This window comes from Mongoliitalea lutea (genome assembly GCF_014652135.1).
Taxonomy (GTDB): domain Bacteria; phylum Bacteroidota; class Bacteroidia; order Cytophagales; family Cyclobacteriaceae; genus Mongoliitalea; species Mongoliitalea lutea.
The window spans coordinates 1-57,671 of record NZ_BMYF01000025.1 but is presented as its reverse complement, the minus strand read 5'-3'; the positions used below and the strand labels follow the sequence as shown (position 1 = coordinate 57,671).

Annotated in this window: 57 protein-coding genes (1 of these 57 running past the window's edge); 23 read left to right on the top strand and 34 right to left on the bottom strand. The window is 40.3% G+C overall.

Translation table 11 applies throughout. The features are described 5' to 3' along the window. Window positions 1-124: the 3' portion of a DUF2237 family protein gene (locus IE080_RS17145; protein ID WP_189585623.1), read on the top strand. 239 nt of this gene lie to the left of the window's left edge; 124 of the gene's 363 nt are visible here — the last part of the coding sequence; its start codon lies off the left edge, out of view; it ends in the stop codon at window positions 122-124. Window positions 125-126: 2 nt separating this feature from the next. Here the strand turns inward: IE080_RS17145 and IE080_RS17140 are convergent, their stop codons facing one another. From IE080_RS17140 to IE080_RS17110, 7 genes are all read right to left on the bottom strand, one after another. Then, entirely contained in the window at window positions 127-669 is a 543-nt protein-coding gene (locus IE080_RS17140; RefSeq protein WP_189585620.1) for a hypothetical protein, read from the bottom strand. A 124-nt stretch (window positions 670-793) separates the two neighbouring features. After that, a complete protein-coding gene (locus IE080_RS17135) occupies window positions 794-2,038 on the bottom strand; it encodes a glutamate-5-semialdehyde dehydrogenase (protein ID WP_189585617.1) in 1,245 nt (414 codons plus the stop codon). Further along, a complete protein-coding gene (proB, locus tag IE080_RS17130; protein WP_229800705.1) occupies window positions 2,031-3,122 on the bottom strand; it encodes a glutamate 5-kinase in 1,092 nt (363 codons plus the stop codon). Before proB ends, IE080_RS17135 begins: the two co-directional genes overlap by 8 nt. A gap of 83 nt (window positions 3,123-3,205) precedes the next feature. Further along, a complete protein-coding gene (locus tag IE080_RS17125) occupies window positions 3,206-3,580 on the bottom strand; it encodes a response regulator (RefSeq protein WP_189585614.1) in 375 nt (124 codons plus the stop codon). A gap of 198 nt (window positions 3,581-3,778) precedes the next feature. Further along, the gene (gene groL / locus IE080_RS17120) at window positions 3,779-5,407 is read right to left on the bottom strand and encodes a chaperonin GroEL (protein WP_189585611.1); all 1,629 of its coding nucleotides are present in this window, start codon (window positions 5,405-5,407) and stop codon (window positions 3,779-3,781) included. Between the two features lie 41 nt (window positions 5,408-5,448). Continuing rightward, window positions 5,449-5,727, bottom strand: a complete 279-nt coding sequence (locus tag IE080_RS17115) for a co-chaperone GroES (RefSeq protein ID WP_189585608.1) — start codon at window positions 5,725-5,727, stop codon at window positions 5,449-5,451. Between the two features lie 36 nt (window positions 5,728-5,763). Further along, window positions 5,764-5,913 carry a hypothetical protein gene (locus IE080_RS17110; RefSeq protein WP_189585605.1) on the bottom strand — a complete coding sequence of 50 codons (150 nt, stop codon included), beginning with the start codon at window positions 5,911-5,913 and terminating at the stop codon, window positions 5,764-5,766. 33 nt (window positions 5,914-5,946) lie between these two features. Here IE080_RS17110 and IE080_RS17105 point away from each other — a divergent pair, with 33 nt between their 5' ends. Then, complete coding sequence (locus tag IE080_RS17105; protein WP_189585603.1) at window positions 5,947-6,657, top strand: hypothetical protein; 711 nt, start codon at window positions 5,947-5,949, stop codon at window positions 6,655-6,657. Between the two features lie 49 nt (window positions 6,658-6,706). Here IE080_RS17105 and secG read toward each other — a convergent pair whose 3' ends face one another. The 8 genes from secG to fsa all read right to left on the bottom strand — a co-directional run bounded on the left by secG (window position 6,707) and on the right by fsa (window position 13,100). Continuing rightward, window positions 6,707-7,081 carry a preprotein translocase subunit SecG gene (secG, locus tag IE080_RS17100; protein WP_189585600.1) on the bottom strand — a complete coding sequence of 125 codons (375 nt, stop codon included), beginning with the start codon at window positions 7,079-7,081 and terminating at the stop codon, window positions 6,707-6,709. Window positions 7,082-7,088: 7 nt separating this feature from the next. Then, window positions 7,089-8,060: a DUF8458 domain-containing protein gene (locus IE080_RS17095; RefSeq protein ID WP_189585597.1), complete on the bottom strand. Its 972-nt coding sequence runs from the start codon at window positions 8,058-8,060 to the stop codon at window positions 7,089-7,091. 34 nt (window positions 8,061-8,094) lie between these two features. Continuing rightward, a complete protein-coding gene (locus IE080_RS17090; protein ID WP_189585595.1) occupies window positions 8,095-8,640 on the bottom strand; it encodes an LptE family protein in 546 nt (181 codons plus the stop codon). Continuing rightward, window positions 8,627-9,916 (bottom strand): sigma-54 interaction domain-containing protein, encoded by a 1,290-nt coding sequence (locus IE080_RS17085; RefSeq protein ID WP_189585592.1) that lies wholly within the window; start codon window positions 9,914-9,916, stop codon window positions 8,627-8,629. The genes IE080_RS17090 and IE080_RS17085 overlap by 14 nt, the downstream gene beginning before the upstream one ends. 11 nt (window positions 9,917-9,927) lie before the next feature. Further along, on the bottom strand, window positions 9,928-11,391 hold the full coding sequence (miaB, locus tag IE080_RS17080) for a tRNA (N6-isopentenyl adenosine(37)-C2)-methylthiotransferase MiaB (protein ID WP_189585589.1): 1,464 nt from the start codon (window positions 11,389-11,391) through the stop codon (window positions 9,928-9,930). Between the two features lie 70 nt (window positions 11,392-11,461). After that, entirely contained in the window at window positions 11,462-12,172 is a 711-nt protein-coding gene (locus IE080_RS17075) for a cell division ATP-binding protein FtsE (RefSeq protein ID WP_189585587.1), read from the bottom strand. Between the two features lies 1 nt (window position 12,173). Next, window positions 12,174-12,377 (bottom strand): fructose-6-phosphate aldolase, encoded by a 204-nt coding sequence (locus IE080_RS17070; protein WP_189585583.1) that lies wholly within the window; start codon window positions 12,375-12,377, stop codon window positions 12,174-12,176. A gap of 63 nt (window positions 12,378-12,440) precedes the next feature. Next, on the bottom strand, window positions 12,441-13,100 hold the full coding sequence (gene fsa, locus IE080_RS17065; protein WP_189585580.1) for a fructose-6-phosphate aldolase: 660 nt from the start codon (window positions 13,098-13,100) through the stop codon (window positions 12,441-12,443). Window positions 13,101-13,237: 137 nt separating this feature from the next. On the opposite strand from fsa, the gene IE080_RS17060 reads away from it, so the two are divergent. From IE080_RS17060 to IE080_RS17035, 6 genes are all read left to right on the top strand, one after another. Beyond that, window positions 13,238-13,930 (top strand): aspartate/glutamate racemase family protein, encoded by a 693-nt coding sequence (locus IE080_RS17060; RefSeq protein WP_189585577.1) that lies wholly within the window; start codon window positions 13,238-13,240, stop codon window positions 13,928-13,930. 74 nt (window positions 13,931-14,004) lie between these two features. Next, entirely contained in the window at window positions 14,005-14,478 is a 474-nt protein-coding gene (locus tag IE080_RS17055; RefSeq protein ID WP_189585574.1) for a hypothetical protein, read from the top strand. Next, window positions 14,475-15,884, top strand: coding sequence for a CCA tRNA nucleotidyltransferase (locus IE080_RS17050; protein WP_189585534.1), 1,410 nt, complete (start codon window positions 14,475-14,477; stop codon window positions 15,882-15,884). Before IE080_RS17055 ends, IE080_RS17050 begins: the two co-directional genes overlap by 4 nt. A gap of 15 nt (window positions 15,885-15,899) precedes the next feature. Next, a complete protein-coding gene (locus IE080_RS17045) occupies window positions 15,900-16,610 on the top strand; it encodes a tetratricopeptide repeat protein (protein WP_189585531.1) in 711 nt (236 codons plus the stop codon). A 126-nt stretch (window positions 16,611-16,736) separates the two neighbouring features. After that, window positions 16,737-17,717, top strand: coding sequence for a sugar phosphate isomerase/epimerase family protein (locus IE080_RS17040; RefSeq protein ID WP_189585528.1), 981 nt, complete (start codon window positions 16,737-16,739; stop codon window positions 17,715-17,717). A 12-nt stretch (window positions 17,718-17,729) separates the two neighbouring features. Beyond that, window positions 17,730-18,581 (top strand): PIG-L deacetylase family protein, encoded by an 852-nt coding sequence (locus tag IE080_RS17035; RefSeq protein WP_189585525.1) that lies wholly within the window; start codon window positions 17,730-17,732, stop codon window positions 18,579-18,581. Here the strand turns inward: IE080_RS17035 and proC are convergent. Further along, window positions 18,578-19,381 (bottom strand): pyrroline-5-carboxylate reductase, encoded by an 804-nt coding sequence (gene proC, locus IE080_RS17030; RefSeq protein ID WP_189585522.1) that lies wholly within the window; start codon window positions 19,379-19,381, stop codon window positions 18,578-18,580. The two genes, IE080_RS17035 and proC, sit on opposite strands and share 4 nt — an antisense overlap. Before the next feature lie 597 nt (window positions 19,382-19,978). On the opposite strand from proC, the gene IE080_RS17025 reads away from it, so the two are divergent. The 3 genes from IE080_RS17025 to rfbB all read left to right on the top strand — a co-directional run bounded on the left by IE080_RS17025 (window position 19,979) and on the right by rfbB (window position 23,332). Then, on the top strand, window positions 19,979-21,145 hold the full coding sequence (locus IE080_RS17025; protein ID WP_189585519.1) for a glycosyltransferase family 4 protein: 1,167 nt from the start codon (window positions 19,979-19,981) through the stop codon (window positions 21,143-21,145). A 68-nt stretch (window positions 21,146-21,213) separates the two neighbouring features. Next, a complete protein-coding gene (locus tag IE080_RS17020) occupies window positions 21,214-22,272 on the top strand; it encodes an NAD-dependent epimerase (protein WP_189585516.1) in 1,059 nt (352 codons plus the stop codon). A gap of 4 nt (window positions 22,273-22,276) precedes the next feature. Next, a complete protein-coding gene (gene rfbB, locus IE080_RS17015; protein WP_189585513.1) occupies window positions 22,277-23,332 on the top strand; it encodes a dTDP-glucose 4,6-dehydratase in 1,056 nt (351 codons plus the stop codon). A 27-nt stretch (window positions 23,333-23,359) separates the two neighbouring features. Here rfbB and pyrE read toward each other — a convergent pair whose 3' ends face one another. Next, window positions 23,360-24,010, bottom strand: coding sequence for an orotate phosphoribosyltransferase (gene pyrE, locus IE080_RS17010; protein WP_189585510.1), 651 nt, complete (start codon window positions 24,008-24,010; stop codon window positions 23,360-23,362). 100 nt (window positions 24,011-24,110) lie between these two features. Between pyrE and IE080_RS17005 the strand changes: the two genes are divergently transcribed. Then, on the top strand, window positions 24,111-24,782 hold the full coding sequence (locus tag IE080_RS17005; protein WP_189585507.1) for an NUDIX hydrolase: 672 nt from the start codon (window positions 24,111-24,113) through the stop codon (window positions 24,780-24,782). On the opposite strand, the gene coaD is transcribed toward IE080_RS17005, so the two are convergent. The 4 genes from coaD to IE080_RS16985 are packed head-to-tail and all read right to left on the bottom strand — an operon-like array spanning window position 24,783 to window position 27,221. Then, window positions 24,783-25,244 carry a pantetheine-phosphate adenylyltransferase gene (gene coaD, locus IE080_RS17000; RefSeq protein ID WP_189585504.1) on the bottom strand — a complete coding sequence of 154 codons (462 nt, stop codon included), beginning with the start codon at window positions 25,242-25,244 and terminating at the stop codon, window positions 24,783-24,785. It lies immediately after the preceding gene. Window positions 25,245-25,252: 8 nt separating this feature from the next. Then, entirely contained in the window at window positions 25,253-26,044 is a 792-nt protein-coding gene (locus IE080_RS16995; RefSeq protein ID WP_189585501.1) for a DUF3822 family protein, read from the bottom strand. 38 nt (window positions 26,045-26,082) lie between these two features. Beyond that, entirely contained in the window at window positions 26,083-26,664 is a 582-nt protein-coding gene (locus tag IE080_RS16990; RefSeq protein WP_189585498.1) for a hypothetical protein, read from the bottom strand. A gap of 53 nt (window positions 26,665-26,717) precedes the next feature. Further along, window positions 26,718-27,221 (bottom strand): NUDIX domain-containing protein, encoded by a 504-nt coding sequence (locus IE080_RS16985; protein ID WP_189585496.1) that lies wholly within the window; start codon window positions 27,219-27,221, stop codon window positions 26,718-26,720. Window positions 27,222-27,241: 20 nt separating this feature from the next. Here IE080_RS16985 and IE080_RS16980 point away from each other — a divergent pair, with 20 nt between their 5' ends. Both IE080_RS16980 and IE080_RS16975 read left to right on the top strand, forming a co-directional pair. Then, window positions 27,242-28,681 (top strand): ATP-dependent DNA helicase, encoded by a 1,440-nt coding sequence (locus tag IE080_RS16980; protein ID WP_189585493.1) that lies wholly within the window; start codon window positions 27,242-27,244, stop codon window positions 28,679-28,681. Between the two features lie 21 nt (window positions 28,682-28,702). Then, the gene (locus IE080_RS16975) at window positions 28,703-29,092 is read left to right on the top strand and encodes a DUF1573 domain-containing protein (protein ID WP_189585490.1); all 390 of its coding nucleotides are present in this window, start codon (window positions 28,703-28,705) and stop codon (window positions 29,090-29,092) included. Window positions 29,093-29,152: 60 nt separating this feature from the next. Here the strand turns inward: IE080_RS16975 and IE080_RS16970 are convergent, their stop codons facing one another. The 10 genes from IE080_RS16970 to IE080_RS16925 all read right to left on the bottom strand — a co-directional run bounded on the left by IE080_RS16970 (window position 29,153) and on the right by IE080_RS16925 (window position 37,786). Continuing rightward, the gene (locus IE080_RS16970) at window positions 29,153-29,857 is read right to left on the bottom strand and encodes an SGNH/GDSL hydrolase family protein (RefSeq protein WP_189585487.1); all 705 of its coding nucleotides are present in this window, start codon (window positions 29,855-29,857) and stop codon (window positions 29,153-29,155) included. After that, complete coding sequence (locus IE080_RS16965) at window positions 29,854-30,897, bottom strand: S66 peptidase family protein (RefSeq protein ID WP_189585484.1); 1,044 nt, start codon at window positions 30,895-30,897, stop codon at window positions 29,854-29,856. Before IE080_RS16965 ends, IE080_RS16970 begins: the two co-directional genes overlap by 4 nt. A 66-nt stretch (window positions 30,898-30,963) precedes the next feature. Further along, complete coding sequence (locus tag IE080_RS16960) at window positions 30,964-31,596, bottom strand: NAD(P)H-dependent oxidoreductase (protein WP_189585480.1); 633 nt, start codon at window positions 31,594-31,596, stop codon at window positions 30,964-30,966. Between the two features lie 346 nt (window positions 31,597-31,942). Further along, window positions 31,943-32,389 carry a molybdenum cofactor biosynthesis protein MoaE gene (locus IE080_RS16955; protein ID WP_189585477.1) on the bottom strand — a complete coding sequence of 149 codons (447 nt, stop codon included), beginning with the start codon at window positions 32,387-32,389 and terminating at the stop codon, window positions 31,943-31,945. Window positions 32,390-32,667: 278 nt separating this feature from the next. Next, entirely contained in the window at window positions 32,668-33,747 is a 1,080-nt protein-coding gene (locus IE080_RS16950; protein WP_189585473.1) for a HesA/MoeB/ThiF family protein, read from the bottom strand. Window positions 33,748-33,750: 3 nt separating this feature from the next. Next, a complete protein-coding gene (locus IE080_RS16945; RefSeq protein ID WP_189585470.1) occupies window positions 33,751-33,978 on the bottom strand; it encodes a MoaD/ThiS family protein in 228 nt (75 codons plus the stop codon). 18 nt (window positions 33,979-33,996) lie between these two features. Next, the gene (locus IE080_RS16940) at window positions 33,997-34,731 is read right to left on the bottom strand and encodes a sulfite exporter TauE/SafE family protein (protein WP_189585467.1); all 735 of its coding nucleotides are present in this window, start codon (window positions 34,729-34,731) and stop codon (window positions 33,997-33,999) included. 2 nt (window positions 34,732-34,733) lie between these two features. Beyond that, the gene (locus IE080_RS16935; RefSeq protein WP_189585464.1) at window positions 34,734-35,909 is read right to left on the bottom strand and encodes a molybdopterin molybdotransferase MoeA; all 1,176 of its coding nucleotides are present in this window, start codon (window positions 35,907-35,909) and stop codon (window positions 34,734-34,736) included. A gap of 301 nt (window positions 35,910-36,210) precedes the next feature. Continuing rightward, entirely contained in the window at window positions 36,211-37,191 is a 981-nt protein-coding gene (gene moaA, locus IE080_RS16930) for a GTP 3',8-cyclase MoaA (RefSeq protein WP_189585461.1), read from the bottom strand. A gap of 97 nt (window positions 37,192-37,288) precedes the next feature. Then, entirely contained in the window at window positions 37,289-37,786 is a 498-nt protein-coding gene (locus IE080_RS16925) for a CHY zinc finger protein (RefSeq protein ID WP_189585697.1), read from the bottom strand. A gap of 75 nt (window positions 37,787-37,861) precedes the next feature. Between IE080_RS16925 and IE080_RS16920 the strand changes: the two genes are divergently transcribed. Continuing rightward, window positions 37,862-38,479 (top strand): hypothetical protein, encoded by a 618-nt coding sequence (locus IE080_RS16920; RefSeq protein WP_189585458.1) that lies wholly within the window; start codon window positions 37,862-37,864, stop codon window positions 38,477-38,479. A 514-nt stretch (window positions 38,480-38,993) separates the two neighbouring features. Next, window positions 38,994-40,781, top strand: a complete 1,788-nt coding sequence (locus IE080_RS16915; protein WP_189585456.1) for a hypothetical protein — start codon at window positions 38,994-38,996, stop codon at window positions 40,779-40,781. 124 nt (window positions 40,782-40,905) lie between these two features. On the opposite strand, the gene moaCB is transcribed toward IE080_RS16915, so the two are convergent. Then, entirely contained in the window at window positions 40,906-41,820 is a 915-nt protein-coding gene (moaCB, locus tag IE080_RS16910; protein WP_189585451.1) for a bifunctional molybdenum cofactor biosynthesis protein MoaC/MoaB, read from the bottom strand. Window positions 41,821-42,074: 254 nt separating this feature from the next. On the opposite strand from moaCB, the gene IE080_RS16905 reads away from it, so the two are divergent. From IE080_RS16905 to IE080_RS16885, 5 genes are all read left to right on the top strand, one after another. Further along, the gene (locus tag IE080_RS16905; protein WP_189585448.1) at window positions 42,075-42,449 is read left to right on the top strand and encodes a hypothetical protein; all 375 of its coding nucleotides are present in this window, start codon (window positions 42,075-42,077) and stop codon (window positions 42,447-42,449) included. A gap of 110 nt (window positions 42,450-42,559) precedes the next feature. Continuing rightward, window positions 42,560-44,818: a TonB-dependent receptor domain-containing protein gene (locus IE080_RS16900; RefSeq protein WP_189585445.1), complete on the top strand. Its 2,259-nt coding sequence runs from the start codon at window positions 42,560-42,562 to the stop codon at window positions 44,816-44,818. Between the two features lie 134 nt (window positions 44,819-44,952). Continuing rightward, on the top strand, window positions 44,953-46,101 hold the full coding sequence (locus IE080_RS16895; RefSeq protein WP_229800703.1) for an aminotransferase class V-fold PLP-dependent enzyme: 1,149 nt from the start codon (window positions 44,953-44,955) through the stop codon (window positions 46,099-46,101). A gap of 166 nt (window positions 46,102-46,267) precedes the next feature. Further along, window positions 46,268-49,018, top strand: a complete 2,751-nt coding sequence (locus IE080_RS16890; RefSeq protein WP_189585443.1) for a M14 family zinc carboxypeptidase — start codon at window positions 46,268-46,270, stop codon at window positions 49,016-49,018. Window positions 49,019-49,167: 149 nt separating this feature from the next. Continuing rightward, window positions 49,168-49,599, top strand: a complete 432-nt coding sequence (locus IE080_RS16885; RefSeq protein WP_229800702.1) for a GxxExxY protein — start codon at window positions 49,168-49,170, stop codon at window positions 49,597-49,599. 28 nt (window positions 49,600-49,627) lie between these two features. Here IE080_RS16885 and IE080_RS16880 read toward each other — a convergent pair whose 3' ends face one another. After that, window positions 49,628-50,773 (bottom strand): carbon-nitrogen hydrolase family protein, encoded by a 1,146-nt coding sequence (locus IE080_RS16880; RefSeq protein ID WP_189585440.1) that lies wholly within the window; start codon window positions 50,771-50,773, stop codon window positions 49,628-49,630. Between the two features lie 60 nt (window positions 50,774-50,833). Further along, window positions 50,834-52,192 (bottom strand): flavin monoamine oxidase family protein, encoded by a 1,359-nt coding sequence (locus IE080_RS16875; RefSeq protein WP_189585437.1) that lies wholly within the window; start codon window positions 52,190-52,192, stop codon window positions 50,834-50,836. A 244-nt stretch (window positions 52,193-52,436) separates the two neighbouring features. Here IE080_RS16875 and dinB point away from each other — a divergent pair, with 244 nt between their 5' ends. Both dinB and IE080_RS16865 read left to right on the top strand, forming a co-directional pair. Then, a complete protein-coding gene (gene dinB, locus IE080_RS16870; RefSeq protein WP_189585434.1) occupies window positions 52,437-53,531 on the top strand; it encodes a DNA polymerase IV in 1,095 nt (364 codons plus the stop codon). A gap of 148 nt (window positions 53,532-53,679) precedes the next feature. Further along, window positions 53,680-56,913: a S41 family peptidase gene (locus IE080_RS16865; protein WP_189585431.1), complete on the top strand. Its 3,234-nt coding sequence runs from the start codon at window positions 53,680-53,682 to the stop codon at window positions 56,911-56,913. Window positions 56,914-57,671: the final 758 nt, after the last annotated feature.

The following is a 57,671-nucleotide window of genomic DNA, read 5'->3' as shown; positions in this document are numbered from 1 at the left end:
TTCCCGATGGATGGAGGCCTACAGGGTTGGTTTAGCTCCTGAAGTTGTTTTGGAGGCTACACATGAAAAGACCTTGACTTATATCACCCTCGAAGAGTTGGTGAAGTATTCCTATCGTCAATAATTCTAGTTTGTTAAAAATGGGCTCTGAAATGGTTCAGATAACACTGAACCATCTCTTAAGGTAACTACCAAGCTAGCGTTCAACTGCTGTAAGTTGCCGATGTTTTGATTGAACCGGAAGCTAAAAAACTGTCTGCTATCTCTGAAATCTCGCAACCTGTTCAATTGCACGTCATTGTTATTACTTAGAAGAAATGCTATGTCCGTACCCACTGGAAAACCATTGAAGGGCTGATCTAGTATCACCATAATATTGCTGATGTTTTCTACGAAAAAACGGGGTTCACAATCAACTTGCGCTATTGCAAAGCCAGGAATCCAAGAACCTAAACTTGCCTGTTGGAATGACTGATACGTCAATTCAAAGTTCAAGCGAAAATCCCGTGAAGAAACTGTATCAGCGTTGCTAGCAGCAATCTGATTCATGAAAGGAGAAAAAAATATCTGTTCTATTCCCACTACATTCACTCTCCGTATACTGGGACAGCCTTCCGTATCAAAGTCCAAACTTAGCGTGCATGCCCAAGATGCAAGCATGAGGCACATGCAGACAAAGATTTTGGAGAAACTTGTATGAGACCAAAACTCTTTAGACATAACTCAGATAAATTACCTTCAATTGTTTAATTTACAGTTATTTATCCTTTTGTTCAATAAAAATGTTTCAAAACTATCGAATTTGCCCCGTTCCTCGGATGATCCATTTGTAACTTGTCAACTCTGAAAGGGCCATAGGGCCTCTTGCATGCAATTTTTGAGTACTGATACCAATCTCAGCTCCCATACCAAACTGATTGCCATCGGTAAATGCTGTAGAGGCATTGGCATAAACGGCTGCAGCATCCACTGCTTGCAAAAACAGCTGAATAGCATCTTCGTCTTCGGCAAGGATGGCTTCTGAATGTTTGGAGCTGTACTGTTGGATATGGTCAAAAGCTTCGTGAATAGTGTTTACCGTTTTGATAGACATTTTGAGTGATAAAAATTCGGTCCCAAAATGTGTTTCATCAGCCTGTTTGATCAATGGGTTTTTCAAAGCTTCGAGGACTTGAAAGGATTGTTCGTCAGCAAAAACCTCTACTGATGCATCTAAAACTGGCTTTAATAGGTGCTTTAAATCCATTAATCTATCTTGATGAATGATCAGACAATCCAAACTATTGCAGACAGATGGTCTCCGGGTTTTGGCGTTGAAGATAATGGCCGCTCCTTTTTCAGTATCTCCGCTTTTATCAAAGTAGGTATGCACGATTCCAGCACCTGTTTCAATCACCGGTACTTTTGAATTGGACCGCACATATTCAATTAAATTTTGGCTTCCTCTTGGAATGATCACATCCACGTATCCTACGGCTTGTAAAAGTGCATGGGTGGCTGTTCTATCTGCAGGAAGTAAGCAAATAGCTTCTTTTGGCAGCCCATTTTTTTCTAGTGCTTGTCGAATCAATTGTACTAAAACAGTATTAGATGCATGTGCATCAGAACCACCTTTTAGAACTAAGGCATTTCCGGATTTGATAGCCAACGTAAATACATCAATGGTGACATTGGGTCGGGATTCGTAGATGATGCCGAGTACACCAAGGGGAACAGTTTTTTTTTGCAAGTGGAGTCCATTGGCAAGGGTCCGTTCTTCTAATAATTTCCCTAAGGGATTTGGAAGTGCTTTTACTTGCTGAATTTCTTCCATAATTCCAGCAATTCGGGCTTCTGACAGCAGCAGACGGTCATAGCGTGGATCGGAGGAATCCATTTTAGCGAGGTCTTCCGCATTGGCTGAAAGAATCGCAGGAATGTTTTCCTGAAGTTGATGAATCAGTTCATCCAGTACATTTTGAACCTGAACTGTTGATAAAGAGGCTAATGCTCGGGATGCTATTTGAGTTTCTTGAAATAAAAAATCGAAGTTATTCATGATGGGAAATGTATAGGTAGTCGTAGTGGATAAATGGCTTTTGGTTTTTCATTCCTATCAAGGGAAGTAATTGGTCACTGCTATATTCTGCCTTGCCAACGCCAATTTGTTGATTAGATTCGTTTTTAATAGCGATGATATCACCTTTTTCGAAGGATCCTTTAAAGGAGATTATTCCAACTGGCAGCAGGGAGTTGATTTTTTCTGAAAGTAAAATTTCTTCAGCCCCCTTATTAACAAGTACTGCTGCTTTGGAGTATTGCTCCCCAAAGGCTAACCATTTTTTTGGGCTTTGTTTTTTCTCTTTTGGAAGGAAGACGGTACAGGGTACAGATGAGTCTTCTGTTAAGTCTTTCAAGATAGTACCCTTTTTTCCATTGGCAATGATGACTTGAATTCCCAAATCTGCAGACTTAAAGGCCATCCGCAGCTTGGTCAGCATACCACCTCGACCAAATGAAGACTTTTCATTACTGACCACATGTGAGATTTCAGGGATTGATCCCGAGATGCTGCTTATCAATTTGGAGTCAGGGTGGGAGGGAGGACCGTCAAATACTCCGTCTACACTCGTCAATAACACCAAAGTGTCTGCGTTGACCATGGCTGCCGTGAGTGACGCTAGTTCATCATTATCCGTAAACATCAATTCTGTAATTGCAACTGTATCATTTTCATTGATGATTGGGATGATACCTTGAGATAACAAGCCTTCAATACAACTTCTCATATTGAGAAAGTGCTTTCTATCTCGAAAATCCTCTTTGGTTACCAAAATTTGAGCTACGTGCAGCCCTTCCTTTTCGAATAATTGCTGATAGGTATGGATCAAGCGAATCTGTCCCGTAGACGCATAAATTTGTTTTTTGAGAATAGGGTCAGCTTTGGCAGGTATATTGATTGCTTGTCTACCATAGGCCACTGCTCCAGAACTGATAAGAATAACTCGCTTCCCAAGTTTGTGGAGCCATGAAATTTGTTTGACCAAAGCTGATAAGGTGTTTCCATCAGGTGACCCATCTGAGTTGGTCAGGACATTGGAACCTACTTTTAAAACTAGCGTCTGATGGTTATGCGCAATCACGAAAATAAGGTTAGTTAGTAAAATTTGTATGATTTGTAAATTTACTAACTAACTGACGGGAAAAATAAAAAAACAGAAACAGATTACAAGATGGATTGAAATTTTTCTGGTGTTAGTGGCTTTTCAATGAATCCTTTTACACAATTATATGAGTCGGCTTTGATTCGATCTTGAAAATCAATAGAACTTGATAACATAATTATCTTATCCATTCTAAAAGAAAGATGCTCCATATAATAATTTAAAAAATCCCACCCATTCATTACAGGCATATTAATATCTAGTAGAATTAATGCGATACTATTTTTGTCTAAATTTTTGATGTATTCAAGAGCTAATTCGGCTTCATAGAAAACTTCTACGTTTTCTGTTGATTCATTTTTTAAAATAAGCCTTTTATTTATCAAATTATTGATTGGATCATCGTCAATTAAAATTATGGTTGAAAATTTAATCATAAAATTTATTAAAACTAACATATTAAGTCCAGGGAACTCAAATATAGTTACTATTGAGCATTAATTTATAGTTTTTGCAATGAATTCATGTGTTTTATTATTACTCAAAATGTCAGTTTGGATGTAATTCGAATAAGTTATCAAAAAAAGGCTATGGAATTTTCCATAGCCTCGATTAGGTAATTGATAAATAAGAAATTACATCATTCCTCCCATTCCTCCGCCACCCATTGGAGGCATAGCTGGGGTATCTTCTTTAACATCAGCAACTACACACTCAGTAGTCAATAACAATGCAGCAATTGAGGCTGCATTTTCAAGTGCTAACCTTGTTACTTTCGTAGGGTCGATTACACCTGCTTCGAATAGATCTTCGTAAACATCTGTTCTGGCATTGTAACCAAAGTGGCCTTTATTTTCTTTGATTTTGTTTACTACAACAGAACCCTCACCACCAGCATTTTCTACGATTGTTCTCAATGGAGCTTCGATAGCAATTCTTACGATGTTAACACCAGTATCCTGATCATCGTTGTCACCTTTGACAGCATCCAAAGCAGAAGAAGCTCTTACTAGGGCAACACCACCACCAACTACAACACCTTCTTGTACAGCGGCTCTTGTAGCATGCAATGCATCATCTACGCGGTCTTTCTTCTCTTTCATTTCTACTTCAGTAGCGGCACCAATGTATAGGATAGCTACACCACCAGAAAGTTTTGCAAGTCTTTCCTGCAATTTCTCCTTATCGTAGTCAGAAGTAGTTTTTTCGATTTGAGCTTTGATCTCGTTGATTCTTGCTTGGATAGCGCTGCTATCACCTGAACCATTAACGATTGTAGTGTTATCTTTATCGATGTTAACCTTTTCAGCAGTTCCAAGGTACTCGATGGAAGCATTTTCCAATTTGTAACCTCTTTCTTCAGAGATGACAGTACCGCCAGTCAAAATTGCAATATCTTCCAACATTGCTTTTCTTCTGTCACCGAAGCCTGGAGCTTTAACAGCCGCCACTTTCAGAGCACCTCTGATTTTGTTTACTACCAACGTAGCCAATGCCTCACCATCCACATCTTCAGCGATGATAACCAATGGTCTACCAGACTGAGCAACTGGCTCCAATACCGGAAGCAATTCTTTCATGGAAGAGATTTTCTTATCATAGATCAAGATGTATGGTCTATCCAATTCAGCTTCCATTTTCTCGGTATTGGTTACGAAGTATGGAGAAAGGTAACCTCTGTCAAACTGCATTCCTTCTACAGTTCTCACTTCTGTTTCAGTACCTTTTGCTTCTTCAACAGTGATGACACCGTCTTTACCAACTTTATCCATTGCATCAGCAATCATTTTGCCGATTTCCTCATCATTGTTAGCGGAAACAGTAGCCACTTGCTGAATTTCCTTAGAAGTAGAGATTGCTTTGGAGTTTTCTTTCAATTGAGCTACAACAGCAGCAACTGCTTTGTCGATACCTCTTTTCAAATCCATTGGGTTAGCACCTGCCGCTACATTTTTGATACCAGCATTGAAGATCGCTTGGGTCAAAACAGTAGCTGTAGTAGTACCATCACCGGCATTGTCGGCAGTTTTGGAAGCTACTTCTTTTACCAATTGAGCACCCATATTTTCGATTGGCTCGGCCAATTCGATTTCTTTTGCTACGGATACACCATCCTTAGTAATGGTAGGAGCACCAAATTTTTTGTCGATAATAACATTTCTACCTTTAGGTCCCAATGTTACTTTTACTGCATCTGCAAGGGCATCTACACCTTTTTTCAGTCTGTCTCTTGCGTCGGTATCGAAAAATAGTTCTTTAGCCATTTTTTCTTTTGGTTTAATGTTTTAGTGTTTACAATAGATGATTAAAGGATTGCGAAGATGTCAGATTCTCTCATGATCAGGTAATCTTGACCATCTACTGAAAGTTCTGTACCGGCATACTTGCCATACAACACTGTGTCACCTACTTTAACAGTCAATGGTTCATCTTTTTTACCACTTCCTACGGCTACCACAGTTCCTTTCTGAGGTTTCTCTTTAGCAGTGTCCGGGATAAAAAGACCGGAAGCAGTTTTCTCTTCAGCTGCAGCAGGCTCCACTAGAACTCTGTCTGCAAGAGGTTGGATGTTAACTTTTGACATAACTATTAAATTGTTTAAGGTTAGTTCTAAAATTGTTTACTCCTCCCTAATCCATTCTTGTGCCAATTGATATTTATTGATAAAATCTGCCATTACGTCGGTCTTGAAAGTCAGTAATGGACAATTAGCAGAGGAATCACAAAAAATATCTGTCAATTTTTCTCTAAGTCTTTTTTTAGTTGACATATTTCAGTAAATTTTTCTGACAAAAGTGTACCTATGAATAAATTATCTGAAAATTGGATTACCGAAGGATGGATAGATTTTGAGTATAAAAAATACATTCTTCTAGCCTACATGAAACATGTGTCAGGGCAGTTTAAAGAAGTAAAGTTGTATCCTCCTTTGGCAGAGTTGATCCATCACTATGCTCGTCTAAAAGGTTTTGCAGATAGTAAGGAAATGCTCAAAGATGCTTTTCCCAAACAGCTGCAAGGACCGGATTGGTCTACGATGAGCATGAATTACAAGCCTTTGTTGATGGATGATGAGTTGATGAAGCAACTGAATGAAATCGTGGATTATTCCTTGCCTAGATTCAAGAAAGCAATAGAAGAAGGGAAGGATATTTATGACTTTTTAGAGTCGGAAATGAAGATTGAGCCTATAGGGATTTCTCCATTGTATCAGCGGGAAGGTTATGCCATGTTGACATTGGATGCCTCTAAAGATATTTATATCTATCGGTACAAAGTGAGCTTGTTTCAACAAGCTACCGATACCCTGAAAGGGATTATGATGCAATTGGTGAAAAAAGTCAGAAGAACCTTTGCACATACCTTTGAGCAGCTCAAATTGGAGTTGGCTCGATCGTATAAGGATCTTCCAAATCCTGCCACCTACAGGATTCATAGTAAGTATCAGATTCCTTTGGATGAAAGTTTTCTTCCAATCACCAAAAGAATTCTCTTGAAGGCCATACAGGAATAAAAAAAAGCGGACATTTCTGACCGCTTTTTCAAATAGGTTTATCGAGGTATTAGTCGTTTTCTGTCTCTGTGCTGCTTTCTACTTCTTCAGCTTCGATAGCAGGAGCGGAAGGTAAGAGGCTATTGTCTCCGTCAGTTGAAGGGGAGATGATTTGTCTTCTTGCATTTTCAATATTTGGTGAGCTAAATTGATCACCGGAAGAAGATGTGTAGAACGCAGAAGAGGTTAAGGACAATACAAGAATAGCGATTGCCAATACCCAAGTTGATTTTTCAAGGATGTTTCCAGTCTTAGTGACACCCATGATTTGGGATGCACCACCACCGAAGGCCGCTCCAACACCACCTTTAGAATCCTGTCCTAGGATTACAAGAATCAATAAAACAGCTAAGACAATGATAATGCTGATTAATAAAGTAAACATATGCTAGTTAATTATCTTCCAAGTTTTTTATTTGGTCTGCAAAATAAGTGCTTTTATCTGGAAATTTCACCATGAGTTTTTGATAAATTTCAATTGCCTTTGATTTTTTATTCTGTTTCGCCAGCAATTTGGCATAGGATTCCGTGATTAAGCTTTCATTTATCTTTGTGCTTTTTGCAGATAGGTCATTTTGGGTATGATTAGCTTCTATTTCTTGGATAGTAGCTAATTTGATGGATTTTTTGCTGAAAGCTTTGATGATGTCTATCTGTTCCTTCTTCTTCTCATCCTTGATTTCTTTTTTCTCACGCTTGCGGATGTTCTCTATTAAATCATCATCAGAGGATTTACGTTTTTTTCTAACTGGCTTTTCGTCTTCCTTAGGTTCTTCGATTGCAGTTGGCTCCTCAACTGTAGCTTCCACCTCAGGAACTTCTTCATTTAAAGATGCTGCGGGTTCATCAGCCATTGTAATAGGTGATGCTTCAGTTATTTCCGTAGCCAATACTGTTTCATCTTCCGTACTAACAGTCTCAGTAACTGAAGGTGTTTCCGATGATTTTTTTTCATGCAGCTCCTCACCTAAACGTTTTAAGACACTTATTTTTTGAGCTAAGTCAACATCTTTTTTGGGTCTTGGCGTCAACTCTCCGTCCAAGTCATCGATAAAGTTTTCTTCTTTGGTGATTGGACCTTGATTTTTTTGGAGTTGTTCGAGGATGAGTTGGTTGAAACCTGTCCAAGATTCTTTTTGCTCAATTAATGATTTTAACCAGGCCCTATTTGGACTGGAAATTGCCGCAGACGCAAGGAAATCATTACCTTTTCCTTTGGGTAACCCAAATTCATACTTGGCAAGGAGGACCTTTGGGAGTTGAAAATAGGGGAATGCCTGACTGTATTTGACAAGCTCACTGATATCTTCTTTTTGAAGATCATTGGCTCGTGATGCGATATCTAACAGTTGTTGTAAGTTCAAGGCTTTATTTTTTTGTCTCCCAAGTTAAGAATTTTTACCAATTCGCAACCGAAGCTGTGAAAATGTCCTGCAATATACTTTCAAATATTTCTTCTATTAGCACACTTTCCACCTGTAGAATGGAGGTTGTACGAGGGTCGTAATCTTTAAAAAAAGAGAAGCTTCGTTTGAAACTCTCTTCATCATCAATTGTGTTTTCATATACTACTTCAACAACGATAGTCAGACGCATTTGTCCAGCTCTGTCTGGTAAGTTAGGATCTGTGGTAGTCACAGTGGCTTGGGGTGTTATATTGTAGCGAGTTATAGCCCCAGAAAATTGTAAATCACCATTGTTTCTTACTAGCTCTAACCGAGTGTTTCGCTGGTAGAAATCTTTGAGAGACTCTGTAAACAACTGCTCCATATTGGCAGGACCACCTCCAGAATCATTGAAAAAGTTTTCCACAGAAAAGGTTTTTACCTTATCATAATCAATATTTACACCCGAAAAGCTATAGTTGATGGCGCAGGAAAACAGGGATAGAACTGCTAAGCCTGTTATTACTATTGTAGTCCAAAAGCGCTTATTCAATGTCATACTGCTTAATTTTTCTGTAAAGGGTACGTTCAGAAATTCCCAAGTCTTGCGCCGCATATTTACGCTTATTGTTATGCTTTTGTAGGGCTTTGATAATCATCTCCTTTTCTTTCTTTTCCAATGAAAGGGAATGATCATCTTCCTCGTGGATGATATCTTCTATAGTTTCGTCCTCATAATTTTCCAAATTTTCATTGGAATGCTGACTATCCAACACTAACGGAACACTCACGGGATTGTTGTTGCTGGCGCTTGGTGATTTTTCGAAACTAATAGGGGATTCCAAGTCTTCAAAAAGGTCCTGATGCTTATTGATGATCGTAGGATTCAAACTGCCTGATTGGAAGCTTTCCAAAACCAATTTCTTTAGCTCATTCATATCCCGCTTCATATCAAAAAGCACTTTGTAGAGCAGGTCGCGTTCGTTGAAATCACTTGATTCTCCCTTATTTCCGTTTGCGAAAATTGCTGGAAGTCTGCTTTGATTACTTGGAAGGTATCGTTCCAATGTTTCAGCACTCACCTCTCGGTCTTGTTCCAATAGGGAGATTTGTTCTGCAATATTTTTCAATTGACGGATATTTCCAGGGAAAGGAAAACGCATCAAAAGCTTTTTCGCATTCTCATCCAAGGAAATAGGACGTACATTGTATTTTTCTGAGAAATCTGAAGTGAATTTTCTAAACAAAAGCACCATATCTTCACCTCTTTCCCGTAAAGGCGGCACGAATATGGGCACAGTATTTAGACGATAGTATAAGTCCTCCCGGAATTCTCCTTTTTCTACTGCTTTGATTAGATTGACATTGGTAGCAGCGATGACTCGAACATTGGTTTTTAATACTTTGGAGCTACCTACTTTGATAAATTCCCCATTTTCCAATACCCGAAGCAATCGTGCCTGTGTGCCCAAAGGCATTTCTCCGATTTCATCTAAAAAGATACTTCCCCCATCGGTGACTTCAAAATATCCTTTACGGGCTTCATGAGCTCCTGTAAATGAGCCCTTTTCGTGCCCAAATAATTCAGAGTCTATTGTTCCTTCTGGAATAGCACCGCAGTTGATAGCGATAAACTTCCCATGTTTTCGCAAACTCAGGGAATGAATAATTTTGGAAAAAGACTCTTTTCCCGAACCACTTTCTCCAGTAATCAACACCGTCATATCGGTAGGTGCTGCCTGTATGGCTACAGATATTGCATGGTTGAGCAATGGACTATTGCCTATGATTCCAAATCGTTGTTTGACACTATGTATTTCAGCGGATGTAAACATGAATGATAGGATTAAGCGACTACTTCACCAAAGAGGGTGGCTGCTGAACAATCCTGAATCAATACATGCACATAATCTCCCTTTTTCAGCGAGCCGTCATTTGGAATAATGACTACCTTATTGGCAGAGTTTCTGCCTTTCAATTGTTCTTCTGAGCGCTTGGAAGTTCCTTCAATTAAGATTTCCTGCACCTTACCCAAATCCAATTTATTTCTTTCTAAGGATAAGTAGGCCTGCTTTTCGATGATTTCGGCGAGTCTTCGCTTTTTCACCTCCAAAGGAATATCATCTGCATATTTTTTTGCGGCCAATGTTCCTGGTCTTTCGGAATAGAAAAACATGTAGGAAAAATCATACTTTACAATATCCATCAAGGTCAAGGTATCTTGATGTTCTTCTTCTGTTTCTGTGCAGAAACCGGCTATCATATCGGATGAAATCCCACATTCTTCTCCCAAAATCTCACGAATCGCCCGCACTCTATCCAAGTACCATTCACGGTCATAGGTACGGTTCATCATTTCCAATACACGTGAGTTTCCACTCTGTACAGGTAGGTGAATATATTTGCAGATGTTGTCGTACTTTTTCATGGTGTACAACACTTCATCTGTAATATCCTTAGGGTGGGAGGTAGAGAAACGGATTCTTAGCAGTGGATTCACTTGTGCGACCATTTCCAATAAATGGGCAAAATTGATAACCGTAGAAACTTCCTCCTCTTTCTTATTCAATCGAGCCTTATTATTTTCTTCCGGAGACCATTTGTAGGAATCCACATTTTGGCCTAGCAAGGTCACTTCTCGGTATCCGTTTTCAAATAGTTCTTTTGCTTCTTGTACAATGGAATGAGGGTCCCGGCTACGTTCTCTTCCCCTTGTAAAAGGTACAACGCAGAATGAACACATATTATCACAACCTCTCATGATTGAGATAAATGCCGAAACGCCATTGGAATTCAGTCTTACTGGTGCGATATCCGCATAGGTTTCCTCTCTAGAAAGGAAGGTGTTGACACCTTTGTTACCTTCTTCAGCGGATGCAACCAAGTTAGGTAAGTCTCTGTAAGCATCCGGGCCTACTACGACATCCACAATTTTCTCTTCTTCCAAGAGTTTGTCCTTCAACCGCTCCGCCATACAGCCCAATACTCCTATAGTCAGTTCGGGCTTTTGTTTTTTGACTGCATTAAAGTTGCTTAGTCGTTTGCGTACAGTCTGTTCGGCTTTTTCTCGTATAGAGCAAGTATTTAAAAAAATCACATCTGCTTGCTCGTAGTCCGAAGTGGTGTCAAATCCATTGTCTTTCATGATGGAGGCCACGATTTCGGAATCCGAAAAATTCATCTGACAGCCATAAGATTCTATGTAAAGCTTTTTGGACTTACCGGTGTTTTCTTCGGTAGTGGTCTTAAAGTCACATGCTTGTGCTTCTTCTGGACTGATGATATCTATATCTCTGATAATATTTTCCATGAATACTGTATTTGAGCTTGCAAAATTAACAAAAATCGGACAAAATGACAGTCGATGGGATGAAATAAAATCAGTAAGAAGTATTGATCGAAATATCGTCTTTTTTACTGTCCAATAATTTGCCCTTCTCACACTTCAATACCCGATAAGGATATTTTCGGAGCAGGTCGTGATTGTGTGTTGCCATCAAAATGGCGGTGCCTTGTTGATTGATTTCGGTGAAAAGTTGGAAAATACCTTCTGCTACATCAGGATCCAAGTTACCGGTAGGTTCATCAGCTAGAAGAATCGAAGGTTTATTGATCAAAGCCCGTGCGATTACTACACGCTGCTGTTCTCCACCTGAAAGTTGATGAGGCATTTTGGTCGCTGCATCCGCTAGTCCTACGCGCATCAAGACTTCGATCATGCGGTCTTTCATGGCCTTCTTGTCCTTCCATCCTGTTGCCTTCATGACGAAGAATAGGTTGTCTGCAACCGTTCTGTCCGGGAATAATTGAAAATCCTGAAATACGATTCCAAGCTTTCGTCTCAAGTAGGGTACATCTTTTTTCTTGATGTTGGCAAGCTGGTAACCAACGATTTCTGCATTACCCATTTTGAGATTAAGGTCTGCATAAAGCGTTTTCAGTAAAGAACTTTTTCCGCTGCCCGTTCTTCCGATAAGGAATACAAATTCATCTTTCTCTATGGTGAAAGTAACATTTTGAAGAACTGCATCTAGTCCTTGAAAAATATGTGCATCCGTAACGTGTATGATGGGCTCAGAATTAAAAATCATATTACAAACTAAGTTTTTGGAGTTTTCCGAATGGAATTTCTTTTATCAAAGCTTCCAAAGCTTCTTCTTTACCTTCCAATCCAAATTTTTCAATATTTTTCATTGGTCGGTCAGCCCTAAAATAGGCGACAAGAACGAAATTTTCGTCTCTGATCTGTATGTAATCTGGAATTTTGGCTTTTCCTTTTACCTTGATAATGTACATAAATATTGGATTCCAGGGATAACAACTGGGAACATGAAAAACGTTCATGTTCCCGATTTTGTTTTATTTGCCGGCTGCTTTCGCATGATCTGCCAAGAACGTAGCAAGACCTGAATCTGTCAATGGATGTTTTAACAATCCAGTGATTACTTTCAATGGGCAAGTGGCTACATCAGCACCAATTTCTGCACATTTGATTAAGTGCATGGTGTGACGGATAGAAGCTGCCAACACCTGGGTGGCATAGCCGTAGTTTTGGTAGATCTGTACAATCTGATCGATTAGCTCTAAGCCATCATAAGAGATGTCGTCCAATCTTCCTACGAATGGAGAAACGTAGGTAGCACCTGCTTTGGCAGCTACTAATGCTTGGCCTGGGCCGAAGATAAGTGTACAATTGGTGCGGATACCTTCTGAATGAAACTTTTTGATAGCCTTCACTCCGTCTTTGATCATTGGGATCTTGACTACGATTTTGTCATCGATTTTAGCCAATTCCTTGCCTTCTCTGATCATGCCTTCAAAATCAGTAGCAATAACCTCAGCGCTAACATTGTCATCTACAATGTCACAAATTGCTTTGTAATGGGCTTTTACACGCTCATCTCCTGAGATGCCCTCTTTTGCCATCAATGAAGGGTTGGTTGTAACGCCATCCAATACCCCAAGGTCATATGCTTCCCTGATTTCGTCAAGGTTAGCCGTATCAATAAAGAATTTCATGAAAATTGATGTTAGATTAGTGAAGAGACAAATGTAATTGATTATTCTCAGTCAACCGTGGCTTTTTTAAAAATCACGCTTCTCGTTTGTAATATTTGTCACTAGTTAAAAGCAACAGAGAGCTGTATTTTTCAGGTATGAAAACACTAGGACTCATCGGAGGAACATCTTGGCATTCCACTATCGAATATTACCGGTTGATTCATGCGTATGCAGCTCAATTTTTAGATGTATCACAGAATCCCAATCTCTTGATATACAGTCAGAATATTCAATTGATGCGGGAGCAGAATATTCCCAAAATCAATAAAACCTATCTGGAGATCGCTCATAAGCTGGAATGTGCTGGTGCGGAGGCAATCCTTATCTGTGCCAATACCCCTCACATGGTCTATAAGTATGTGCAACCAAAAATCAATATTCCTATCTTACACATTGCCGAGGCTATTGGAAGAGAAGCAGCTACCCATGGGTTAAAACGCTTGGGATTATTGGCCAATAAACCGACATCCAAAGGGAGTTTTATTCCGGAATACTTGAGTGAAAAATTTGGGATTGAGACCATCATTCCTACTGAAGTTGTGATCGCCCAATCCCATCACTATATCTCTACAGAGTTGACTCAAGGAGTTTTTTCGGATGCATCCAAAGCGTTTTATCTGGAGCAAATTCAAGTATTGGCAAGTGCTGGAGCAGAAGGAGTGATTTTAGGGTGCACTGAGTTACCTCTATTGATTTCTCCAAAAGAAAGCCCCATTCGCTTGATTTCTACCACACAGTTGCACGCACAGATGGCTGTTGACTTTATTTTCGGGAAGCTTGAATTATAGCTCTTTTGATGATTAATGGGTGAAAAATGGCGTAGCTTCCGTGGATATCTTCTATTTTTGTCAAAAAAAAGGTTGTGGATATTAAAGAAGTTGTTGCTGTCCTAAAACAAAACGGAAGAGTTTCTGTACGGGAAGGAAATGGAAAAGTATTGGAGCTCATCAGTATGTCCTCTTGGAATGCTGCAAATGATGACGCCTCAGGTATCTTTTTGTTATTCGAAACATTTCAGATCAGAAGCATCGCTGAGCAGTTTTCTGAAGTGTCACTCGACATCGTAGAGTATGCCACTAAACCTACCATTTATCATACCTCCGCTAGCCGTCTGTTGAAAAATGGACCTCAACAAGAGGGGAATGTGAAATTTGCACTGATCAAAAGTGATGTTTGGAATCGCCTATTGTTTGCTTTTGGTCAGCCTTTGATCGTGCAGTTTATAAAGTCAGAGAAAGCAGATTTCCAGCAAAAAGAATTCTTCCCCTTACTCAGTCCTAATACAAAAGAAATGTTTTTAGGACCGGATGGTGATATAAAAATAATCCGTGCATGAATTATCAAGAAGCACTTCAGTCCCATGAGATCTTTGCAAGGGTAGGTGAGATAGCCGATAAAATGGGCTTAGAGACCTATGTGGTTGGTGGCTATGTGAGGGATTTTATCATGGGAAGACCTTGCAAGGATATTGATTTTGTCTGTGTTGGTTCAGGTATAGCTTTGGCGGAGCAAGTTGCTGCCAGTTATTCCCAACATGTGCCTTTATCAGTTTTTAAAAATTTTGGTACGGCCAATATCCGCTTGGATGATTATGAAATCGAATTTGTGGGTGCCCGTAGGGAGAGTTACCGTGCTGATTCCCGAAAACCTTTAGTGGAAGATGGTACTTTGGCCGAAGATCAGGAGCGGAGAGACTTTAGTATCAATGCTATGGCCATATCGGTCAATAAAAGTACTTATGGAGTGCTAATTGACCCATTTGATGGGGTGAAAGATATTCAAAGAAAGATTATTCGTACGCCTACGGATCCTATGATTACATTTTCGGATGATCCTTTGCGCATGATGCGTGCAGTGCGTTTTGCTGCGCAATTGAATTTTGATATTCACTCGGATACCTTTGATGCATTGATGCAGAGTGCTTCTAGGCTTCAGATTATTTCCGGTGAACGGATCATTGATGAATTGAATAAAATAATCATGACTCCCAAACCCTCATACGGGTTCAAATTGCTCTTTGCAGGAAAATTGCTGCATGAGTTTTTTCCTGAAATGGTGGAGTTACAAGGAGTGAATTCTGTTGGAGATAAGTCGCATAAGGATAATTTTTACCATACTCTTCAGGTTCTGGATAATATTTGTGAGTCAACGGACGACCTTTGGTTGCGTTGGGCTGCAATTATGCATGATATTGGAAAGCCGCCTACGAAGCGATTTAATGAAAAAGTAGGGTGGACTTTTCATGGACATGAGGACAAAGGAGCACGGATGACGCCAGGAATATTCAGACGCATGAAATTACCCATGGATGAGCGGATGAAATATGTGCAGAAGTTAGTCAAGCTTCATTTGCGTCCGATTGCATTGGTCTCTGATAAAGTGACTGATTCGGCTGTTCGTAGACTTTTGTTTGATGCTGGTGATGCCATAGATGATTTGATGAAATTGTGCCGGGCAGACGTAACTTCCAAAAACAATAACAAGGTTCAACGTATCCTTGCCAACTTTGACAAGGTCGAACAAAAGATTGTTGAAGTAGAGGAAAAAGATCAGGTCCGGAATTTTCAGCCACCTGTTTCGGGAGAAGAAATCATGGAAATTTTCAAGATTCCTCCGGGAAGGTTGGTAGGTGAATTGAAGGAAGAAATCAAAGAAGCCATTCTCGAAGGACAAATTAACAATAATAAAGTTGCTGCATTGGAACTATTGCATAAATTAGCTGCCCAAAAAGGAATCATTTAATACCAATCGAAACATATGAAGAAGTTACTTGTATCAGCTTTTGTGCTGTTACTCAGCAGTACGGTGTTGGTTGCTCAGGAGCAACAAGCAGATACCGAAACCAACCGTAAAAGAAATGAAACGGATCAGCGTATTTATCAAATGGCTCTGCGCTATAATGATTTACCCGTAGCAAGAATGAAATTATATGAGTTGATCGACCGAAATCCTACCAATTTACGCTTTCATGAGTTATTGGCTACTTTGTACTTTGATACGAATCAGTTTACTTCTGCAGCTGTTGTAGCGATGGATTTACTTGAGAAAAATGATAAAAATGTGACAGCTTTGGAAATAGCAGGTTATTCTTTGGAACAAATTGGTGCTATAGATCGTGCTATGCCATATTTTGAATCTCACTACCTTCTGACAGGTACTTTATTCTCTTTATATAAAACGGCCTACATGCAGTTTTCCTTAGATAGATATGAAGAAGCGCTTAATTCTGCTAATATGCTAATTCGCGATACAAAGTCATCAACGGAAATGTTGAATTTCACCAAAGCGGATGAGACTACACAGGAAGTAAGTGTTAAAGCAGCAGCCCTGAATTTGAAGGGGTTAGTTTACATGGCAGAAAAAAATGTAGAGGAAGCACAGGCTGCATTTATGCAAGCTTTGGAGTTGGCACCGGGTTTTGAGATGGCGCAATTAAACATGAGGGAATTACGAAATTCGAACAAATAACACGTTAAATAGTAATATTTAATTTATCTTTTCCCCAATAAAGTACGTTTGTTTTAATAAAGTCAGTTGATTGTTGCAGTCAACTGACTTTTTTGTTTTAAATTCCAAAAAAATCCCAAACATAAAATGAACGCACCAACAAACCGAAGGATTTTTCTGAAGTCTTTAGGACTATTAAGTCTTAGTGCTAGTGTTAGCCCTTTATTGCTTCAATCATGTAAGCCAGTAACTTCTTCTGTTCAATTGGAAGAAGTTTCCAAAAACCCGTTTTTCAAGATATCACTAGCCCAATGGTCATTGCATAAAATGCTATTTGCTGGAGATTTAGATAATTTAAATTTTGCAGGATTTACCAAAAAAGAATTAGGAATCGAGGCTGTAGAGTATGTAAATGCTTTTTTTAAAGATAAGGCTAAGGACCTGGCTTATCTTAATGAAATGAAAAAAAGGGCTCATGATGAAGGAGTCAAAAGCCTACTGATAATGGTTGATGGTGAAGGGTATTTGGGTGATGTGGACAAGGCATCTCGCAATGAAGCGGTGGAAAATCATAAGAAATGGGTGGAAGCTGCAAAGTTTTTGGATTGTCATTCCATTCGAGTCAATGCATTTGGAAGGGGGACGGCAGAGGAAGTCGCTTCAGCAGCTGTGGAAGGCTTAAGGGCTTTGGCTACTTTTGCGAAGCCATTTGATATCAACGTAATAGTCGAAAATCACGGAAGTTATTCCTCCAATGGGAAATGGTTGGCAGATGTTATTCAAGGGACTGGAATGGAAAATTGTGGAACCTTACCTGACTTTGGCAATTTCTGTATCCGTAGATCCAATGGTTCTGAATGGGGAGGTGAATGTGTAGAGGAATACGACCGATATTTAGGTGTAGAGGAAATGATGCCATTCGCCAAAGGAGTCAGTGCCAAAAGCTATGATTTTGATGAAAATGGCAATTGTGTAGAAACTGACTATGATCGAATGCTCAAAATTGTAAAGGATGCAGGATACACCGGGTACATAGGGATTGAATACGAAGGAAGTAAGCTTTCTGAAGTAGAAGGCATCAAAGCAACTCGGGATTTGATCACACGGGTCGGAGCTACATTCATTTAACAATTGTAAACCATGCGCTTGCTAATCAATTTATTAATCATTTCCTTTTTGGTAGTAGCCGGGATCAGCTATGGTACCATTTGGTGGGGGAGAGGCTTGCTGCATGATTCCGGTATTCCTGTTCAAAAATCTTTATTTGGAAATACCATTCCTCAAAAAGTACTCTTGTTTTTTGCACATCCGGATGATGAAATTGCTGTAGGAGGTACCTTGAATCTTTTAAAAGAAGAAGGTCACGAGTTATACATGGTTTATTTGACAAAGGGGGAAAATGGACCGACGGGAGACTTGGTTGCTCAGGAACAATTGGGAGAGGCGCGAAAAAAGGAAATGCAAAAAGTAGCTGAATTTTTAGGTGCTAAGTCCTTGGAGATTTTGGATTATCCGGATAGTGGTTTGAAACATCTTCCCATAGAATTATTTGAACGAGTAGCTCAAGAAATGGTAGAAAAATACCAGCCTGATTACGTAATTACCTACGACTCTACAGTTGGCTTGTATGGTCATCCAGATCACCGAATGGTTTCCAAAGGGATGGAAAATTATTATCGAACCAACATTGGAAAGGTTGATTTTCCAGTGAAACAATTATTTCAAGTGACACTTTCACCTAAACAAATCCAGGTTGCCCTGCAATTAGCTCCTGGATTTCAGCGAAATTACCCCAAAGAAGGAAATGGACTTCCGATGCCAGATTTTTCTATTCGGACCACTCCTTATTTTGGGGCATTGGAAGAAATGATGGAAATGCATGCTACACAGCAAGAAGTATTCAGGGATTTGTTACCATACAAAGACCAAGTGCCACGCTATGTTTATTCACGCATTTTTGACCGAGAGTACTTTTACAAAGTTAGAGTCTAATCTTTTTCAATCTTCTCGTAAGAAGCCAAGACACCACGAACCATGGCAGCAGAGAATCCTTGGTGTTCCATTTCATTGAGTCCTACGATGGTGCAACCTTTTGGAGTAGTTACTTTGTCAATAGCCTCTTCTGGATGCATATTTTTTTGGATCATTAATTCAGCGGCCCCTTTGACTGTCTGATTGACAATTTTAGATGCAGTTTTGGCATCAAAACCAATTTGTATGCCGCCTTGAATCATAGCCCTCATAAAACGTAAAACGTATGCAATACCACAAGCACCCAATACAGTGGCAGCTTCCATTAAGTTTTCATCAATGCTGATGCTGAAACCTATACTGTTGAAAAGGGATTGGATAAGTTGTTCGGAAGTTTGGTTGGTATTTCTGCCACAGATGCAAGTGACGGATTCCTGAATATCTGCCGCTATATTGGGCATGGCCCGGAAAGCAACAGTGCTTTTGTCAATCACTTGAAACATTTCATCCAAGGTGATACCTGTAGCAAGAGATACGATGATCTGCTTGTTAGGTTGAAGAACAGGATGTATTTCCTTAAGGATACCATTAATATTATAAGGCTTAACTCCTAAAATTACAATATCAGCCTCTTTAGCGGCCATGACGTTGTCACTATGTACATGCAAGCCAAATTCCTTTAAGTGAAGTATAGTAGAGGGATTTCTACGGGTAATATGTAGTTGATTGGGATCAAGAGATTCTTGAGCTAACAATCCATTGACGATAGAAAGCCCTAAATTCCCGCATCCGATGATGGCAATTATTTTACCTTCAAGCATGTGTTTAATAGGTTTGAAAATTAAACTTTGAAGATAACTAATTTTCTTTGATCCATAAGGAGGAATAGTAATTATTAAAGTATTGAATAATCTGTTCACTTTCGGGTAACTGAGTTTTTATTATGTATCATTTAACTATTTTGTCATAGCTGATTTTTTTCATAAAGCTGTTGATGTTGCCTTTTATATTTCAATGCATTTTTATGCATATAAAATTTTTGAACATGATTTTTTTGTAGGGAATTATATTGAGTTTTCTTATAATATTTAAAAAAAAAGTTAAGCATAAACTCAATTAAATGATTAGAAGAAATTTTAATTCTTCATTGATGGTATAGTTTTTGATTTTTGAAAGTATTTGAGATCTTAATGATTGATATGTAGAATAGAAGGGAGGGTATTTTATTATTTTCAAAACGACTTTGATTATAATTTTCTTCATATTTAACAAAATCATCAAGAAATGCAGCAAGAAGAGGTATATTTGACGCTACTCCTAAAGTAATTAAAAAGGAGTTGTAATATGATTTTTTTTGCACGTTCATAAAATTATCTGTATTAAATCCTATATTTGGATTTTTGAATTCAAACGACAGAATGCCAAAACTTATTCGTCTTACAACAGTACCCATTTCTCTTAAGCTACTTCTTTCTGGTCAAATGGGATTTATGAAAGAGCAAGGTTGGGAGGTTCTTATGGTAAGTGCCGAAGGAAAAGAAATATCTCAAATTGTTAAAAAGGAAGGCTGTAGACATGTCGTTGTTCCATTTACAAGAAGAATTACGCCTATCCATGATCTTTATTGCTTGTGGCTGCTATATAAGTTGTTTAAGAAAGAAAAGCCTGATATTATACATTCACATACACCCAAAGCAGGTCTTCTTGCGATGATTGCTGGAGTCCTAGCAGGTGTCAAAATCCGTATTCATACATTGGCTGGTTTGCCACACATGGCAGCAGGAAAAAATAGAAAGGCATTATTGGAAAAAGCAGAGCAGTGGACATATAAATGTGCCGTTGAGATTTGGCCTAATTCATTTTCATTACAAAAAATGATTGTTGACAATGGATGGGTAGCAGCGGAGAAAGTGAAGGTTATAGGAAAAGGTTCTTCGAATGGGATCGATTTAGGAAAATTTAATAGGAAATCTCTAGCCGAAAACCACTTGGTAGCAGCTACCATGAGAATGACTCCTTCCGAAAATGAATATATTATCTTGTCAGTAGGTCGGCTTGTCAAGGATAAAGGGATTGAGGAACTGGTAGAAGCTTTTCTACAATCAAAAATAGTTTCCTCATCAAAATTGGTATTATTGGGAGCCTTTGAGCAGGATTTAAATCCTCTTTCAGATGAAGTACTTCGAAAAATAATTGATCATCCTAAAATTATTCAATTAGATTGGACAGATCATGTAGCTCATTACATGGCACTTGCAGACTTATTTGTGCATGCATCTCACAGAGAGGGATTTCCAAATGTTTTATTGGAGGCAGCTGCCATGCAGGTTCCTATTTTGTGTTCAGATATTCCAGGAAATATTGACATTGTTAAAAACAAAAAAACCGGTTTGGTTTTTCCTCCTAAAGATGTAGATATTTTAAGGCAAGGATTAGAGTTTGCTTATGTGAAACGAGAGTTTATGCAGACTTTAGCGGATAGATTGTATTCCCAAGTTATAGAACTATACGATCGACCAAAAATTCAAGAGTTGTTTTTGAAAGAATATCAAAGATTGTTAGCCCAATACCTCCCTTCTCAATAATTCGATTGCTTAGCTGAATTTACGTCCAATTTGTGTTTATTTGTAAAAAAAATTATTACAGATAGTATATGAAATATTTAGTGACCGGTTCTGCCGGATTTATTGGGTTTCATGTTACCAATAAACTTTTAGAAAGAGGAGATATTGTTGTTGGTCTTGATATAATCAACGACTATTATGATGTCAATTTAAAATATGCAAGATTGGCATATGCGGGGATAGAAAAAGAAGAAATTTTAGCTAACAAAAGAGCTGTTTCAGTAACCAATCCAAATTATACATTTGTGCAGTTGGATTTGGCTGACAAAGAAGGTGTTTTTAAGCTTTTTTCCGATGAAAAGTTTGATGTTGTGATTAATCTTGCCGCTCAGGCTGGAGTTCGTTATTCAATAATTAATCCAGCTGCTTATGTGGAGTCCAATATTGTTGGTTTTACCAACATTTTGGAAGGTTGTAGGCATCATCAGATTAAACATTTGGTATATGCTTCATCAAGTTCGGTTTATGGCGCTAATGAAACTATGCCTTTTTCAACTTCCGATAATGTGGACCATCCTTTAAGTTTGTATGCGGCGTCTAAAAAAGCTAATGAATTGATGGCTCATACCTACAGTAATCTTTTTGACTTGCCAACCACGGGTTTAAGATTCTTTACTGTCTATGGCCCATGGGGGAGACCCGATATGGCTTTGTTTTTATTTATAGATGCTATCACCAAAGGAAATCCAATTGATGTTTTCAATCATGGTAAAATGAAGCGAGACTTCACTTATGTTGATGATATTGTAGAAGGAATTATTCGCGTAGCCGATAGACCAGCGAGAAAAAATGAATCTTGGACTGGTGCAGATCCTGATCCAGGAAGTTCTTATGCTCCATATAAAATTTATAATATTGGTAATTCAAATCCTGTAGAATTGATGGATTATATAGGTGCTTTAGAAAAAGCGCTAGGTAAGGTAGCAATTAAAAATATGTTGCCATTACAAGCGGGCGACGTACCTGCTACCTTTGCAGATGTATCGGATTTAATGCGTGATACTGGATACAAGCCCGAAACATCTGTAGAGATAGGTGTTGCTAAATTTGTACAGTGGTACAAAGAATTTTATGATGTAAATATCTAAGGTTATGGGAAAAAATATTTTGATTACCGGAGGAGCTGGATTTATAGGCTGTCATGTGGTACAGTTGTTTGTAAACAAGTATCCTGATTATAAAATTGTCAATCTTGATTGCCTGACTTACGCTGGTAACTTGGAAAATCTCAAATCTATAGAGGATTGCCCAAATTATGTATTTGAAAAAGTAGATATCTTGGATGAAGCCGAGCTTAAGCGGGTGTTTGAAGCGCATGCAATTACGGATGTCATTCATTTGGCAGCTGAATCTCATGTGGATAGATCAATTACAGATCCCTTGGCTTTTGTCAAAACCAATATCATTGGTACGGTAAATCTATTGAATACTGCAAAAGCGTATTGGAAAGATTATTCCGAGCATCTGTTTTATCATGTTTCCACGGATGAAGTATACGGATCTTTGGATCATGGTGGCTTCTTTTTGGAAACCACTCCATATGATCCTCAGTCACCTTACTCTGCTTCAAAAGCCTCTTCTGATCACTTTGTAAGGGCTTATGCCAATACTTACAAGTTAAAGACTGTTATCACCAATTGTTCGAATAATTATGGGCCCAATCAGTTTCCAGAGAAATTGATTCCTTTATGTATTCACAATATTCGAAATAACAAGCCCCTACCGGTGTATGGAAAGGGTGAAAATATCAGAGATTGGTTGTATGTAGTCGATCATGCCCGTGCTATTGATGTGGTTTTTCATCAGGGGAAAGCAGGAGAGACCTACAATATTGGAGGCTTCAATGAGTGGAAAAACATCGATATCGTCCGCTTATTGTGTCAGAAAATGGATGAAAAGTTAGGTAGAGCAGCGGGTACATCCGAACAATTAATCACTTTTGTAAAGGATCGTGCAGGCCATGATTTACGATATGCAATAGATGCCAGCAAGATTCAGTCTGAATTGGGCTGGGAACCTAGCTTGCAATTTGAAGAAGGGATCGAAAAAACAATCGATTGGTATCTGAGTAACGAGTCTTGGTTAGAGAATGTGACCTCAGGCAATTACCAGAAATATTACGAAGCTCATTACGGTGATCGTTCATAAAAAAAGAGACCTTTTCGGTCTCTTTTTTTATGGTCTTGGTTGCCAAATGGTTGGGTCTTTTCTCCATTCTACCAAAGAGGCTAGCGTTTCGTCATTGATATAGTCATTTGCCAAGGCTTGTGGTAACATAGAGGAATAATCACTCAAGCAGATCAAAGGAACCTTAGCTGCTGCAAAGTTCTCTTTAGCTACCTCAAATCCATATGTAAAGATTGCTACCATTCCTAATACCTCAAATCCCGAATTTCTTAGATCCTGAACAGCTTTAAGTGAAGAACCTCCGGTGGATACCAAATCTTCTACTACTACAACTTTCTGTCCGGGTGTAACTTTTCCCTCGATCATGTTCTCCATTCCATGTCCTTTAGGCTTTGATCTTACATATAAAAAAGGTAAGTCTAAAGCATCAGCAATCAATGCACCTTGAGGAATACCCGCAGTGGCAACACCGGCAATGCTTTCTGCACTTGGAAATCGCTCTTGAATGATGGAGTATAGGTGTTCTTTGATCAATTTGCGAATGGCTGGGTAGGAGAGAGACAGCCTGTTATCGCAGTAGATGGGAGATTTCCATCCGGATGCCCATGTGAAGGGTTTTTCTGGTTGAAGTCTTATGGCTTCTATTTCTAGGAGTTTGGAAGCTACTTCGGCAGCAATACTTTTGTTGAAAATTTCCATGAACCAAAATTAAGCGATAAATTTTTCTTAGGTATTGTGAGCAGATGATTTTTTTATGCATTTTTGGTTTTATCAATTCGAACCCAAGCGAACTTACTCTATGAAGATTTTTGTCAATGATAAGCCACTTGATCTAATCAGCCCTGCGGAGTTTCCGACAGATCGCACTTTTGAGTGTATTTTTGATGCACCTACAGAATTACCACAGGCCACTGATTTATCTGACGATGTACTGATTACCAATCCTTCCAAAGATTTTATCATCCGCCTTCTGTATATCCTTCGGACAAGAAAATTAAAAAACTTGGATTCAGTAACGATTGTATCCAATAATGTGGAGGAATTAAAAGAGTTTGTCAAAAGCAGGTTTACGGTCATCAAGGCAGCAGGAGGTGTGGTCACAAAGAAAGATAAAGTATTGTTCATTTTCCGCTTAGGGAAGTGGGATTTGCCGAAAGGGAAATTTGATAAAGGAGAAAGTCCGGAGGAATGTGCATTACGGGAAGTAGAAGAGGAGTGTGGCGTAAAAGTGAGGATTACACGAAAAATCTGTAAAACTTGGCATACGTATACGCATAACCGAAAGAGTATATTAAAGAAGACCTATTGGTACGAGATGGACTTGATTTCAGATGTGGGCCTTAAAGCACAAAAAGAGGAAGGAATCGAAGAAGTGCGTTGGTTGAATCATCAAGATGCTAAAACTGCCCTTGTCAATTCATACCCTTCCATGAGGTATTTGTATAAGAAGTTTTTGAAAGTTAATGCCTGATTACTCTTCCAAAGGATATGGAAGATATTCATTGACATTGATTCCAAACTTGTGTACTTCCCTTATGATCGTGGAGGTTATCGCAGAATATTGGGGTGAAGTAATCAAAAAAACTGTCTCTAAGCCATCTTTGAGTTTACGGTTCATTTGGGAAATGGTGTTTTCATACTCAAAATCTGTGGTGTTTCTCAATCCCCGAAGTAAAAAATCAGCTCCGGTTTTCTTGGCCAAACTTGATGTCAATTCGTTGTAAACCATCACTTTTACTCGAGGTTCGTCTGCATAGACAGACTCAATCTTTTGAACCATCAAATCAATATCGAAATAGCGATTCTTTTTTGCGGAATTATAGCCAATGCCAATGATAATTTCATCAAACATTTTGAGTCCTCGCACGACTATATCATGATGTCCATTGGTGTATGGATCAAAGGAACCTGGAAAGATGGCTATTTTTTTCATGGAATGGGTTAATTGAACAACCAAGATGCTTCAAATAAGCCTGTATGCTTAAAGTCTTCAGCGCCTAGATGGTAAATTTGGTTGCTAATGGGCTGTGAGCGTTTGATGTTTTTAAAATAGGCTTCTCCCCAAGCTTGAGGGAGTTTGTTAAACTCACTTTCAAAAATAGTCAATCGGAATAGCTTAGGGTCAAAATCTAATTTATTGGCAATGCCATAAATGTATTTCAAGATCATTTCCTCATTTGTAGCTTCAAAGCGATTAAAGACTACTAATTCCTGATTTTTGAAAGCTGCAAGGTACAAGAAATTAGTCTGTAAACTGACCCAAATCTCCTGACTAAGCATATTGAATTTTTCCTTGAGTGCTAAACTTAAGAAAGAGGCTGCTGCATGATGAAAATTAACTTCTTGTTTCCCCGCTGATAATTGGTCGACAATATCTTTCGGTAACTCCCCAAGCAATTGTAGGTTATTACTTTCTAGACTGGTATTGTACTGTACGAGGTCTTTTTCTGGAGTGTTACCAACGTATAATAAGGCCTTATTGAAATTTGGCTCATGAATGACCCCTGGTATTAAAGCAAGATTTTCTCCATGATAAAAAACATCAAGTGTAAGGTCTTTTGAAAAAACAGGGATTGAGGAAACTGCTTTTACGGCAGCTTGTAAGTTTTTTTTGATTTCCCATTGTACACCAAGAATTTGTTTGTTTTTATCTTTTAAAAACAAAATATACAGATGGTTAAACAAAACAAGCGATAAACTTGATACATCATGTGCATCAAATTTATCGCTCAAAGATTTACCCGAGGTATTTTGTATTATCGTATGCAAGCTTACTCCCAGTTACCTGAAGTAGAAGAATCTGTTCTCGAACCCACTCTTAATGCTTTTTCTTTATTATTAGCTCTCCTTTTTGGATTGATAGGGTCTGGATCTCTGATTTCAAATACACCGATTTCACGCTGAGATCGCTCAACTTTATCAGCAAAGAATTCAAACTCTTTACCTCCAGAACCCGGTACGATATTTACGTTTTCAATGTTGAAGTTAGGATATCTTCTTTCGTTGAAAAGGGAATCCATTACATTTACCGAACCTAAGGTATCAAAGAATACAGTAGTCTCTTCTTTACCATAAGCCAATAACTTGGTTTCTTCTCTTCTTTGTACCAACCAGATTTTTCCTTCTTCAATAAATTTTCTCAAATCTTCCCAATTTCCAGCATACTCTCCATTAGTTGCGATGTAAGCGATTTGAGCATCGCGAAGCATTTGAAGTTTTTCGATGATACGAGATTCAGTAGCTGCAATTCTTTTTTCTTCTTGCATTACATCATCTACACTTTTGTATAACATGAACCCTAGGCCTAATGCACCTAAGAGGAATACGATCGATAAAATTTTAGTTAGCGTCATTTGTTGGATTAATTTAATCTATTGAATAAGGTTGATGGTTTGATTTCGAGTTGCTATTTTATGGAATTATTTTCAAAATTAAAATATCCTTTCCACTTTAACACTTCATTCAGGTCATTTATTTCCCAAAATAAGCGGTGTTTGTCAGATTTTTTTATGAAACGTAATTTTTCGATGTCAAGATAAGCAATTTCCATGATTAGCTGCTTATCATTTTCCAATTCTGGATCCTTTCCAAGTTTTAAAGTCCCCCCAACTTCTTTGACCTCATAATAAAGTTCAACTGCATGTAGGGGTTTGTCCAAATATTCATACACACATAAGAAATCCCCAACGACTATTTCAAGCCCTGTTTCTTCTAAAAACTCCCTTTTTAAATTATCGATGGCATTAGATCCATATTTCATACCCCCTCCAGGTACATTCCAGAAATACCTTCCTTCAGCCATTCGGTGTTTGATAAGTAAAATCTGATTGTCTTTGATCAAAACTCCGTTGACCCTCGTACGTAGCCTGTTGCCAAATTTCTCCACAATTTCCGTTTCCAATTCTCTCATAAATGCATAGCTTCGTATCAATGAATTCACAAGATAGGGCATCTACTCCGCTTCCTTCCATCATGCTGAGGAAAAATTTTCCATTTGAACCCACCGGGGGACAGGTGCGTTTTTTTTCCAAAATGGATGCATTCCTTGAAACACGGGAGATGCCTATTCAAGCCTTTGTATTGCGGGGATTTGCAGGTACTGGCAAGACTTCGGTGATTTCTAGTTTAGTAAAAGTATTACCCCGATTCAAAAAGAAATGCATGTTGCTCGCTCCTACGGGCAGAGCCGCAAAAGTAATGTCCAATTATTCTGGTCGTGTAGCATTTACAATTCATAAAATCATCTATAAACCCAAAGGTGAAGCTGGAGATTTGGGTCAGGGATTTGAATTGCAAAAAAACTATAGTCAGGACACGGTTTTTATCGTAGATGAGTCTTCCATGTTAGCAGACGAGGTGAGTTTTGGTCGTAGCTTATTGGCAGATTTGATAAAATTTGTTTTTCAGGTCCCGAGCAACCTATTGATTTTTGTTGGAGATACTGCCCAGTTACCACCGGTAGGCTCTTTGCTCAGTCCTGCATTAGATCCATCGTATTTACAGCGGTATTTTCGATTGAAAGTGGAGTCCTTAGAGATGACGGAGGTTATGCGTCAGCAACTGGATTCGGGTATTCTCTTCAATGCAACTGCACTTCGAAATCAACTTAAGCAGGAGCATGCGCAAATACACTTCGTTACCAAAGGTTTCAATGATTTCTTTAAAATGACTGGAGAGCGACTAGAGGATGGCTTACGCTATGCCTATGATAAGTATGGTAAAGAAAACACGACCATAATTACCCGGTCCAATAAATCAGCTGTGCAGTATAATCAATATATCCGCAGAGTGATTCATTTTTATGAAGATGAGATTGCTGCAGGGGATTTGCTGATGGTGGTCAAAAATAACTACACGTATATGGCCAATTCCGAGCGGGTGAACTTTATTGCCAATGGGGATTTTGTAGAAATTGTGAAAATCCGCTCCTTCGAAGAGTTGTATGGCTTGAGATTTGCTACGTTAGAATTGAGATTGATAGATTATCCGGATGAACCCTTCTTTGAAGCAAAGGTGATATTGGATACGCTTTACAGTCCTTTTGCATCCATGAGCGTAGATCAGTACAGAAGTTTGTATCAGCAAGTGGCGGAAGACTATGCTGATGTTGTTAATAAGGCCGAGCGAATGGAATTGATTAAAAAAGATCCTTACCTTTCGGCTTTACAGGTTAAATTTGCGTACGCACTGACATGTCATAAATCGCAGGGAGGTCAATGGGATGCGGTTTTCGTTGATCAGGGATATTTGACAGATGAAAATATTAATGAAGAGTTTATACGTTGGTTGTATACGGCACTGACGAGGGCAAAAAAAGAAGTGTTTTTGGTGAATTTTCACCCAAAATTTTATGAAATTAGCAATCAATAATTCAAAACAACTATAATAAGCATGAAAAAGTATGTTCTATTAATGGTCATGTTCATTGCAGTGTTTGCAGTGCAGGCACAAAGTGATTCAAAGGGTGCTGTAATGACTTTCAAAGAAAAATCAATTGACTTTGGAGATATTACGCAAGGTGATAAGGTGGAGCATGTGTTTGTATTCGAAAACACTGGAGATACACCATTGGTCATTTCAAACGTGGCTGTAACCTGTGGCTGTACAGCACCAAGTTGGCCAAGACAGCCAGTTGCTCCTGGTGCTACCGCTGAATTGAAAGTTGTATTTAATTCTGCAGGGAAAATGGGTAAGCAAAACTCTGTAGTACGGATTTATTCAAATGCTTCAGAACCAATTGAAAGAGTTTCTTTGATCTCTAATGTCAAGCCAAAAGCTTAAGATTAAGTATAAAGACGAATCAAAAAGCCCTGGGACATTGACTGTTTTAGGGCTTTTTTTTTAAAATTCCATGTAGTTTAGAATCAATTGGCTGAGCTTTTTTGCCCAACTTTTGTAGACAAGACCACTCGGATGTAGCTTGTCTGCGACCACCATTTCATCTAACCCTCCAATGGAGCGGTATTCCTCTGTGATATCAATGTAAAAAACACCCAATTCAGCTGCTACAGCTTTTTTGGTTGCATTGAATTGATCGATTGCACCTGCATTTTCTTCCAAATCCCTTCCTGAATCTTTCCCAAAAGGCGTGACTCCCCAATCCGGGATGGATAAAAGAGCAACTCTTTTTGGATTACCTTGAGCGAAGGTTATGGCTTGCTTGATCATCGACGTTAATTCTTCCCGATAATTGTCCACACTTCTTCGGCGGTACTGATTGTTAACGCCAATTAGTAAGGTTACCAAGTCATAGGTGTTGCCAGCGATATTCGCATCTTCTATTCCTTGGGCTAATTCATCGGTGGTCCAGCCTGTTTTTGCGATGATTTGGGATAATTCTATATCAAGGCTCTGAGCTTGTAACATCGCCACTGCTTGATTGGGATACCGCTCTTCCTCAACTACTCCCTCTCCAATGGTATAACTATCTCCCAATGCTAGGTATTTGATAGGATTCTTAGCTGAGGTTTCTGTGGGGTTTGGCTGATTCATAGGTTGGTCAAGAAAAGCTATAGCTATAAAACTTAGTATAATTGATTTAATCATGGTTTTTGGAAAATGGAATGTGTCAATTGAAAGGTGCCCGTATCGGCATTCATCTCCACAGTAGCTCCGTGAGGAACAATAAACTGTTTGGGAATATGTCCAATCATAGCTCCTTTGTATGCAGGGATTTTTAGAGGTACAATGTAATCTTCCCAAATATCATCTAAGGTGAGTGAACCAAACCCGCCACTCGGATTACAATCAGTGCATTGACCAAAAATGAAGCCTTTGATTTTAGAAAGCGTTCCGTTGAGTTTTAAGGTGCTTATCATTCGGTCAATCTTATACGGATCTTCTCCAATGTCTTCAATAAATAAAATTGCATTGGTGAAATCTGGATAAAAAGGAGTACCTGATAGAGCAGCTAGTACAGTTAGATTCCCTCCAAGGATGGTCCCGGTGGCTTTACCGGGAAAAATGGTGCTGACTCTGTTGTTTTTAATGATTAAATCATCCCCTTTAACCTGTTCATTTTCAAATGTGTGAAGCGATTGATTGATAAAAATACTTTCAAACTGTTTAACATTGAAATTATTCCAAGAACCTGTACCATTTGGACCATGAAAGGAAACCAAACCAGCTTGGGTGTATAAGGCAGCATGCAGAGCGGTAATATCCGAGTAACCTAGGAGTGGTTTTGGATTTTTTTGGATCATAGGATAATCCAAAAGGGGTAAAATACGTGCGGCTCCAGAACCACCACGGATACAGACGATGGCATCAATAGACGGATTGGCAAACATTTCGTTGAGGTCATCGGCTCGTTCTTGATCAGTTCCTGCCAAGTGTCCTCTTCTGTTCATGAGATGTTGACCCAAAATTACTTGATATCCCAAAGCCTCAAACGTTTCTTTGGCAAATTGAAACTGCATACGATCAGCTGTTGCAGCTGATGGGCTTACGATACCGACGGTTCCACCCTTAGGAAGGGCTTTTGGTAAACGAATCGATAGGTTCTTGGAATTAGGTAATGAAGCGGATAACATTGGAAGACTGAGAACGCCTAAGCCAAGTGATTTGATAAAACTTCTTTTGTGCATACGTAGCTTGCTTTAACCGTATTCCAAAAGTAAAAAATCCCAGCCAATCAGGCCGGGATTTCTATTTTATATTTTCACGAAAAGCTTGTCTTTGGATCTTCGTACCTTTTTAGCATCTACCAAGTGGTCGGCGCTCTCATCTCTGTACCCTAAGGCCAAGAGGGAAGAAGCTCCCATTCCTTTTTCAGCTAATCCTAAGATTTGGTCAACCTCAGCAGGATTGAATCCCTCCATCGGTGTGCTGTCCACCTTTTCTTCAGCAGCCGCTACTAGGGCAGTTCCCAAGGCGATATAGGCTTGCTTGGATGCCCAATTGAAGATTTCAGTTTCTGTTTGCTTGGAGAAGTGCTCCTTCAAGAAGTTCGCATACTGATCTAAAGCACCTTTTTCCATGCCTCTTTCCTCGTAGACCAAGTCGAAGTAGGTATCAATCTGTTCAGCAGTAATATTTTTCCAAGCAGCAAATACCAAAAGATGAGAGCCTTCCACCACCTGTGGCTGCTTTACCGCAGTAGCATGTAGTTTCTCACGCATTTCTTTGTCTTCGATCACCAATACGGTAAAGGGTTGCAATCCATTAGATGTAGCTGTTAGACGGATAGCCTCTAAGATATTTTCCAATTTTTCAGCAGGAACTTGCTTTCCGTTCATTCTTTTGGCTGCATAGCGCCAATTTAAACTATTTATCGTCGTGTTCATTTCGTTGGTTTGTTAACTTATGTATATACATGTAATTTTGGTAAAAAGTTCAGATGGGAGGATATTTTGTTGATATTGATAGCTATTGGATATTAATTGATATTGTGGTATGGAGAGATTTTGGGTGGTGGATAGAGGAAATAAGTTGAAATAAATTGAAATAAGGTGGAATTAAATTTTTATGATATTGGTAGATATTGGATTGAAATAGATATTTCGGAATGGAGTGAGTTTGGGTGGTAGTGAATTGAAATAAGGTAGAAATAAGTTGAAATAATTGGAGATAGAGAGGAGGCTGAGGGGCTGTTTTTATTTCTACCTTATTTGGACGCAGGCTTTTTTCACATCAAGTATTGACCTTCCATTCCGACTGTTCATTGTCCAGGATTTCTTTGCCCCAGATGGGGAGTTCTTTTTTGATGCGTTCGACGAGTTCTTCGCAGGCATCGATGGCAGCTTTGCGGTGTTTGGAAGAGGTAAATACGAAGAGACAGATTTCACCTGTCTTCACTTCGCCCAAACTATGATAGATGTGCATGCAGGTAAGGGGATATTTCGCAAATACCGCTTCCCGGATTTCAAAAGCCTGTTGCAATGCCATATCCTCATAAGCGGTGTATTCAATAGCTCTTACATGCCCACCTTCTTTTTCATCGGCTCTTACTTGGCCTAAGAAAATACTATGTCCCCCAATAGCTGTGTTGCTGCTATGGTTGGCGATGGATTTGGCTATTTTTTCAGGAGCAATTGCTCCTTCTACAAAGATGTTTTTGGGTGTTCTGGTTTTTTCCATGGGTGTTTTTGGTTTTTTCTCGCAGACCTGCCTGTCGGCAAGACAGGGTCGCAAAGGAGTAGTAATATGGTGGAAATAAATTGAAATAAGATGGAAATAATGAGGGATATGAAGAGATATTTACCGAAGGTGATATTTTTTGATGTTGGTTTTCAGTAGAAAGATTAATTATTAATTAGCTGTAATTTCCTTATGATATCACGAAGTTAATATCTATCAATATCTACACATATCTACCCTAACTATTTCAACTTTATTTCAAGCAGTCTATTTCATCTTTATTTCCTGAAGTATTCCACAATACCTCCTCTGATCGATTGTATCATTTTATCTGGATAGTGTTTTTTTAGCATGTTCACGGCTTTTAAGCTTCGGGTTCCTGATTGGCAAAATAGAAAGATTTGCTGGTATGGCTCTAATTGATGAGAAGTATTTCCCAGTTCATCTAACGGTATTTGCACATGATTGAGTTCGTCAAATTCCGGTTGTTCCCCATATGCTCTTACATCTACGAGTATACTTGGATAGTCTCTTTTTGTTATTTCAATTACGGATTCCCAGTCTGTTTGGATATCCAAACCGCAGAAGTGCTCATAATCCATTTGAAGCAGCTCTTGGGGGCTTTTGGGCCTTAGGCTTTCTGAATCAGGATTTTTTGAAAGTTGAATTTGATAAGACCCATGATTGAGCAAGTTGTAGAAAAGCATTTTATCTTCCAATGTTTCCCCAAATCCACTGAGAAATTTGATTGCCTCAGCAGCCATCATAGTCCCGATCATTCCAGGGAGTACGCCGAGTACACCGGTTTCGTTGCAATTGGGGACTTCAAAGGCAGCTGGTGGAGTAGGGTAGAGGTCTCTATACTGGATCGAGTCGATACCTTTTGCATTGAAAATTGCTACTTGTCCTTCATTTTGGTAAATGGCCCCAAATACCAAGGGCTTCCCTGTAATCATACAGGCATCATTCACAAGGTACCGGCTAGGGAAATTGTCTGAGCCATCGACGATCAAGTCATAGGCTGAGATGAGTTCTAAAATGTTTTCTTTGTTCAAGAAGAAAGGATAGGCATCAACAGTGATCTCAGCGTATTTTTCTTGGATAATAGATGCTGCTGTTTCAGCTTTACCAAGTCCAATATGCTCTTGCCCAAAAAGTACTTGCCTGTTGAGGTTGGAAACAGAAACCACGTCCCCATCTACGATGCCAATTTTTCCAATACCAGCAGCACTCAGGTACAGCAATGCAGGGCAACCCAAACCTCCAGCACCTATGATTAGTACAGAGGAATCCCGTAATTTTTGTTGGGAAGTAGTCCCGAAGCCTGGAAGGATATATTGACGCTCAAATCTATCCATGGTTTATCCTCCGGAAAACGGTGGTAGCAAAGCGACTTCTGCTCCTAAAGCAATAGGAGCATTTCCGTTAACTTGTTTTTTATTGACTGCGATGCTGAATTTATGGTTTTTCAGGGCAGGGTATTGTTGGTGTAAATAGCCCAGTAAGATTTCGGTAGTTGGGAAGTCATCCACTTCTAGTTGTGGCTTTCCAATGATTTCAGCTATTTTTCCGAAGGCTAATATTTTCATAATTAAAGTTACAATTTTTTATCCCCAAATCAACTTAACAGCAGCAATAAACAATACTAAAGTAAGCGTGTACTTCACGGCTTGATAATTGAATTTATTTGCTCCAACATAAGCTCCTAATGCTCCGCCGGCAATGGTTAAGGGCATCAAAACCCATAATTGAGGGTCAAATGTGATGGATGAGATATTGACTCCCAGCAAACCCGAGATAGAATTAAAGAATATAAACAAGGCACTGACGGCGGCGGTCTCTTTCATATTCGTCCAACCCAGTAAGAGTAGGATAGGTGATAAAATAATTCCACCTCCAATACCAATCAATCCTGATACAAATCCAATTCCCAAGCCTATGAGGGCAGCGATAATCCAGTTTTCAGCAATCCGTGGTTCAGTTGATTTGGGGAAAATATTCAGAAAGCGTAAAATTGGGAAAAATAACAGCATTCCTAGTATTTGCCTGTACAGGCCAGCGTCTATGGACATTTTTCCACCAACAAATGCCGCTGGTACAGAAAACAAGATGATGGAGAGGAATAATCTAGTAGGAAATCTTACCCTTCCTCTAAAGGCCCAAAAGGCCATAAATGATACCACAATATTAAGCATCAGAGCTGTTGGGCGAATCTGTTCAGGAGCGAAGTTGAATAAGGCCAAAAACATCAGGTAACTACTTGCACCCCCGTGTCCCACTGCGGCATACAAAAATGCTACCGTTGGCAATAAAATGTAAAGAATCCAGCTATATGCTTCCATGTTTACCAAAGATAGAGAGTCACTTGTTCACCCGCATCCAAAAAATCCACACCTTCCGGGATTTCTGCAAATCCATCGGCCTGAGCAAATGCGATAAGATTGAAGGACTCCTGACCGGGTAAAACCTGAACTTGACTGTCTGCTATCTTTACTTTTAGGAAAAATGTTAGGTTCGGATTTTTCTTGACAGGACTTGCTAAGGGTAGAAAACTTTTACTTTCCCAATCGGCTTTTTTACCCATCCATTGACGAATCGCTGGTTTGACATATTGGTTAAAGCAGGTAATAACCGATGCGGGATTTCCCGGAAGTGCAAAGATTAATTGCTGTCCTTTGATGCCTGCAAAGATTGGTTTACCGGGTTTTTGTTTGATTTTGTAAAAGAGCTCTTGCACACCTGCTTTTTCTAATCCACCTTTCACAAAATCATAATCACCCACAGAGATACCACCAGATAAAAGTACTAAATCGGCGTTTGATAAGGCTGTTTGTATAGCTTGACGAACCGATGCTGCATGATCCTCAACTCTGATAAAGTCGATTTCTTTAATGCCTTCCTGTTTCAAGTAAGCGTCCAACACCGGTTCATTGGCATTGTAAATCTGTCCATGTTCCAGTGTCTCTCCTACCTCTTTGATTTCATTTCCAGTAATGATGACCACCACACGGGGAGGAAGAAAAACGGAAACATCCTCCAAACCAACCGAAGCAAGTAAACCTATTCCGCCGGGTGTAATCAAGGATCCTTTGGGTAGTATGAGGCTGCCTAGTTGGGTTTGAGTGCCTTTTTTTCGCACATGCATACCCTTTTCAAGGGATTGATTTTGTAGAGAAATCGTGTTGCCAGAAACTGTTACCCATTCCTGCTGAATAACCGTGTCTGCGCCCTCTGGAATAGGTGCGCCTGTGAAAATACGGACTGCTTTTCCTTTCTCTAAAGAACTTGTTTCTTTTGCCCCCGCAGCTACTTCTCCATTCAATTCCCACGACTGAACACCTGCTTCCCAAGCAATCGCATAGCCATCCATGGCAGAATTATCAAAGGATGGCACATCCATGGGCGAAAAAATATCCTCCCCACAGACCAAGCCTGCGGCATCTCTCAAAGAAACTTTCCCCACGCTCTTGGAAGGGATATTTTGTTGAAGAATTTCTTTCGCCTGTTTTACGGTAATCATATTAATTCATTTGAAGTGCTCGCAACGTTCGCAAAGTTACCCACCACGAACGCCTCGATTTCCAATATTCATTATTTCAACCTTATTTCCACCATATTTCCATTTATTTCCTCTCTCCACCACCACGAATCTCTCTATTCCAAAATATCTCAATATCCTTATATCCACCAATATCAATCAATATCCCCAAAAACTATTTCAACCTTATTTCCACTATATTTCCATTTATTTCCCTTTCTCTACCACCAAGAATCTCTCCATCCCAAAATATCCTTTTATCCATTAATATCCACTAGTATCCCTATCCCCCAATCTTAATCATACTCCTATTCTCAATCTTCTCTGCTTCTGCTTGGGTATAATCGGGAGTAAATTGACCTCCGAGGGCAGCATGCTTATTCCATACAGATAAGCGAATCAAGGATTCAATGTCTTTTCCTGCTCTTAGCGCTCCCAGGATATCCATTTCTTCTTTCCCAAAAAGACAATTTTTCATTTTTCCATCAGCCGTAATTCGCATGCGGTTGCAGGTGCTGCAAAAGTGCTCGCTCATGGTGGTGATAAAAGCGAAGGTCCCGAGAAAACCAGGAACTTGGTAGGCTTTAGCTGTGTCGTTTGGTGCGTCTTTGAGTTTGGTGACTTCAAATTTTTCTTTCACCATATCCAGCATTTTGCCAGCTGTCAGTACTTTTTCTTTATTCCAATAATTGCCTGTGAAGGGCATAAATTCGATAAAACGCACATGCAGGGGGTACTCTTTGGTCAATTGGACAAAGTTGAGCAGTTCTTTTTCGATGATGCCATTTAAGGCAACTACATTTACTTTGACCCTAAAATTATGCTCCAGCAATAGCAGGATATTATCCCAGACTTTTTGAAACTGATCGCGTTTGGTCAGTTGGAAAAATGTATCTGCTCGTAAGGTGTCCAAACTGATGTTGACTTTTCTGATTCCAGCTGCTTTGAGTTGCTCCAAATAGCGATCGATAAGTACACCGTTGCTCGTTAAGGTGAGTTCGACGGGTAATGTGGAAAGCTTTTCAAGAATTAAAGGGAATTCTTTACGGACTAGTGGCTCTCCTCCGGTAAGCCGTATTTTTTTAACGCCTAATTCTACAAACTTTTGTGCGATCAACTCGATTTCATCCACTTGCATCAAATAAGCATTGGGCATGCTTTGGATGTCTTCATCGGGCATGCAATAGCTACAACGAAAATTACAGCTATCCGTCAGGGAAATTCTGAGGTAATCGTGTTTTCTGTTGAATTGATCTAGTAGCATGTGGATGGCTATTGGAGATACAAGGAAAAGCGAAGTTGTAGAGGAAATGTTCCGAGCGATAAGGAAATTACATGAGTGGAATCGTTTACTTGATGGATTAGCGTGTTTCTTTTTGAATTTTCTCCAACTGTCTTATGCCGAAATAGGCCACTGCTTTTCTTTTTTCCGGAACATCGAAATAGAGGTGGTAGTGATTGCTACATCCTGGGTTAAAGTTGGCTTCACACTTTGGGCATGAGTTATTAGAATCCATGTATTCCTGAATGGTTAATTCATGCCCACAGACCCCGCAAAGAATGGCTTTTTGATCAAATGCATCTTTAGGCCATACCTCATATTTATGGTCAGCTTCTTCCTCATGGCATGAGAAACAAGGGTAGTACTTGTCACAGCATTTGAACTTAATAGCAATCACATCCAAAGCAGAGTGCCAATGCACGCATCTGGTTTGGTTGTCTATCGATTTGCCAAAAACAGTAATGCCCTCGATTTCTATGATGTTGAAGAGTGGTTTGGTTTCATTTTGACTATGGCTTTTGATGTTTACTCCAAGTAAGAAAAACAAAAGAAAGGCGACAACAGAAGTACGGTACATGCAAGGTGTTCTTTGGGATAGATACAAAGATAAAAGCTTTTTCACGTAAATTTGTCAACTAATCAGAGCACGTACATGCGGTATATCGTTGGATTTTTATTTATAGTAAATTTAGTTGCATGCACTCCCCGGGGGCAAATCTTAGCCTTGAATAAGGTGGATGTTCAACCATTCATTGATCTCAGGATTCAAGAGTCAATTATGCTAAGCTTTCCTCAAAATCTTTCGCAATCGGATTTTAAAGCAGTGCGTGAATCCATGATAGCAGCCGTACGTATGCGGGGATTTCAGGATATTTTGGATATTGACGAACATGATTTTGAGTTAAAGGCAGCTTTGATCAATGATTTTTCTTTGAAGAGAAATATCCAACGGTTGAATGATAACTTGGGCGTTAGCTATTATTTGGAGATGCAAGTTGTCAACAGAAAGCCTGCACGTTTTTCCGGACTCGGATCCCAGCTTCAGTACAATGAGGCGATGGGAGCTCCGTTTGCAGGTTCACCAGGACTGATTCCAGATCCAGAGCATCTTACATGGACAAAATATACCTTGTATCAAACTGATGGCGCCATTCCTTTAGCTAGTATTGAAGTCAAGTCTAAGCATTTTCAAAACAATCAACTCGATGCCCGTGTGGTCCGGAAGGAAGTGGAGGCTTTGTTTCAGCAGATTTTTATGGCTGTGAATTGATAATTAAAACTGCTTTCGTTCTTTTTGGGATTAATAGAGAAGAGTAACTTCTCATGTCAAATGCTTTCAAATTGGATTGGTAAAAAAAATCACCGAATCAATCGAAATGGCAACATTACCAAATTCTGAATAAGATTCAAGGAAAGATTGACAGCAAATCCCAATAAGCGGAAGGGGAGCAACAGTAGCCAAACCAAGGGATAAAGAATCAATGCCAGCAGGGCGACTGGCCAACAGAGGATGCAGAGGATTAACCACAGGAGGAACGTGAGCATTGTCTGAGTTTTTTAAATACTAGTCCAAATTCAATGCCATGGCTACTAAATAATTGCAGAGAGCAAATAAAGGGAGTTTTGACTTTGAGCATGCACGATTTCGGACGATCTTACAGAGTAGCTGTCCGTTTGTGTAAAAATCCAAACTTTTTCAAAAGCCTGATGAATATCATCTTTTATCTCGGAGATATGTCTCTCCTTTGTAGCTGTGTTTTTATTCCATACAATCAATTAGTGCCATGAATAACGCTTTGCATCAGTTTCATATCCCTGTAATGGGATTGGGATTTACCATTGACTCTCCTTTGAAAGTAGCCAAATTTGGAATCACCTCTGTCGTGTCAATCGTAGATGACCATCTACTGGAGGAAATGCGACGGATTTATTCCCGAAAATATGCAGTTCCTTACATTCCTATTTTGGAAAAAGATGAAGATCATCGAGCCAAACGCGTAACTGCCTATTTGGACCTTCTGCAAGATTTGGTGGATCAACAAGTGGAGCAATTGAGAGCAGAAGATTTTGAATCATCGTCGACTATTCATGATTTTTTTGAACTCTTGCCGAGTAATCATGCCTATGCGGTCATGTACCGACAAATGCTGGAAGCAAATGGAGAGGAACAATTGGATCTTCAAAAGCAATTGAGAACATTCATCCAAGCTGGAAACATCGATGTCAATATCATGACGAAGGTGGATAAGATTAACCGAACCAAGACAGGTGAGGTTCTTCCTCGTGAATACTCTGATGCATTGGCGGCTTTAAGAGGTTTTGCTAAAAGTAAGGTCAGAGGAAATGTGGTGTTTTCCGCTGGCTTGAATCCTGCGCTTTACAGTTATTTGGAAGAATTTGAGGATTTTTTTCCAGATAAAGCAGGAAACATTGCCAAAGGAGTGATTTTGAAAGTTTCGGATTATCGCTCGGCTATGATTCAGGGAAGATTTTTAGCCAAAAAAGGGATATGGGTCAACGAGTTCAGAATTGAATCTGGTTTAAATTGTGGAGGGCATGCATTTGCTACGGATGGAATTTTGGCAGGACCGATTTTGGAAGAGTTTAAAGCCAATAAGCAGTCATTGGCTGATTTACTTCGAGAAGGATGCAACCAAGCGCTTTTAAGCAAAGGTCGTTTCTTGATTAAAGATGATACCCTTCCCAAAATTACCTACCAAGGAGGTTTGGGGAATGCCGAAGAGAATGAGTTTTTATTGAACCATTATGCCTTGGATGGAACCGGTTGGGGAAGCCCTTTCCTCTTAGTGCCGGAAGCGACGAGTGTGGATGATGAAACCCTCCAACGAATCATTGAAGCTAAAAAATCAGACTTCTACTTAAGTCATGCTTCACCTCTAGGAGTGCCTTTCAATAACTTGAGAACGAGCACTGGGGAAGATCAGCGGAAAGCAAGGATCGAAAAAAACAGGCCAGGAAGCCCATGTTACAAGAAGTTTTTGGCATTTAGTACAGAGTATTCAGATAAACCAATTTGTACAGCTTCCCGAGAATACCAAAACCTAAAATTGAAGCAATTCAATGCAGGAGAAGTTTCCCAACAGGAAGTGACGGAAGTACTGGAAAAGGACTGTTTATGTGAGGGATTGAGTGCCCCAGCCATCTTACATGCAGGAGAAGTTCCCGCACGAAATTTGAAGGCGGTAACTATTTGCCCAGGCCCTAATTTGGCTTATTTTAAAGGTATCTATAGCTTGAAAGAAATGGTTGGTCATATCTACGGAAAGTTGCAATTGCCACTTGACCCTGAGCGTCCACATGTATTTATCAAAGAATTGCAGCTCTATGTGCAGCATCTTCAAAAAGAGATGGAAAAAACCTTGCCTGAACAAACTGCCAAATACACGAGCTATTTGGAAAAGTTTAAAGGGAATTTGCTTGATGGAATGAATTACTATAAAAAGCTAGCAAACCAATGGAGTATGGACACGGAAGAAGTGATGAACAGCTTTAAGGCACAATTGCAAGCCTTGGAGGATGAGGTGAAGGGCTTGGTTCCTGCGATAGCTTAATCCAAAAGCGAATAAATCCTTTGGGTTTCATTCATAAAAAACCAAACCCTATTGATGGTTTGGTTTTTTATGGATCTATAATTCAAATCTATTGGAGGCTTCCCTTTGTATTATTTTTACTTCCTTAATGCCTAAACTTAGACCCCTCCATTACCTTAAACACATGAAGAACAGCCGGGAAAATGGCATCCATGCATTCTTCTGCGCCTTTGGTAGAACCAGGAAGTGCAAGCACTAGGGTGTTTCCGATCAATCCAGCAACTGAGCGTGAAAGCATGGAGTAGGGGGTTCTTTGTTGACCATAGGAGCGGATAGCCTCTTCTATACCAGGAACCTCTTTTTCCAATAATGGTCTGATAGCTTCTGGTGTCACATCCCTAGGGGAAAGTCCAGTACCACCGGTGAAGATGACTAAGTCCACTTTTTCAGCAAGGTATTGCTTCAATTGACGCTGTATCTGCTCTACTTCATCTGAAACGGCCAAATAATATGGAACTTCAATTCCGTGGTTCTCCAGTTTTTGGATGATCACTTTTCCTGCTCGGTCCTCAGCTTTGCCTGCGGTGATTGAATCTGAACATACAACTATCGCTGCCTTTAGGTTAGTATGCTTATCTTTTGAAAAATCTGTTTTTCCGCCTTTTTTTTCAACCAATTTGATCTGCTCAATACTAATTTGTTTATCAATAGGCTTGAGCATGTCGTACATAGTCAAGGCTACCACAGAAGCTGCATGCATGGCCTCAACTTCAACCCCTGTTTTATAAATGGTGTGGATTTCTACATAGACATAAACCTCTAATTCCTTGATTTCATAACTGATAGCGGTGAATTCTATCGGGAGTGGATGGCAATCAGGAATCATATCGGCAGTTCTCTTGGCTGCAAATAAGCCAGCTACTTTTGCCATTTCAAACACATCTCCCTTGGGTACTTTTTTTTCTACGATGGCGTCTATAGTAGTTTGTGTACTAACCTTGACAATTGCCTGAGCAATGGCTTTGCGAAGGGTGGGGGATTTATGGGTTATGTTGACCATTATTAGAGGATGGATTTATATGGGAGAAGTTTCAGGATTCAATAACCGAGATTAATAAAAAACAAGAATCAAGAAGCAAGAATCAAGATAAATTATTTCAGGTTACTTTTATTGGCAAAGTAAAGGCAACACTGTGAAAAAGCAAACCTTGAAAATAAGGTAATTGACTATTGTCGATATTTTTTAAACCATATCGTGTGACCTGAATCACATCCTAGCAACGCTTATAATTTAATTTTGCAACTCTGTAGCAAATGTTCAAGTCTTTTACACATATAGCCCTATCACATCTATTACTGCTTTCAGGAATGAACTATTCCTTGATTCAGACGCATTTTTATTTGAATAGGGCAGCCATTGCAGAGGCCTTTTGTGAAAATAAAGAGCAACCTGAATTGGCATGTGATGGATTGTGTGAATTGGATAAGCGTTTGGACCAAGCGAAAGATCATGAAGACAACAAGAAGGGGCTGATTCCTGAAGAGGTACAAATGCTGTACTTGTCGACATCTGCCAATCAGGTTTTTTTAACCCAGAGAAAAGTAGTTGATAGGTCTGAATGTTTATTCGTGCCAGCCAATCAACCTCAAGGAGCTTATCTTGAATTCTTTCATCCTCCAACTGCCTGATTTTTTTAAAGATCCACATGTGTATTGACAAATTACCTGCCAGCTACTCCTCTGCGAGTTAGCATGGATCAGTTTTGTCCAAGCCTTACTTTAATTTCAAAATTATTCTTATGAACTCGCCTTTAATTCAAGCGCATATATACCTGCATCTCCTATTGTTGTGGGGAGCAATCACCTTTTCTAATGCCCAAACGATCCAGCTACTCGATCGCCAAACATTAGAACCCATCATTGGATTGACTTATCAGTATGCTGATCAATCCGGTATTTCAGATGATTCTGGAAAAATCACCCTTCGCTTTCAAGCAGGAGAATCCATTCATTTTAGTCATGTTTTATATGGTAAATGGACTTTAAAAGCATCAGAACTCGAATCGGCTATAGGGGTGGGCAGGATTTTACGGATGGAACAATCCTATCATTTGCAACCGATCACCATAATTTCTTTAAAACAAACGGATGAAAAAGATCAGCGGATCAAGATATCCGATCAAGAGCGTCTCCACCACGATGCAGGAGCTATATTAAATCAAAATCCTGTTGTTAACGGGATACGAAAAAGTGGGGCTTTTGCATTTGATCCTGTAATGAGAGGGTTTAAGTATGAGCAATTAAATGTTGTCATTGATGGTCTTCAGTCAGCAATTGCTGCCTGTCCCAATCGCATGGATCCTCCAACTTCTCAAATTGCCTTGAACCGGATTAAGCAAGTGGAAATTCTCAAGGGACCGCATGCCCTTCGCTACGGCATTGGGTTGGGTGGAACGATCAACTTTGTACAGGAAGATCCTAACTTTTCCTTTCCAAATGGAGTCTATGGACGATATTCGACTATGTATGAGAGTAATGGGAATATTTGGAGACATGAGGGCAGAGTAGGGGTGTCAGGGGAGAATCATGATATCGGAGTCATGGGGTCATGGTCTACAGGCACTGATTATGTAGATGGTGAGGGCAATGTAGTGCCAGCAAATTTTAGAAGAGGAACGGTCGGAATGTATGGGGATTTTAAAGTGGGTAGAAGAGATTTGGTTCAGGTGACGGTCAATAGGAATTTTGCCAGAGACGTAGATTTTCCAAGTTTGGCGATGGATTTACGTTCGGATGATACCTGGATGGCTTCCTTGAGGCATACACGCACCTATCAACAACGTAATTTACTGTCATGGACATCTTCTATTTATCTTACCAAAGTAGACCATCTGATGGATAATTTGTTAAGAGATTTAAATCCTAGAATGAACAATGCACGAGTACCAGCTTTTACTCAGAATTATGGTGGACGTACGGAAGGTTTGTGGAAATTAGGGAATGGACGAATGTATGCTGGGGCAGATTATCGCTCTGAGTCTGCACAAGGAATCCGGGAAAGGGAATTTTTGATGGGGCCTATGGCAGGAAGAGTTGTATTGGATAATGCCTGGCAGGATTCACAGATTCAAAAATTAGGAACTTTTGTGAATTATAATTTGCCATTAGGTGCATACATGCTTTCTGTGAGTGGGCGCTTAGATGTCAATCACGCTGTAGCGAGGGATGTTGAACCAGAATTCGAACAAGCCAATGGAGCAACTCAAGTCACTCAATTGAATCCTGGTATTTCTATGGGACTTAAAAAGGACTTGACAGAGGAACTGAACCTGAGTGTGTGGTTGGCTAGGGTACAGAGAAGTGGTAGTTTGACAGAGCGATTTATCAATTACTTTCCAGTTGGCATGGACCCTTATGAGCTAGTGGGGAATGCGGCACTGAAACCTGAAACCAATAATCAATTAGATTTTGTAGTGGGCTATAGGAAAGAAAAAATCCAAGTGGAGTTTAATGCCTTTGCTGCCTACTTGACTGATTATATTACAGCAGAGCGAACAGAATTGACCCCTAGAATAGCCTCTGCTCCTGGAGTTAGGCAATTTATCAACATCGATAGAGCGTTGAAAACAGGATTAGAACTAAGCCTGAGTCAGTATTTGGGTTGGGGAGTGCAACAGGAGTTTGCATTTGCCTATACTTATGGTCAAAATCTTAGTATCTCAGAAGCACTTCCTGAAATTGCACCTTTGGACATTCGCTATGCTTTGATTGGAAATCATTTGGACAATAAGCTGCATTCAGCGCTCCGATTACGCCATGTGACTGCACAAAACAGAGTTTCAGTACTCTTTGGTGAAATGGCCACTCCTGGATTTACGCTAGTAGATGTGGATGCATCGTACGCGATTACGTCTCAATTAGCACTAAAAATTGGTGCTCAGAACTTACTCAACCAGGCGTATTATGAACACTTAAACCGTCCTATAGGACCTGATAGGAGACCCTTGTTTGCACCAGGGAGAAATTTCTTTGTGATGCTCAGTTTGAAGTTTCCTTAATGATTAGATGAAAAGAAGCTATTTGAGCACACGTTTTTAGCGTGCCTCAAATAGCTTTTTTAACTTTTTTATCTAAAATCGCTAGGTAGTTTATATGTTTGGAATGTAAAAGCCTGACTTAATACTTCATACCCATGACCCACTACAAACAGCTCTTTCAATTACCTGAAGACATACATTACCTCAATGCCGCCTACATGTCTCCTTTGCTGCGTTCGGTTGAAGAGGCAGGCTATCAGGCCTTGATTAAAAAACGCAACCCAACTCAAATCAAACCGGTTGATTTTTTTACAACTGCAGCTAGAGTTAAAGGCCTGTTTGCTCAGTTGGTTCATGCATCAGCTTCACAGGTTGCGATTATTCCTTCAGCGAGTTATGGGTTGATGACTGCTATTCAAAACCTTCCAACTAATCAGGGAAGCAAGGTTTTGGTCGTATCGGATGAGTTTCCTAGCGGTTTTTATACAGCTGAAGGCTGGTGCTCAGAGCATGGGCAATCCTTAGAAGTTGTATCTGCTCCTCAAATTCAGGCTGGCAGAGCTGCGGTTTGGAACCAACAAATTATAGATGCTATAGATGATTCCTGCACGGCGATTGTCATTTCAACCATTCACTGGGCGGATGGGACTATTTTTGATTTGGAAACAATAGGAGAGGCTTGTCAAAAACATAATTGTCACTTCATAGTCGATGGGACACAATCGGTGGGTGCCATGCCCATAGATGTGGATAAATATAACATAGACGCCTTGGTTTGTGCAGGCTATAAATGGTTGATGGGGCCTTATGCGAGTGGTTTGGCCTATTATTCCGAAATATATAACCATGGAAAACCTTTGGAAGAATCCTGGATGAACCGTGCCAATGCAGAAAATTTTGCATCACTTACCAATTATACTTCCGAATATTCCGAAGGAGCCGGTCGTTTTAATATGGGGGAATTCAGCAGTTTTAATCTGATGCCCATGCTGGAAGCTGCACTGATCCAATTGCTGGAATGGACTCCTGAGATGATCACTGCTTATGTGGATGAGTTAGCCAGACCCTTGATTTCCTTCTGTAAAGCCCATGGATTTTGGGTTGAGGAAGAGGATTATCGTGCCAAACACCTATTTGCTATTGGCCTACCAAGTGGAATTGAGCGAACGGACCTTCTGAAAGACTTGGAAGAAGCAAAAGTCTATGTTTCTGTAAGGGGAGAAGGTATCCGTGTTTCCCTTCACCTATTCAATACTCAAGAGGATATCCAAGCATTCATCAAGGTTCTTCATCAATCATTATAGGCTCTCGCAGATCTTGCTGATTTAACAGATTTATTACAGATAATTTTTAAAAGTTTTAGATCAGTGTTAAATCTGTTTGATTAGCGAGGGACCTTTCGAGGAATTTTGTTTTTGCTCGATTATTATTTTTTGTACTTTCCTGCAATCATCAACAATACCACGTCTTATGCTACGAAAAATACTTTCCCTTGCATGCATCTTCTGTATTTATACCTCACTTTTTGCTCAGCAACTCGATGAGCAATACAACCAACTCATCAAAGACTACACTACGGATGCCCGTTTTTTGCCAGAGAAGCTATTGAATATGGTGGACCATCCTACCATCCCTTCTCCCTTGAAGTTTTTTGGACATATCATAGGAGCAGAGGGACATGTGCATCGCTCTGAGGAGATTTTTGGGTATTACAAGAAATTGGCAGAAACCTCTCCCATGGTGCATATGCAAGAAATGGGAAAATCTGAAGAGGGTAGGTCCTTTTACCTAGTGATTATTGCGGATGAGAAAAGTATCGAACGATTGGAGCATTATAAAACCCAAACGGCTCGTTTGGCGGATGCTCGAATCACCAGCCCTGAACAAGCTCGCGCGATCATTCAAGATAGCAAACCTATTTATTATGTGTCAGGCGGAATGCATGCGACGGAAATGGGCTCCCCAGAAATGCTGATGGAGCTAGCTTATCGCTTGGTAACTTCTACAGATGATGAAATCCGTCAGATTCGAGAAAATATTATTACCGTAATCAACCCTATCATGGAGCCTGATGGTTGGGATAAGCAGGTGGATTGGTACTACAGATATACCAAGGGTAGGGAAAAATTTGATGATGGATTTCCACGCTCTACGCCTTATTGGGGAAAGTATGTGTTTCATGACAACAATCGGGATGGCTTACAAATCTCCCAAGAAATTACCAAAAGCATCTTCAAAGGATTCTTTGAGTTTCATCCAACGGTAATGTTGGATTTGCATGAGTCGGTTCCGTTGTTATACATTTCCACTGGAACAGGACCTTACAATGACTACGTGGACCCCATTACCCAAAGCGAGTGGCAAGTTATGGGTAACCATGATGTGGCAGCCGTAGCCGCTCAAGGAATGCCGGGAGCATTTACTTGGGCATTTTACGATGGTTGGTGGCCAGGTTATGGGATTTGGGTGGCCAATAATCACAATTCCAATGGACGCTTTTATGAAACATACGGAAATGCGGGTGCAGATACATACTTGAGAGATCTATCTACAGCACGCTATGCAGGTGATTTGGCTACTTCCAAAGAATGGTACAGACCTGACCCGGCGACTCCTCAAGTATTGTGGTCTTTCCGGAATAACATCAATTATACTCAAGTAGGGGTGATCGCTTCCTTATCTTATGCGGCGAATAATGCCAAACTTCTGCTAGAAAACTTCTACAAGAAAGGCTATAACAGCCTTCAAAAAGGAAAAACAGAGGGTCCAAAAGCCTATTCCATTGCAAAAGCTCAACGGGATCCTAGTATGGTTGCTTATCTAGCGGATCGACTGATTGCGCAAGGGATTGAAGTACATGAAAATGACACCCATTATATCGCGCTGACTGAGCAGCCTTATCGCAACTTACTGGTTTCTTTGATGACCCCAACGGCCTATCCAAAAGATGCAAAATTCCCTCCTTACGATGCGATTGCCTGGACTTTGCCCAATCTATATGGGGTAGAAGTGGAAAAGCATGAGGAGTTGCAAAAAAATCCTGCCGAATTGAAAAGAGTGGAGGCAGGTGTTCGATACGAAGGTACAGTTTCTGCTGATGCTACCAGTTATTTGATTCCTTATCATGCACAGGCAAATGTGTTGCCGGCTTTGTATGCAGTGGAAGCGGGAGCAAGGAATGCAGAGTTTTTTGTATTGCCCAATAGCACGGAAATTCAAGGTAAACTGTATCCGGCAGGAACAGTCTTAATCCGTAAAATCAATGCTTCACTAGCCAAGCAAATCGCTCAAAACTTTGGATTGGATTTGGTTCCAGAACCTGTGACAATCATGAGGGCTGCTTTACGGGATATTCAATTACCACGTATTTCAATTTACCATACTTGGTTTAATACACAGGATGAGGGTTGGTCTCGCTTTACCTTTGACACCAACAAAATCCCATACACAAGCATTGATAAAGATGATTTAAAAGCGGGCAATCTCCGAGCTAAATACGATGTGATTTTAGTACCGAGAGTTCGGGGAAATGCTAAAAACTTTATCCATGGAGTGGATAGTAAATATGGCCCCATGCCCTATACCAAAACAGCTGACTTTCCTTCCCATGGCTTTCCAGCCAGTACTTCGGATATGACAGGTGGACCAGGTTTTGTGGGTATGGAAAATCTGAAAAAGTTTGTGGAGGAAGGTGGAATGCTGATCACCTTAGAAAATACGTCGGCGATCATGGCAGAAGCGGGATTAATTCCGGAATTGTCTCCTGTAAGTACGCCTACTTTGTTTCATCCGGGTTCTATTGTCCGAGGTAAATCCCGTAATCCCGTCAACCCTATTCTGTATGGTTACCCGGAGGATTTTGATCTATTTAGAGGGAATGGCCCGTTGTTACAAACTGATAAATACAATCGTCAGTACATGGTGGCACAGTATGGTTATGGGCAGTTGAAGGATGAGGTTCCTTATGAAGGTCCGATTTTGGGTATGCCTACCGTAGAAAAAGTGGAGAAAGAAGAAAAAACAGCTACCAAAAACCCTCCCTATGTAGTATCCGGTATGGTCCGCAACGAACAGGAAATCATCGGTCACGGGGCCATCTTCCAAGTCCCTGTTGGCAAAGGCTCCATCGTTGCCTTCACCTTCGATCCCCTGCATCGATACCTAAATCTGCATCAAGCCCCGATGGTGTGGAATGCAATGATGCACTGGAATTACAGGTAAGGCTCTCGCAGAAGGTTCTCGCAGATAAAGGGGATTTGGCGGATTTAGCGCAGATTAAATATTATGTAATAGGATTGATTGGTTCAGATTTTGAAAATTCTAGCTGTCATTGATTGGCTTAAAATAAGTATTTATTGAATTACTTATTTATGAGCCTTTACTGCTTTCATGCGCTATTTTTGGGTATGGAGGAAAATGATATCAGTTACAAAATTAGAGGAGCAATATTTGCTGTGTATAACCACTTTGGTCCTGGGCTATTGGAGACAATTTATGAAAAAGCATTAGCCTTGGAGTTGGAAGAACAAGGGTTGAAAGTTCAAACACAAGTCATCCTTCCCATAATTTATAGAGGAGTAAAACTAGAAGGGAATTATCGCCTTGATATACTCGTAGAAGATAAAGTTATTGTTGAAGTAAAATCAGTAGATGAATTACATGACGTTCACAAAAAACAATTGTTGAGCTATTTGAGGCTTTCACAACTTAAGTTAGGTATATTAGTCAATTTCAATACTCATGAGTTAGTCAGTAAAAAAAGCATCATCCGAATTATCAACACAAGAGAACCAAATCATTGAAAAAAAATCAAATCTGCGCTTAATCTGTTCAATCCCCTGTATCTGCGAGAGATAAATTCCAGATTCCTCCTTGATCTGCATATATTGTTTCTATCAACTTTCCATGGTGTATAAAAAATGGCTGCCCATCAGTGCCGAGGTCCCAGAGTTGGCCACGGAGGAAGATATTGGCTCCGTGACGGGCTTGGGTGGAGGAGATGCGGCCTGGGAGGGCGTATTTTTTCCATGCTTCCTGTTCGGTGATGGTTCCTATATCTGAAGGGTCCACATCTGATGGGGCAGGAGCGCCGTTGTATCCGGACCAGAGAATAGTCATTGCTCCATTTCCAGCACAATAGGAATTGACCAAGATAATGTCTGCTTGTTGTATGGCTTGATAAGATTCAGGGTACCAAGAGTCCGCACATACGAGTACTCCGATTTTGCCGATTGGTAATGTGATTGTTGGGATATTCGTAGGATTGGCGGCAGTGACAAATGGCTTCTCAGAGTCAATAGGAAAGGCTTTTTCGACTGCATAGGGAAGGATTTCTCCAGTTGGGATGAAGATAAATGAGGTGTTGTGGATTGGTTTTTCTGGGTTGACAGTTAACTTACCATCAATGACCTCAGCTCCTGGGAGATTGATAGAACCTGCAACGATATGAATGCCATAGGTTTTGGAAAGCTTTTGAAATGTTGCGCTGTAAATACGGGCCATTTCTTTACTTTTCATACGAAATAGGGTGGAGGCTATTCTATCCTCATCAGATATGGACAGTCTGTAATTTTTAAAATACGATATGGGGTTACTCAAAAGCAAGGTAGCCATGGCACCGGTTAAGGTTGAGGCTTTACTGACCGCTACTTTTTCATTGGCAATTACTAGCCAAGTTCCAATGTATTCGGGAAGCAGGACAATTGTTTTGTCTCCCAAAAAGCCAGCTTTTGCTGCTTCTGTGAAATAGTTGTCCATTTTTTCAAAAAACAGTTCCTCACTCAAATAGTCAGAGGGTAACATGTAAGGCTGAATCCCCACAATATTTCCTGCTGAACTTTCTGAATCATTCGGATTTATATCCGATACCAAACTGATATAAGGTTCCGTAGAAATTGCCTCAAGCGAATACCCCACATTCGCCCAAATCATCCACCCCAAAACCAAAGTCCCCAAACCAATTAAAATTTTCCTCATGCCTATTTATCTGTTTTCAATCATCTAAAATCAATCAAAAAATATCCGCGCCCAATCCGCTCAATCTCCTGTATCTGCGAGAGCCAAAACGATATCGGTAGCTGCCTTTTCTCCTGCCAGTACAGCTCCTTCAATATACCCAAACCAACGAGTAGCAGCTTCTGTACCTGCCCAATGAATATGTCCGTTTGTTGCACGATAAGCGTCTTGGAAGCCTGTCCATGCGCCAGTAGGGTATAATCCAGCATAACAGCCTCTGGACCAAGCTTCATCTGTCATGGTAAAATCTTCGTAGCGAGTGGGATTGGATGCTTCGGGTCCGAAGTAGGAAACCAATTGTTTTTCCATGGCTTTCTGTCGGTTCTCTTTCGAAAGTTTGAAGTATGCCCGACAGCGCTCTGCGATAGTAAAGCCTAGTATTATACCCATCGAACCATCCTTAGGAGAAGCATCGAAAAGTGTTTGAAAGGGTGAGTGTTCATCAGCTAGTACTTGTCCGCTAAATCCTTTGTCTCTCCAAAATGGTTTCTTATACACCATAAAGCATTTTCCAACCTGCCCCATGGCGATTCTGTCCATGACTTGTCTTTTGTTGGCGGGCAGAATGGGATTGAAATTAATTTTGGCAGCAAGTGGAGGGGGTATGGCAATGATCAGTTTTTTAGCTGTAAAAGAGTTATTTTCGGTAAAGACTGTTACCGAATCATCACTTTGTTTTACGCTGCTAACTGCATGAGAAAATAGGATTGAATTTTCAAAAGGCTTACACATTCGCTCAGCGACGCTTCCCATACCACCTTGGATACGATGGAGTTGGGCACCGTTTTTAATGCTGACCAGGGTATTTAGGTCCGTTCCCGAACGAATGTAGAACAAGGCATGGAGTAATGAGATTTCATTCATTTCAGAGGCGAAAACTGTCTCACATGCCAGACGGATGACTTTTTTACAGGCTTTCGTTTTACAGTTTTGGGAAATGAAAGCTTCTAAACTTATGCTGTCGTATTCCTTAGCTTTTGGATGGGACCATGGGCTGATTGGGTCAATGGATGCCGCCATTTTTTCCATCTTCTTCATCAGCCAATCAAGGTTGACGAGGGAGATGATGTCCATTTTCGGGATAAGACCTGAGAAACTCCGAATCCGTTGATTGAGGTCTAGTAGGTTTTTCCCTGTATCGTAGGTTTCAAAATAATCGATGCCAAATTCTTGACATAACTCATACATACGGTCTTGGGTTGGACCAATCCATTGTCCGCCCAAGTCTAGGTAAAACCCATCTTCCCAGCGTTTGGTGTAAACCCGACCACCTATTCTATCCCTTGCCTCTAAAATCAGAAATGATTTACCTGCTTCGTGGAGCTTTTTGCCCGCTGCTATTCCGGAGAATCCTGCACCGATGATGAGTACGTCTTGCATGTGGTTCAAATGGGTTTATTTGGAACAAATTGAGGAAAAAACTTATGAAAAACAAAAATTGAGATAGAGGCTAGCAAACTCAGCGATTAGCGTGAGAAATCTTACAACAGCTTTCCTATAAAATTCGTGGTTTTTTGTTTTTCCATTTTTCTTTGCAAAATCTGTTCAATCTGCTTTATCCGTGAGAAGAATTCGGAATTGAAGAATTTTTTCGATCTTCGGGTTTAGGAAGAACCGCCCAATAATGAAGGATGAAGCTATCATACGGAAAATTATTCACGTGGACATGGATGCATTTTATGCTTCCGTGGAGCAGATGGATAATCCTGACCTGATAGGGAAGCCGGTGGCAGTGGGTGGTAACCGCGAAAGGGGAGTGGTGGCAGCTGCTTCCTATGAGGCCAGAAAATATGGAGTGCGATCGGCCATGTCAGGCAAAATGGCTGCTTTGAAATGCCCTCAGTTAATTTTTGTACGGCCACGGTTTGAGCGATATAAGGAATTGTCCAATCAGATTCGTGATATTTTTTACGAATACACGGACTTGGTCGAACCGCTCTCTTTGGATGAGGCATTTTTGGATGTGACGGTCAATAAAGTGAATAATCCTTCGGCAACCCTGCTGGCCAAGGAAATCCGACTACGGATCAAAGAGGAAGTGGGCTTGAATGCCTCAGCAGGGATTTCTTACAATAAGTTTTTGGCCAAAACAGCCTCTGATATCAATAAGCCCAATGGGCAGGCAGTCATCTTACCCAAGGATGCGGAGGTTTTTTTGGAAAAACTTCCTATCGAGAAGTTCTATGGCGTAGGGAAGGTTACAGCCGAAAAAATGAATAAACTTGGGATTTATAATGGCTTGGATCTCAAACAGTACTCCCTGCAATTTTTGACCAAAAAATTTGGAAAAGCTGGACTGCATTATTTCAATATTGTCCGGGGAATCCATCAAAGCGAAGTGCAGCCTAATCGCTTACGCAAATCTCTTTCTGCGGAAAACACCTTCGAACAGGATTTGCCTACGGCTAGCGATTGTCTGTCAGCCTTAGAGGAGGTATTGGTAGAGGTGAAAAAACGTATGGAGCGAACAGGCATCAAAGGGCGAACGGTCACGCTGAAAATCAAGTATTCGGATTTCACCATTCAGACCCGTAGCAAAACTTTTGAGCAATACCCCGAGATGGATAAGATTTGGGAAACAGTACAGACTTTAGTGGAACAAGAGGAATTGAAAATGCCTGTTCGCTTATTAGGTGTTGGGCTTTCCAATCTAAACATTGAAGAAGAGAAAATACTTTTCGGAAAGCAGCTGCATTTTGATTTTGAGGGTTTTGAGTAAGCTTTAGTGAAAATCCTGGCAGGTTTCAAAAACCTGCCAGGATTAGTCCCTGTTTTCCACAACCATTTTTATCCCCTAAGCACCACTCAGCAAAATTGCTGCTGTGACCGTTGATTTTTTTCTATTTTCGCAGAGATAAATCTGTCTTATGAAAAAGAAATCTATGTTTTTCATGCTCCTAGCTTGTTTGTTGGCAGTAGGAAGCATCAGCGCACAGCAGGCCCCGCAGTGGCTGCGCTACCCGTCCATATCACCGGATGGACGATTGATTGCATTTACGTACAAGGGTGATATTTACACCGTTCCCTCCCAGGGAGGAAAGGCGGTGCAGTTAACCTTCCATGAGGCGCATGATTTTATGCCGGTGTGGAGCAAAGATGGCCAAAGTATCGCTTTTGCTTCTGACCGCTACGGCAACTTTGATGTGTACATCATGCCTGTACAAGGAGGGAATGCAACCCGTCTGACCTATCACTCCAATGATGAGATGCCTTACAGCTTTTCTTCGGATGGTGCTCATGTGATTTTTGGAGGTGTTCGTCAAGATTTGGCAGAGCACAGACAATACCCAACTGGTTCTCAGCCTGAATTGTATAAAGTTCCTGTCAAAGGTGGACGTGTGGACCAAGTTTGGACCATCCCGGCCGAATATGTATCTGTTTCCCAGGATGGTAGCAAGATGCTGTACCATGATAAAAAAGGTGGGGAAAACGAGTGGAGGAAAAAGCATCAATCCGGTATTGCCCGTGATATTTGGGTATATGACCAAGCAAGCAATTCCCATCAAATGCTCACCACCTTCTATGGGGAAGACAGGAATCCTGTTTTCGCTCCCAATGGTAGCGAATTTTTCTATCTATCGGAGGAAAATGGCAACTTCAATGTTTGGAAAGCTTCTTTGGCCAATCCTGCAAATAAGCAGGCCTTAACGGATTTGAAAGACTTCCCTGTTCGCTTCCTAAGCATTGCTAGTGATGGCTTGATGAGCTTTTCTTACGATGGACAGTTGTATACGATGAGAGAGGGCGCACAGCCTCAATTAGTGGAGGTATCCTTAACCACTCAGGCTATTAGCAATTCTGATAGTTTCATTACCATCAATGGAGAAGTACGGGAAATGTCCTTGTCTCCGGATGGTAAAGAGATCGCTTTTATTTCTCGTGGAGAAGTATTTGTTACTTCTGTGGATGGGGCTTTGACAAAACGAATTACAACAACACCGGAAGCTGAGCGATTTGTGCAGTTTGCTCCGGATGGGAAGTCCATTATCTATGCTGCGGAGCGCGATGGCAAATGGCAGATTTTGCAGACCAAGCGTGTCCGCGAAAAAGAAGAACCTTTCTTTTTTGCCAGCACACTCCTGAATGAAGAAGTATTGGTATCCAAAGATGTGGACGTATATCAACCCAAACTATCTCCAGATGGTAAGAAGTTGGCTTATGTAGAGAATCGGAAGAATCTGGTTGTGATGGATTTAGCTACCAAAGCCAGTATCACCTTGATGGACGATACTCAATTGTATCACATGCAGGATGGAGATCAGTTTTTCTCTTGGAGCCCTGACAGTAAGTGGTTATTAGCAGAGTACAACCCAACCATGGCCAATGGAGAGATTGTATTGTTGGATGTAACGGGTAAGCGCCCGATGGAAAATATCTCCCAAAATGGTTTCCGTGATTACAGACCGAAGTGGGTCAATGGAGGCAAGCAGATTATCTGGTTTTCTAATAGAGATGGTTTAAAGAGCTTGGCGACAAGTGGAGGTTCTCAAGCGGATGTGTACGCACTTTTCCTGACCAAAGAGGGTTTTGACAAATTCAACCTCAGCAAGGAGGATTACGACTTGATGAAGGAAATCGAGAAGGCCAACAAGAAAGGAGATGATAAGAAAGCCGATGATAAAAAAGAAGACAGCAAGAAAGTAGAAGACATTAAGATCGATTGGGATGAGCTGATTTACCGCAAGGTAAAATTGACCATTCATTCTTCTTCCTTGGGTGATGCGGTGTTGGATAAAGAAGGGGAGAAGTTGTTTTACTTGGCCAGATTTGAAAAAGGGCTGAATTTATGGAGCACGGATTTGCGTACCAAGGAAACGAAAATGGAATTGAAGCTGGATGCAGGTTTCGGCTCTATGGAATGGGATGCGGAGATGAAGAACCTCTATTTATTGGCAAGTGGAGCTATTTCCAAAATTACCAATAATGGAACCAAGAGAGATCCTATCAGGATTGCAGGGGAGATGACTTTGGATACTGACTTGGAAAGAAAGGCCATGTTTGACCATATCCGCATCCGAACCAAAGGGGCGTTTTACACTCCTGATATGCATGGGGTTGATTGGGATGCTTTGGCAGATTCCTATGAAAAATACCTGCCACATATTGGCAATGGCTATGAGTTTGCAGAGATGGTTTCCGAGTTGATTGGGGAACTGAATGTGTCCCACGCGGGCGCACGCTATTCCAGAAGAGTTTCCCAATCCGATGCGACAGCTAGCTTGGGGATATTTATGGATTACAAACATAGCGGCGATGGTATCAAAATCGTGGAAATCCTTCGCAATGGTCCTTTGGACAAAGCGGGATTGGACCTGAGTCCAGGGATGATTATCGAAAAGATTGACGGGCAGGTTATTTCCAAAGATCAGGATGTGGCCGTTTTCCTCAATAGAAAAGCAGATAAATTCACCCTATTGGATGTATTCAACCCACAGACCAATACCCGCAAGCAGGTGACAGTAAAACCGGTTTCCTTGGGTGAGGAAAATCAATTATTGTACAGAAGATGGGTGCGTAAGAATCAAGAGGAAGTGGACAAACTATCCGATGGGAAATTGGGCTATGTACATATCCCAGGCATGTCTGATGGACCTTTCCGAACTACCTACGAGGAAATGATGGGTAAGTACCATGACAGAGAAGGGGTGATTGTAGATACCCGTTTCAATGGTGGAGGTGACTTGGTTGCCGATTTGGCCATGTTCTTTACAGGAGAGAAGTTTATCACGTATGCGGTAGAGGGCAGAGATGTAGGTTATGAACCCACCTTCCGCTGGACCAAGCCAACCCTAGCCATGTTCAATGAAGCGAATTACTCGGATGGGCATTGCTTTGCTTGTGGCTATACAGATTTGCAGATCGGTAAGACCGTAGGGATGCCTACTCCGGGAACCTGTTCCTTTGCAGGTTGGGAGGCATTGCCCAATGGAGCCCGTTGGGGAATTGTGCCGATTTCAGCCAAGGATAAGCAAGGCAATTGGATGGAAAATAACGAGACCAAGCCACAGTTTGAGGTAAAAAATATGCCAGGCAAAATCGACCAAGGCATCGACCAGCAGCTGGAGAAAGCGGTGGAGGAGTTACTGAAAGACGTAAAGTAAGGAATGTCTGAAAGTGAAAAAATCCCTTAGTTTAGCTTATAAATACCTACCCGGCAGGTTTCTTACCTGTCGGGTATTTTTTTACTATCCATTCAAGTGTAATCTGAATTCCGACCTCGAAGAGGTCACATGTTTGTAGCATAGAGTAATTACCGGAGTTACCAACTGACCAAGAATTGGGTCGCATTGGATGCTAAGAGGGTGTTTTTGTATAAGCGCTGACCCAGATTTGTAATCTTGGTCTGTAGATACATGAGGATTTGTAATCCTCTAGGCTAATCTTTTTAAAACTTAGGGATTATTTCCCTTAATAAGACGGCTTTCCTTAGGAGATTGCAAATCTCCGTTTATCTGTTTCCCGATATAAGGTTGAAATATGCTGTCGCGAAACAATGTAGAAATAAAATNGTCAGCCCTGAGATCTTTATCGGAGGGGTATTTGGATAGCAATTGGAGAATGTTTTCATGTCCACAGATGGCACAGATTTCACGGAAGGATGGTTTAAAGATTTCTTTTGTGGCTGACATTAATGTATGGATAAATTTATAAAATTTGGTCGCAGGCTCCGGAATTGGAAAGGATTGATTTGTTGGGTTTGGTGTGAAGTTTTTTGGGGTAGTGAAATGAAATATGATTTTCAATTTCGACCTCGAAGAGGTCACATGTTTGTAGCAAAGAGTAATTACCGGACTTACCAACCGATCCGGAATTGGGTCGCATTGGATGCTAAGAAGGTGTTTTTGTATAAGCGCTGACC

Coding starts and splice junctions, on each gene's coding strand:
- IE080_RS16985 (WP_189585496.1), bottom strand. CDS start 27,221: ATGAGAGAATTGGAAACGGAAATTGTGGAGAAATTTGGCAACAGGCTA.
- IE080_RS17035 (WP_189585525.1), top strand. CDS start 17,730: ATGCGCTTGCTAATCAATTTATTAATCATTTCCTTTTTGGTAGTAGCC.
- IE080_RS16885 (WP_229800702.1), top strand. CDS start 49,168: ATGAGCCTTTACTGCTTTCATGCGCTATTTTTGGGTATGGAGGAAAAT.
- IE080_RS16965 (WP_189585484.1), bottom strand. CDS start 30,897: ATGCACAAAAGAAGTTTTATCAAATCACTTGGCTTAGGCGTTCTCAGT.
- fsa (WP_189585580.1), bottom strand. CDS start 13,100: ATGAAATTCTTTATTGATACGGCTAACCTTGACGAAATCAGGGAAGCA.
- IE080_RS16990 (WP_189585498.1), bottom strand. CDS start 26,664: ATGACGCTAACTAAAATTTTATCGATCGTATTCCTCTTAGGTGCATTA.
- IE080_RS16940 (WP_189585467.1), bottom strand. CDS start 34,731: ATGGAAGCATATAGCTGGATTCTTTACATTTTATTGCCAACGGTAGCA.
- coaD (WP_189585504.1), bottom strand. CDS start 25,244: ATGAAAAAAATAGCCATCTTTCCAGGTTCCTTTGATCCATACACCAAT.
- miaB (WP_189585589.1), bottom strand. CDS start 11,391: ATGGAAAATATTATCAGAGATATAGATATCATCAGTCCAGAAGAAGCA.
- IE080_RS17020 (WP_189585516.1), top strand. CDS start 21,214: ATGAAATATTTAGTGACCGGTTCTGCCGGATTTATTGGGTTTCATGTT.
- IE080_RS16920 (WP_189585458.1), top strand. CDS start 37,862: ATGCGGTATATCGTTGGATTTTTATTTATAGTAAATTTAGTTGCATGC.
- IE080_RS17070 (WP_189585583.1), bottom strand. CDS start 12,377: ATGTACATTATCAAGGTAAAAGGAAAAGCCAAAATTCCAGATTACATA.
- IE080_RS17125 (WP_189585614.1), bottom strand. CDS start 3,580: ATGATTAAATTTTCAACCATAATTTTAATTGACGATGATCCAATCAAT.
- IE080_RS16890 (WP_189585443.1), top strand. CDS start 46,268: ATGCTACGAAAAATACTTTCCCTTGCATGCATCTTCTGTATTTATACC.
- IE080_RS16970 (WP_189585487.1), bottom strand. CDS start 29,857: ATGATTAAATCAATTATACTAAGTTTTATAGCTATAGCTTTTCTTGAC.
- IE080_RS16980 (WP_189585493.1), top strand. CDS start 27,242: ATGAATTCACAAGATAGGGCATCTACTCCGCTTCCTTCCATCATGCTG.
- IE080_RS17075 (WP_189585587.1), bottom strand. CDS start 12,172: ATGATTTTTAATTCTGAGCCCATCATACACGTTACGGATGCACATATT.
- IE080_RS16915 (WP_189585456.1), top strand. CDS start 38,994: ATGAATAACGCTTTGCATCAGTTTCATATCCCTGTAATGGGATTGGGA.
- IE080_RS17045 (WP_189585531.1), top strand. CDS start 15,900: ATGAAGAAGTTACTTGTATCAGCTTTTGTGCTGTTACTCAGCAGTACG.
- IE080_RS16950 (WP_189585473.1), bottom strand. CDS start 33,747: ATGGATAGATTTGAGCGTCAATATATCCTTCCAGGCTTCGGGACTACT.
- IE080_RS16880 (WP_189585440.1), bottom strand. CDS start 50,773: ATGAGGAAAATTTTAATTGGTTTGGGGACTTTGGTTTTGGGGTGGATG.
- IE080_RS16955 (WP_189585477.1), bottom strand. CDS start 32,389: ATGGAAAAAACCAGAACACCCAAAAACATCTTTGTAGAAGGAGCAATT.
- IE080_RS17090 (WP_189585595.1), bottom strand. CDS start 8,640: ATGACATTGAATAAGCGCTTTTGGACTACAATAGTAATAACAGGCTTA.
- IE080_RS16960 (WP_189585480.1), bottom strand. CDS start 31,596: ATGAACACGACGATAAATAGTTTAAATTGGCGCTATGCAGCCAAAAGA.
- IE080_RS17085 (WP_189585592.1), bottom strand. CDS start 9,916: ATGTTTACATCCGCTGAAATACATAGTGTCAAACAACGATTTGGAATC.
- IE080_RS17005 (WP_189585507.1), top strand. CDS start 24,111: ATGAAGATTTTTGTCAATGATAAGCCACTTGATCTAATCAGCCCTGCG.
- IE080_RS17040 (WP_189585528.1), top strand. CDS start 16,737: ATGAACGCACCAACAAACCGAAGGATTTTTCTGAAGTCTTTAGGACTA.
- IE080_RS17060 (WP_189585577.1), top strand. CDS start 13,238: ATGAAAACACTAGGACTCATCGGAGGAACATCTTGGCATTCCACTATC.
- pyrE (WP_189585510.1), bottom strand. CDS start 24,010: ATGGAAATTTTCAACAAAAGTATTGCTGCCGAAGTAGCTTCCAAACTC.
- IE080_RS17050 (WP_189585534.1), top strand. CDS start 14,475: ATGAATTATCAAGAAGCACTTCAGTCCCATGAGATCTTTGCAAGGGTA.
- rfbB (WP_189585513.1), top strand. CDS start 22,277: ATGGGAAAAAATATTTTGATTACCGGAGGAGCTGGATTTATAGGCTGT.
- dinB (WP_189585434.1), top strand. CDS start 52,437: ATGAAGGATGAAGCTATCATACGGAAAATTATTCACGTGGACATGGAT.
- IE080_RS17110 (WP_189585605.1), bottom strand. CDS start 5,913: ATGTCAACTAAAAAAAGACTTAGAGAAAAATTGACAGATATTTTTTGT.
- IE080_RS16935 (WP_189585464.1), bottom strand. CDS start 35,909: ATGATTACCGTAAAACAGGCGAAAGAAATTCTTCAACAAAATATCCCT.
- secG (WP_189585600.1), bottom strand. CDS start 7,081: ATGTTTACTTTATTAATCAGCATTATCATTGTCTTAGCTGTTTTATTG.
- IE080_RS16945 (WP_189585470.1), bottom strand. CDS start 33,978: ATGAAAATATTAGCCTTCGGAAAAATAGCTGAAATCATTGGAAAGCCA.
- IE080_RS17135 (WP_189585617.1), bottom strand. CDS start 2,038: ATGAATAACTTCGATTTTTTATTTCAAGAAACTCAAATAGCATCCCGA.
- IE080_RS17105 (WP_189585603.1), top strand. CDS start 5,947: ATGAATAAATTATCTGAAAATTGGATTACCGAAGGATGGATAGATTTT.
- IE080_RS17025 (WP_189585519.1), top strand. CDS start 19,979: ATGCCAAAACTTATTCGTCTTACAACAGTACCCATTTCTCTTAAGCTA.
- IE080_RS16975 (WP_189585490.1), top strand. CDS start 28,703: ATGAAAAAGTATGTTCTATTAATGGTCATGTTCATTGCAGTGTTTGCA.
- IE080_RS16865 (WP_189585431.1), top strand. CDS start 53,680: ATGAAAAAGAAATCTATGTTTTTCATGCTCCTAGCTTGTTTGTTGGCA.
- proC (WP_189585522.1), bottom strand. CDS start 19,381: ATGCTTGAAGGTAAAATAATTGCCATCATCGGATGCGGGAATTTAGGG.
- IE080_RS16875 (WP_189585437.1), bottom strand. CDS start 52,192: ATGCAAGACGTACTCATCATCGGTGCAGGATTCTCCGGAATAGCAGCG.
- groL (WP_189585611.1), bottom strand. CDS start 5,407: ATGGCTAAAGAACTATTTTTCGATACCGACGCAAGAGACAGACTGAAA.
- IE080_RS16900 (WP_189585445.1), top strand. CDS start 42,560: ATGAACTCGCCTTTAATTCAAGCGCATATATACCTGCATCTCCTATTG.
- IE080_RS17115 (WP_189585608.1), bottom strand. CDS start 5,727: ATGTCAAAAGTTAACATCCAACCTCTTGCAGACAGAGTTCTAGTGGAG.
- moaCB (WP_189585451.1), bottom strand. CDS start 41,820: ATGGTCAACATAACCCATAAATCCCCCACCCTTCGCAAAGCCATTGCT.
- IE080_RS17140 (WP_189585620.1), bottom strand. CDS start 669: ATGTGCCTCATGCTTGCATCTTGGGCATGCACGCTAAGTTTGGACTTT.
- IE080_RS16925 (WP_189585697.1), bottom strand. CDS start 37,786: ATGTACCGTACTTCTGTTGTCGCCTTTCTTTTGTTTTTCTTACTTGGA.
- IE080_RS16895 (WP_229800703.1), top strand. CDS start 44,953: ATGACCCACTACAAACAGCTCTTTCAATTACCTGAAGACATACATTAC.
- IE080_RS16905 (WP_189585448.1), top strand. CDS start 42,075: ATGTTCAAGTCTTTTACACATATAGCCCTATCACATCTATTACTGCTT.
- moaA (WP_189585461.1), bottom strand. CDS start 37,191: ATGCTACTAGATCAATTCAACAGAAAACACGATTACCTCAGAATTTCC.